Genomic DNA, 45672 nt, shown 5'->3' on the forward strand with positions numbered 1-45672 from the left:
GCTCGAATGCCTCAAGCGGGCCCACAAGCTCAACCATTTCGCACTCCGCGCGAAGCTCTATGTCGAGGCGCTTCAGCATGCTTTCGGCGAACTCAGGCGCTTGAAAGCGGCGGCTGCGTAACATCAGATAGTTATATTCAGCCGCTGAATCGAATTTTGACAAGGATTATCGGGCTGCCGAGGATCGCCTGGTCAAGCCGCGAGCATCGGTCTTGAGCCATGGGTAAGAATGCCTTTCGAAACTCGAGCCCTCAGCCACATATTAGGAGATCGATCCGTGACCGAGGCCCAAACCGTTTTTCTGGTGGATGACGATCCGGGAATGCGCGATTCGCTGACACTCATTCTGGAACTGGCCGGCTATCGGGTCAGGAGTTTCGCCTCGCCGGGCGAATTCCTCGATGTCTTTTCGCCCGGCGAACGCGGCTGTCTGGTGCTCGATCACCGCATGCCTGAAATGACGGGGTTGGACTTGCAGAGCGTGCTCCTGGAGCGCGGTTCGCTGCTGCCGATCATTTTTTTATCCGCCTTCGGCGATGTTCCAACCACGGTCCGCGCCATCCAGGGCGGGGCGATCGATTTTCTCGAAAAGCCGGCCAGCACCGAGACCCTGCTGCAACGCATCGAGGATGCCTTCGCCGAGGACCGTCGTCGACGCGACGAGGCGGCGACCGAGCATGACATTCTGGATCGCTTCCGTCAGTTGACCCCGCGCGAGCATGAGGTGCTGACCCTGACCACGCGCGGTTTGACGAACAAGGATGTCGCCCGTCAGCTCGGGATCAGTCCGCGCACCGTGGAGAATCACCGCGCCCGGATGATGGAGAAGATGGGCGCGGGCAATCTCGCGGAACTGTGCCGGATGTCGGCGGTGTGTCAATCGGTCGTGGCCGCGCGCGCCGTCGGTGACTGAGCGGTCGCGGGCAATCCCGCGGACGCTCAAGGCAGTCAAGGTCCATTCTTGAATTCAGTCGCCTGACGTCGCGCTTGCCCTGAATCACCCGCTGTTCCCGTCACCTTCCAAGGGTGCGATCGGCCCTTGGTTCCGCTTTATTAGCCGGAACGAATTGAGTGGTCCTACGGATACCTCGTCTCGCACGGCTCGTCTAATATCCTCTCCCCATACAGGGGCTTGATGTACCGATCGCCCTGTCCCTATCCAGCCTAAGGATTTCATCGCCTCTCGGCGATCAGGCCGAGCACGGAAGCGAGGACTCAGTGATTGCAGCGTCGACTGGGTCACTTGCAATGCTTGTCCACACAGAGACTCGAGACATCCGATGACAATCGATAACGCAGAAGCCAAGTCCATACCCGGCATACCCAACTCCGTGTCCAATCTGGTCAAGGACGAGGCGGTTCGCTGGCGTGAGGCCGCATCCGCGAATCACTGGGCGGTGTTCGATTTACCCGTGCGGGGTATTCCCCAGGGCCAGTCTCCGAGGCTGTCGACCGCTCTCCGCGCCCGTGGCCAGGGTTCGAGGCTCGGCACCGAGATCCATGGTGTAAGGCATTCCTGATCGCTTGCTGAACCTGGACTCGCCTCGGAACACTAGAACAATAAGAGAAGAAGACGAGGAGAAGCATTCGGACCAACACTGAATCCGAGGCTGAATATCAAAAAATCGCGCGCCACGCCCCGGAATGTTTTCTCGATCCGGTTTCGGCAAGGGAAATCAACCGGGCGTGGGCGGGCTTCCAGCCCGCGATAGAGTGCGGTAATACTCGAACTTCCCCCGCCACTTCACCCTCGACTCCGGTGAAGTAAGCGGGGGATTTTTTTTGCGGGGCCAAGTGGCGCGCGACAGGGACAAGGCCGATCCGATTGACGACAGCGGCGTCGATCGGTTACCGTTGCGCGCTTATGTCGGCTGACTTACCTGATCACATCGACCCTTGGCGTGCCGTCAAGAACGGTCTTGCGTTCGACGGCGTGCTGTCCCTAGAAGCGCTCCCGAGATTGAAGGCCGTGGTGATCCCCGATGACGGCGAGTACGTCACCCGGGTCGATTATCGTGTGGTGTTCGAGCGGGATGTCGAGGGGCGTCCGGTTGTGCATGGTCTGGTTCGGTCGCGGCTGAGACTTCCATGCCAGCGCTGCCTGAGCGATGTCCGGATCGACGTCGAGTCGCCGCTACGGCTGGTGCTGGTGCGCACGGACGAGGCTGCCGCCGCGCTTGATGCCGATTTCGATCCCCTGGTCGTCAGTGATGATTCCATACAGCCGATCGATCTGATCGAGGATGAGTTGCTGCTCGCGATTCCGCCTTTTCCGCGGCATGCCTTGGGGGGCTGCGGATTTCCCGATGCGTCGGAGGACGCGAATTTTCTGGCTTCCGATCGAGGCTTGGCGTCGGGGGCGGACGGGGCGGATGATTCCGTCGATTCGGGCGGGCCGCCCAACCCCTTCGCGATCCTGGAAACCTTGAGGCGGGAAAAGTGAGATTCCAGGCTCGCCTGGCCTTGCTCGGTCGCGTCGGCAAGACGCTTGGTTTTAAACAACATCCGGGTTCGCTGACCTTAACTCGGCGCGAACTCTGTTCCTGGAGATAAGAATGGCCGTCCAACAAAATCGAAAAACACCCTCCAAGCGCGGCATGCGTCGCTCCCACGACGCACTGACCAAGCCAACCCTATCGGTCGACCCCACGAGTGGCGAGACTCACCGTCGCCACCATGTCACGGCCGACGGTTTCTATCGCGGTCGCAAGGTCGTGGACAAGGCTGAGTGAAAACCCCTGGCCGCTTCAGTATTGTCCGTTCCACGGGCGGGCGTCGCGTTTCCGGCAAACCCATGAAGCCAAGATGCACCATCGCTCTGGATGTCATGGGTGGCGATCACGGACCTCGGGTCGTGATTCCGGCGGCACTGCGTTACCTGGCGGACAATCCTCACGTCGACCTGATCCTGGTCGGCAACGACGAGCGCATCGCGGAATATCTCGGTGACGCCTCGCGGGAGCGGCTGCGGATTCACCCGACGACCCAGGAAGTGGCCATGGACGAATCGCCGTCCAGGGCGCTCCGGGGCAAGAAAGACTCGTCCATGCGCGTGGCCATCGATCTGGTCAAGGACGGCGAGGCCCACGCCTGTGTCAGCGCCGGTAACACGGGTGCCCTGATGGCGACCGCGCGCTTCGTGCTCAAGATGCTGCCGCATGTGGATCGTCCGGCCATCATCACGGCCGTGCCCTCGCTCTTCGGTCACACCCATATGCTGGATCTGGGCGCGAACGTGGATTGCACGGCCGACCATCTCTTCCAGTTCGCGGTGATGGGGAGCGAACTGGTATCGGCCGTCGACGGCATCGCCAAGCCCCGGGTGGCGCTTCTCAACATCGGTCAGGAAGAGATCAAGGGCAACGAGCAGGTGAAGCGGGCCAACGATCTCCTGGTTCGCAGTGGCCTGAACTACGTCGGCTACATCGAGGGCGACGGAATCTTCCTGGACGATGTCGATCTGGTCGTCACCGACGGCTTCGTCGGAAACGTGGCGCTCAAATGCAGCGAGGGCGTCGCCAAGTTCGTGCGTCATTCGCTGACCAGTCAGTTCAAGCGAACCTGGTTCACGCGCCTGGCCGGACTCGCGGCACTGCCGATTCTCAAGAATTTCCGTCGCACCATGGATCCCAGGCGATACAACGGGGCGAGCCTGCTCGGTTTGCGTGGCATCGTGATCAAGAGTCATGGCGGAGCGGACGAGATGGCGTTCGAGAACGCGATCTACATCGCCGAGAAGGAGATTCTCGCCAACATCCCGCATCGTATCAGCGAGCAGGTCGGCAGGCATCTGGACAGCGGACAGTACAGGGAATCGGCCTGATGAAATTCTCCCGTATCCTCGGGACCGGCGGTCATCTCCCCGCGCGGGTCGTGACCAACGCCGATCTTGAATCGATCGTCGATACCACCGCCGCCTGGATCAGTGAGCGCACGGGGATCGAGAAGCGCCACCTGGTCTCGGAAGGCGAGACCTGCTGCGATCTGGCCGAGGCGGCCTCGCGCAAGGCGCTGGAAGCGGCCGGTATCCAGGCGTCCGAACTCGATCTCATCGTGGTCGCGACCACCACGCCCGATCAGGTCTTTCCGAGCACGGCCTGTCTGTTGCAGCAACGGCTGGACGTGCATGGCTGCCCGGCGTTCGACCTCCAGGCGGTCTGTACCGGATTCGTCTATGCCATGGACGTGGCCGACAAATACATCCGCGCGGGCGTGGCCAAACATGCCCTCGTGGTCGGCTCCGAGACCATCTCGCGGATTCTCGACTGGAACGATCGGACCACCTGCGTCCTCTTCGGGGATGGCGCCGGAGCCGTGGTGCTCGGGGCCGCCGATGAGCCCGGCATCGTCTCCAGTCACATCCATGCCGACGGCGCCTACAAGGATTTGCTGCAAGTCCCTGGTGGCCACGGCAACGGTCGGCCGGATCTCGCCTTCCTGGAAATGAAGGGTAACGAGGTTTTCCGCTTCGCCGTCACCACCCTCGGTCGCATCGTCGAGGAGACGCTTGAGGCCAACGGACTGACCAAGGCCGATATCGACTGGCTGATTCCGCATCAGGCCAACATCCGCATCATTCAGGCCACCGCCCGCAAGCTCGATCTGCCGATGGAGCGCGTGATCGTCACGGTTGGCGAGCATGGCAACACCTCCTCGGCCTCCATCCCGCTGGCCTTCGATCAGGCGGTTCGCGATGGCCGGATCCAGCGCGGCGAGACGCTCCTGATGGAAGCCTTCGGTGGTGGCTTCACCTGGGGCTCGGTCCTGATCCGCTACTGAAACCAACGCCTTCGCGCGAACGCATCACCACGGTTTCCAATGACACAACAACTCGCCGTTTTCTTCCCAGGGCAAGGCTCGCAGGCGGTCGGCATGCTCGACGCGCTCGCCGAGACCCATCCGTCTGTCCGACAGACCTTCGAGGAGGCCTCCGACGCCTTGGGTCAGGATCTTTGGCGTCTGGTCAGCCAGGGTCCGAAAGAGGCCCTGGACCGCACCGAGAACACGCAGCCCGCCATGCTGGCGGCCGGCGTCGCCGTCTGGCGTGTCTGGCGGCAAGCTGGCGGTCGGCCGGTGACCCTGATGGCTGGTCACAGTCTTGGTGAATACGCGGCCCTGGTCGCGGCCGGGGCCATGGGCTTCGCCGATGGCGTTCGGCTGGCCGCGGATCGCGCCCGCTTCATGCAGGAGGCGGTTCCGGCCGGAGAAGGCGCCATGGCGGCCGTTCTGGGGCTGACCGACGCCCAGGTGGTCGCGCTCTGCGAGGACCAGGCCCAGGGCGCGGTGCTCGCGGCGGTCAATTTCAACTCGCCGGGCCAGGTCGTGATCGCGGGCGAGGCGGCGGCGGTCGCGCGCGCCATCGAGGCGGCGAAGGCGGCCGGCGCCAAACGCGCCTTGCCGCTGCCGGTCAGCGTGCCCTCGCACTGCGCCCTCATGCGCCCCGCCGCCGAGCGCCTGGCCGAACGCCTGGCCGATGTCGCGTTGACCCTGCCAGGCGTGCCCGTCATTCACAACGTCAGCGTCACGGCGGCCGACAGCATCGAGACCTTGCGCGATCGGCTGGTCCAGCAACTCCATCAGCCGGTTCGCTGGGTGGAGACGGTCGAGTTCGTGGCGGCGCAAGGCCTTGATACCGCGATCGAATGCGGACCGGGAAAAGTTCTCGCCGGACTCTGCAAGCGAATCGCCGACACCATGACGACGCTGCCGGTCTTCGATCCGAAGACGCTGGAAGCGGCACTGGAGAAAACCGCACATGCTTAACAATGAAATCGCGCTGGTGACCGGTGCCTCGCGTGGAATCGGGCGTGCCATCGCCATGGCGCTGGCCGCGCAGGGCGCGGCGGTCGCGGGTACGGCGACCACCGAGGCGGGCGCCCAGGGGATCGAGAAGGCGCTCGCCGACGCGGGCTACCGGGGCGTGGGTCTGGTGCTGAACGTCTCGGATCAGGCCTCGGTCGACGCGGCCCTCGCTCAGGTCACGGAGCGACTAGGCGTGCCGACCATTCTGGTCAACAACGCCGGCATCACGCGCGACAATCTCCTGATGCGCATGAAGGACGAGGAATGGAGCGCGGTGATCGACACCAATCTGACCTCGCTTTACCGGCTCTCGAAGGGCTGTCTGCGCGGCATGACCAAGGCTCGCAAGGGGCGCATCATCAATATCGCCTCGGTGGTCGGTGCCATGGGCAATGCCGGTCAAACCAACTACGCGGCCGCCAAGGCCGGGATGATGGGCTTCACCAAATCCCTGGCGCGCGAGGTCGGTTCGCGCTCCATCACGGTCAACTGTGTCGCGCCGGGATTCATCGACACCGACATGACTCGCGATCTGCCCGAGGCGCAACGTAACAGCCTGCTCGGCGCCATCCCGCTCGGTCGTCTGGGCCAGCCGGAAGAGATCGCGAGTACCGTGGTTTTCCTGGCCTCGCCCGGCGGCGCCTACATCACGGGCGAGACACTGCATGTCAACGGCGGCATGCACATGGCGTGAGATCCGCTGATTCAAGGCAAATATCGCTTGCAAATCAGTTTTTTAAATGATGATCGCCGCTGGATATCTCGGCTTTCATCGGACCTCGTTTGTCACTAGAATACGCCGTGGTCCAGCGAGGGCCAATTTTTGTCATTCGGAGGAATCAATCCTATGAGCAGCGTTGAAGATCGAGTTCGCAAAATCGTGGTCGAGCAATTGGGCGTGAAGGAAGAAGAGGTCACCGCCGAGGCGTCCTTCGTCGACGATCTGGGCGCGGATTCCCTCGACACAGTGGAACTGGTCATGGCCCTCGAAGAAGAATTCGAGACCGAAATTCCGGACGAAGACGCCGAGAAGATCACCACGGTCCAACAGGCCATCGATTACATCAACGCGCACCAGGCCTGAATCAGCGGCCAGGACAGATTTTACGCCAGGCGCCATGCACCAGGTGTGGAAGAGGGCGCGGCATGGGCTCGTCGAACGTGGCGTTCTGAACGATAGAGGTAAGCGATGGCAGGCAGAAGGGTAGTAGTCACCGGATTAGGCCTTGTGGCGCCGGTTGGGCTCGACGTGAAGTCCGCGTGGGACAACATCCTCGCCGGAAAGAGCGGTATCAAACCGATCACCCATTTCGATATCGAACCGTTCAGTACCCGCTTCGGTGGGCCCATCTATGGCTTCGATCCGAGTCCCTATATCTCGGAAAAAGAAGCCAAGAAAATGGATAAGTTCATCCATTACGGCATGGCGGCGGGCTGTCAGGCCATCGCGGACGCCGGACTGGAGATCGACGATTCCAACTGTCGGCGCATCGGCGTCGCCATCGGATCTGGCATCGGCGGCATCACCGGGATCGAGAACAACTACCAGGCCTATCGCGACAAGGGTCCACGTCGGATTTCGCCGTTCTTCGTTCCGGCCAATATCATCAACATGGTGGCCGGCAATCTCTCGATCAAGTTCGGGCTCAAGGGGCCTAACTATTCGATCGTCTCGGCCTGTAGCACGGCCACGCACAACATCGGCGAGGCGGCCATCATGATCCGCCACGGCTACGTGGACGTCATGATCGCGGGCGGTGCCGAGATGGCGACCTCGCCGGTTGGACTCGGTGGCTTCGCCGCCGCGCGCGCCCTCTCGACGCGCAACGAGGATCCCCAGGGGGCGAGCCGTCCATTCGACAAGGAGCGCGATGGTTTCGTGCTGAGCGACGGGGCCGGTGTCGTGGTGCTGGAAGAGTACGAACGCGCCGTGGCGCGTGGTGCCAACATCTACGCCGAACTGGTCGGCTTCGGCATGAATTCCGATGCCTACCATATGACCGCTCCCTCGGAGACTGGCGAGGGCGCCTGCGATTGCATGCTCCTCGCCCTCAATGACGCGGGTCTGAACAAGGAGCAGGTGAAGTACATCAATGCCCACGGCACCGCGACCCCGGCCGGCGACATCGCCGAGACCATGGCGATCAAGCGGGCGTTCGGCGACCATGCCTACAAGCTGGCGGTCAGTTCGACCAAGTCCATGACCGGGCACATGCTGGGCGCGGCCGGTGGGGCGGAGGCCATTTTCACCATCCTGGCCATCCGCGATCAGACCGCGCCGCCCACCATCAACTACCACACGCCGGATCCGGACTGCGATCTCGACTGCGTGCCCAACGTGGCGCGGGAGATGGAGATCGATATCGCGCTCTCCAATTCCTTCGGCTTCGGTGGTACGAACGGAACACTGATCTTCCGTCGTCCCTGATGCGGACCAGCGACCGCGAGAGCGGATCGCCAGGCCGCGGCTAGTCGCGTGGGATCAAGCAACCGAATCGGCTGGCCATCGAGGATTCTGATCGATGGTCAGGCGGGTGATCGGATCTCGGTTCTCGACCGGGGCCTGCATTATGGTGACGGTCTGTTCGAGACCGTCCGCGTCAGTTATGGTCGTCCCTGCCAGTGGTCGAGACACCTGAACCGGCTCTCCCTCGGCGCCGAGCGGCTCGGAATTCCGATGCCCGACACGGCGGTTCTCTCGGCGGAGGCCGCGGAGGTTTCTCGCGGGCGGGGTGATGGGATATTGAAGATCATCCTGTCGCGTGGTGGCGGCGGGCGTGGCTATCGACCACCGGAACCGGCCCTGTCGACGCGCCTGCTCATGGCCTATTCGCTGGTGTCCGATCAGGAACACCTCTGGCGTGAAGGCGTGATCGCGCGCTACTGTCAGACCCCGGCCTCCATCAATCCGGCGCTTGCCGGCATCAAGCATCTCAACCGACTGGATTCCGTCCTGGCCCGCGCCGAGTGGTGCGACCCGGCGATCGCGGAAGGTCTCATGTTCGATGCGTCGGGAAGCCTGGTCGGTGGGACCATGACCAATGTGTTTTCGTGGGACGGCTCGCGTCTGCTGACGCCGCCGGTCGATCAGGGCGGCATCGCCGGAACCATTCGCGGTCTCACGCTCGAACTGGCCGCCAGGGCCTCGGTCGATTGTCTGGTCACCCGGCTCGATCGCGGCGCGCTGGACCAGTCCCAGGGGCTGTTTCTCACCAATGCGGTTATCGGCGTTTGGCCTGTGAGAGAACTTCAGGGTCGGCGTTTCGATCTGGGAAGCCTTCCCTGGGGCCTACTCACCACGCTGTATCAGGCGGCACGCACTCCGGGTTGATTGACAGATGATAGGGCGTATCGGTTTACTCCTGCTGGTTTTCTCCATCGGTGTTCTGAGCGGTGCCCTGTGGCGCGATTATCGATGCTTCCTGAACATGCCGATTCAAGGCCCCGAGGCGGGGGTTATCCTGGATGTCCAGAAAGGAACCTCGCTGCGGGCGCTGGCCAATCGGATGACCGAGCAGGGTCTCCTCGACCATCCCTATTATTTCACCGCCATGGCCTATCTCCAGGGCGATCAGTCCCGCCTCAAGGCCGGTGAGTATGCCTTGACGTCTGGGATGACCCCACCGGAGGTTCTGGCCCGCCTGATCTCCGGACGGGTGGTCGAATACTCGGTGACCCTGGTGGAGGGACGCACCTTTCGCCAGGCGCTGGCCGTCATCGACGCCCACGAGGTCTTCGGCGGCGCCAATCTCGCGAGTCTCTCCGACGAGGAACTGATGAGCCGGCTTGGTCGCTCCGGCGAGCATCCGGAGGGTCGTTTCTTTCCCGACACCTATCGTTTCCCGCGCCAGACGACAGGAATGGACATCCTCAAGCGTGCCATGGAGCGTCTGGATGGCGTCCTGGCCGAGGAGTGGGAGCAACGTGCCCCGAACCTGCCGATCCAGACTCCCTACGAGGCGCTGATCCTCGCCTCCATCATCGAGAAGGAAACCGCCTTGCCGGACGAGCGTCCCCGGATCGGGGGTGTCTTCGTCCGACGATTGCAAAAGGGCATGCGGCTCCAGACCGATCCGACCGTGATCTATGGGATGGGCGAGCGCTTCGATGGCAATATCCGCCGCGCCGACCTTCGAGAGGCGACGCCCTATAACACCTATGTCATCGATGGCTTGCCGCCGACGCCCATCGCCCTAGTGGGTCGCGAGGCGATCCGCGCGGCCCTGCGCCCGGAGGAGGGCGATCTTCTCTATTTCGTCGCCAGGGGTGACGGGGGCCATGTGTTCTCCAGGACGCTCGACGAGCACAACCAGGCCGTGCGCCGCTACATCCTGAATCAGGGGCCATGATGGACAAGCCGACACCCGGACGCTTCATCACCCTCGAAGGCATCGAGGGGGCCGGCAAGTCGAGCCAGGTGGAACCCCTGGCCAGTTGTCTGCGCGAACAGGGATTGGAGGTGGTCACGACCCGCGAACCTGGCGGATCCCCGATCGCCGAGCGTCTGCGCACCCTGCTGCTGGACCCGGACAACGCCGGCATGAGCGAGACGGCGGAACTGCTCCTGATGTTCGCCGCGCGAGCCGAGCATCTGGAAAAGAAAATTTGTCCGGCGCTGGCGGCCGGCCGTTGGGTGATTTGCGATCGCTTCACGGACGCCACCTATGCCTATCAGGGTGGCGGCCGTGGGGTCGATCCGGCGCGGATCGCGGTGCTTGAGGATCTGGTGCAGGGCGGTCTGCGACCGGATCTGACCCTGGTGTTCGATCTGCCGCCGGCCTTGGGGCTGGAGCGCGCCAGGTCTCGGGCGGGTAGGACGGATCGCTTCGAGTCCGAGACCCAGCGCTTCTTCGAGGCCGTCCGCGCGGTCTATCTCGAGCGCGCCCGCGCCCGGCCGCAACGCTATCGTCTGCTGGATGCCACGGCCCCGATGGACGAGGTGACCCGACGGATCCGCGATGAGGCCCTAGCCTTCATCGAACGGACCAGGGCTCGCCCGTGAGCGCCTCCGATACCGCCAGCCCTCCGGCGATCCCGGTCGATGCCTCCTTTCCCTGGACCGAGACGATCTGGTCCAGGCTCCAGGCCGCCCGCGCGGCGAACCGCCTCGCTCACGCCCTCCTGATCTCGGGGCCGAGAGGTGTCGGCAAGCGCCATCTCGCGGAAGCCCTGGCGCGTTCGCTGCTCTGTCGGAGCCCGGTGGAGCGGGGCCGGGCTTGCGGGCTGTGCGCGGACTGCCGTCTGCTGGCGGCGGGCAATCACCCGGATCTCGTGCGGGTCGGGCCGGATCCCGAAAGCAAATCGGGCGACATCCCGATCGCGGCGGTGCGCCTCTTCAACGAGCGCGAATCCCTGACGCCCAGCCGCGCCGACTGGAAGGTCGCCCTGATCGACCCGGCCGACAAGCTCAATCCGGCGGCCGCCAACGCCTTGCTCAAGACGCTTGAGGAACCCACCGGACAAAGCATCCTCTGTCTGATCGGCGAACGGATCGGTCAGCTACCCGCGACCATCCGCAGTCGCTGCCTGCATATCAAGGTGGCTGTTCCTGAGGAAGCGGACGCCCTGCGCTGGCTGGAGGCCCGGCAGGCGCGCGATGACTGGGCGTTGCGACTGAGACTCGCGCATGGCGCCCCGCTGCGCGCCCTCACCGAGCCCGACGAAGCCTTGCTGGAACAGCGTCGCCAGCGTCTGGCGGGGTTCCTCGCGATCGCCTCGGGTCGAAAGGATCCGGTCGCGGAGGCGGCGGCCTGGAACGCGCTCGGCTCCGCGCGCCTTCTCGACTGGCTCTCCGGCTGGATCTGTGACCTGCTGCGGTTGATGGTGAGCGACGAACCGGTCAGACTCGAAAACCCGGATCAATACGCGGCCCTGGCCGATCTGGCCCGCCGGATCGAGCCGGCGGCCGGGCATCGCTTCCTCAAGGATGTACTCGCGGGACGCGCCCTGGCCGAGACCAACCTGAATCAACAGCTGCTGTTGGAATCCCTGGCCATCGACTGGTTCCGGATCACCCAGGCGGCGACGACTGGAGAGCCTGTCTCATGAGCACGCCCATGAATTCTCTCGGCGGTTTGGGTGGACAACAGCGGATCCTCAGCTTCGCCATCAAGGACCGAAGCGCCCTCTACGCCTCCTTCATGCCCTTCATCAAGAATGGCGGCCTCTTCATTCCGACCACCAAGAATTACCAGCTTGGTGACGAGATCTTTCTGCTGCTCCAGTTGATGGAGGAGTCGGATCGCATCCCGGTGGCCGGCAAGGTGGTCTGGTTGACCCCGCCCGGCGCCGAGGGCAATCGGTCCATCGGCGTGGGCGTCCAGTTCAGCGACCAGGACAAGGGCGCGGCGCGGCGTAAGATCGAGGACTATCTGGCCGGGTCGCACAGTTCCGAGCGACCGACCCACACCATGTAGCCAACCACACCTTGTAGCCAAACCCATGCTGATCGATTCACACTGCCATCTCGACCGCGTGGACCTCAAGCGCCATGGCGGCGACTTCGACCGCATGATGCGCGGATGCGCCGAGGCCGGCGTCGTTCGGATGCTCTGTGTCGCCATCGATCTGGATCACTATCCGGCGATGCGCCGCCTGGTCGATCCCTACCCGACGGTGGATCTCTCCGTGGGCGTGCACCCGAACGAGGACGGCGGCATCGAGCCGAGCGTCGAGCGACTGGTCGATCTCGCGTCGGATCCGCGCGTGGTCGCCATCGGCGAGACCGGTCTGGATTACTACCGTCTCGAAGGCGACCCGAGCGGCCAGCAGGATCGCTTCCGCACCCATATCGCCGCCGCTAGGATCTGTCGCAAGCCGCTGATCATCCATACCCGCGAGGCCCGCGAGGACACCATTCGTCTCCTTCGGGAAGAAGGCGCGGACGAGACCGGCGGCGTGCTGCACTGCTTCACCGAGACCTGGGAGATGGCCAGACAGGGCCTGGATCTCGGATTCTTCGTCTCCTTCTCCGGCATCCTCACCTTCAAGAGCGCCGAGGCGCTCCGCGAGGTGGCGCGCCAGGTGCCGCTCGATCGTCTGTTGATCGAGACCGACTCGCCCTATCTGGCGCCTGTTCCTTATCGCGGAAAATCCAACGAACCCAGCTATCTGGGGCGGATCGCCGCCTGCCTCGGCGAGATTCGCGGCCTGGATCCCGAGCAGGTCGCCGCCGTCACGCAGGATAACTACAGGCGCTTGTTCGGCGGCGACCGGGAAGCCCGAAGGGCTTCGGCCGCGGGAGGCTTCAGTACGCGTTCCTGTGACTGAAGCCGTGAAGGAAGGTCAGGAGGATGATCCGGATGTCCAGCCAGACCGACCAATTGCGGATATAGTCCAGATCGAAATCGACCCGTCGACCCATCTTGTCGATCGATTCGGTCTCGCCACGCCAGCCGTTGACCTGCGCCCAGCCCGTGATGCCCGGTTTGACCTTGTGTCGCAACATGTAGCCTCCGATGAGACCCCGGTAGTGTTCGTTATGCGCGACCGCGTGCGGCCTTGGGCCGACGATGGACATCGATCCCTGAACCACATTGATGAACTGAGGCAGTTCATCCAGTGATGTCCGGCGCAGGAATTCGCCGAAAGGCGTCACCCGTGAGTCGCCCTTGCGGGCCTGGATCACGCGACCTCCGTCCTCGCACACGCGCATGGTGCGGAACTTCCAGACCGTGATCTCCTTGCCGTCGAGCCCATAGCGGCGCTGCATGAAAATCGCCGGTCCTGGTCCGGAGAGCTTGACGCCGATGGCGATCGCCAACATCGGAAGCGCCAGCAGGAGCAGGGCGACGCTGCCGACGGCGAGATCCTCGAGCCGCTTGAGCCAGGCGCTCGGTCCCTGGAAGGGGCTTTCGTAGACGCTGACGATCTTGAGGCCATTCACATCCACGCAGCGGCGATGCAGAACATCGACACGCCCAAGGTCGGGCAGGATCTGACGCGACCCCTGTTCCCCATCGGGCGCGCGCGAGCGCCGATCCTGGACCAGATAGACGGAGGTGGTGCTGTCGGCGAGCTGGCGCACCAGGGTGTTGATCCGACGCTCGGCGCGACCCGGCGGCAGGGCGATGTAGACCACGTCGAGTTCACCGGCGCGGGCGAGCTGGACCAGGCGATCCAGCGAGCCTCGCGTCCTGGAGCTGACCAGAGGCAGGGCCGCGTCCCGGTCGCCATCGTCGAACAGACCCAGGATGCTGAATCCCATCCAGGTATTGTCCGAGGCGGTACGCGCGACGTGCTTGGCGAGTTCGCCGCTGCCCGCGATCGCCAGGCGTTGCCTGTTGTAGCCACGCGCGCGCGCCCAGCGCAGTGAACGGCGCACGGCGAACCGCCAGGCGTTGAGCGCGACGAGGGCGATCAGAAACCAGGACAATAGGGTCATGGGCGGATAGCCGATCGCATCCTGCTGTACGTACACCGCGACCAGCGAAATCCCCGTCACCCCAAGCCAGGCTTCGGTCGTGGCCCCGATCTCCGCGCGAATCGATTCGGTTCGCCAGGGCCGGTAAAGGTTCTTGGCGTCCGCCACGAGATTGAACAGAACGACCCCGATCAGTCCCGCGGTGATGATCGGCACGGAGGCCCCAGCGCCCGTCAGCAGAGCGGCGAGCCAGAGACTGGCCAGGATGATGAGGACATCCGCGAACCGGTGGATCAACGGGAGCGTGCCCTTGTAATCGCGCATGCGCGCCTTGGTGGATTCCCGGTCGAGGACTTCCGACAGAATGATATCAGCCCACATCAGCCGACCCTCCCTGGCGCGCGATCATCCGCCGCCGTGTCTGGGTTCGATCCAGGATCCCTTCGTCCATCGCGGGCGATGAATCCAGGATCGCGCCCCGTCGCCTGAGTTCGGTCAAGATCAAGGCCACGGCCGCCTCTACGCCCATGACGGAGGTGTCGATCGCGATCTCGGGATGCTCCGGGGCCTCGTAGGGGTCATTGATGCCGGTGAAATCCTTGATCAGGCCGGCGTGGGCCTTGGCATACAGTCCCTTCGGATCCCGTTGTTCGCAGACCTCAAGAGGGGTCGAGACATGGATCTCCAGGAATCCGCCCTCGGCCTCGATCAGGCTTCGCACCGCCGCGCGGGTCACCCGATAGGGTGCGATGGGCGCGCAGATCGCAATGCCGCCGTGCCGTGTGATCTCGCTCGCCACGTAGCCGATGCGTCGGATATTCAGGTCGCGGTGTTCCTTGCTGAAGGTCAGTTCGCTGGACAGATGGCGGCGCACCAGATCGCCGTCGAGCAGGGTCACGGTGCGCCCAAGCTTGGATAGCTGCGCCGCTAGGGCTCGCGCGACGGTCGACTTGCCCGCTCCGGACAGGCCGGTGAAGAAGCAGGTGACACCGCTCGTGTCGCACTTGGCGTCACCCTCGCCAGCCATGAGCCCTTCGCTCCAGGCACCATCCGATCCGGGCGCTCCGATCGGCATGGGGTTGGCGCCCGCGAGATCCTCGGCGGGGATCCGCAGGTCGAGCACGGACAGCAGTTCGAGACCCAGGTGGTCCTTGCAGGCGCTGGCGAGATCGCGCATCGGCACGGATCCGGCGACACCTTTACCCAGTTCCATGTCGCGAGGATCCAGGAAATAGTGGGTCGCGCCGCACCGATGATGGACGAACGCGCGCCAGAGCCACTCCCGAGCACCCGAGCCGCTCGGATTGAGCGGCAACAGCGCCAGCCGTGCTCCGCCCGAGGGGTAATGCGCCAAGAGTGAACGGTACTGCTTGACGCGCCGATGCAACTCCAGCTCGGTGGATCGGATCGCGTCCATGACTGGATGGAGGAGTACGAGCGCCCCCAACTCCCTCGCGATGGCGGCGATCGTCCGGTGTCCGGACGGGGGCAGCTCCGCGCTTGGATCGACCACGATCATGCGCGTCCATCCGCCGGCCTTCAGCTCCGCCTTCAGGCCCATCGGCGTGACCCGCAGGTCCGGATAGTCGTGATGCAAGGGCCGGCTGATACCTTCGATACGACCCCCGAGCGCATAAGGCGCGCTCCCTTCATCGGCGATCGTCTCCTCCCCATGCGTCGCGCCGTCGGGGTGAAGAATCGCGCGCTCGCGCCGCCAGTCGGGTTGCCAGACGTCCCCCAGGGTCAAGATCGCCAGCATGGCCCCCTCATCGTCGCGCAGAACCACCCGCTCCTCGCCTTGCAGCGAACCCGCGGTATCGGCGTCGAGATCCAGTGTGAAGGGTCTCGGGAAGAAGGTGCCATTGGCGAGGCACTGGCGTTCGAGGACGGACTCGTAGTCCTCACGCCCCATGTAACCGTCAAGCGGCGCGCAGGCCCCGCCGAGCATCAGTTCGAGATCGCGTGTCTGGCGATCATCGAGCGTGATCGAGCGCAGCCGCATGGCTTCCTGCTTGATCTCGGTCGCCCTGGCCGCGTCGACCAAGAGATCGACGGGCGTGCTTCGATATCCGTGGATGGTGTCGCTCATCGTTTGCTCCAATCGGCAAGGATCGTGTTCGGTTAAGAAGAGGTGTACGGATTCGGCCTCGGGGGCGCTGACCGCGCGGGGATCGGACGCCCGAGGGTTCTCAGGTCCCCGGTGGTGCCATGTGCGCGAGTATGGGGAGCGGGAATTGGCCGGAGGTTTCGGCCGGTTTGAGCCCGTAGAAAAAGCTACAGGTGCGTAACGCATTCCCCTCGGGTAGATAGACCGAGCACAGGATCTCGTCGAAACTCTCCAGCAGTATCCGAAGTCCGTCCGGCGTCAGACGCCAATACTCAAGTCGGTTTGAATCGCGATCCGGGAGATAGGGGCCACAGAGCGGCGACTGAATCCAAATCTGGCCCGATCGTTTGAGGATCCGCCGCAACTCCAGAATCAAGCTCTCGGGTCGGGAGATACGCCCAAGGCCGGAGCAGAGGACGGCATCGAAATAGTCGGAATCCAGCTCCAGCACGACTTGACCGGCCTCACGCGCGCGGCGCTCCACGAGATCGAGACTGATCGTCAGCCAATTGGGTCCGAGCTCCGGCCCATCATCTCCATCGAATACGAACCGCACACAGCGCTTGCCCAGGCCGGCAGTCACGAAATGACTGAACAGGCTATGGAATTCCTCGGTGATCTCACCGAATCCGCTTTGTGATCGCTTGTATTCAAGCAGATCCCGTACAACCTGAAGGCCCTGTTGTATCAGGCCGGTATGAAGGTGCTGGCGCACGCCATCCGAATGTGGGAATGGGCTTTTCTGGGGTGGTTGGTCATTCTCCATAACGGGTAAGCCGCCATCAATTATCAGTGGTGCGACAATGCAATTTACACCTGTCATGCGCTGCTTCTCGTTGTCATGGCTTGCGGGAACTCCAGCGCTCGCCAGCGCCGGAATTCGTGCGGTCAACGTGATGACATTTCATGTGAATGCGGCCGTGCATCACCGACCGCGGCCAGGTCTCCGATAGACCTACATCATGTGGACAATTGAATTACTCGGTACGTCCTCGCGGGGTCTTTGCTTGATGAATAATGCAAACGCGGTGCCATGCGATGAGCGTATGTTCCACCTGGCGTCGATTCTGACTTGAACCCGAGGCGGGATGTTTAGTTGTATTGTTTTTGTTACAGTCCGGGGGGGTCGACCCAATTGACACATGGAGTGAATCCGTGTGCGCTTGGATCCCAAATAGCACGACTATCGGGTTGATTTCCGGTGGCCCGTTCCCGGAGAGACCCCGAGAAACGAATCCGAGGAAAAACTGTGCAAGTTCAAGGAAAGCGTCTATGCTGATCTCGTGTGATTAAAGTTTCGGTAGCCTGGGCTTTAATACCTACATTTAATTTAGGGGTAAATACGCAGTGGCTGGGGGTTAGTACTCAGCCCGAGTGTCGAGAGCTGAATCCGTTGATTTCGTCCGCTGAAGAGCGGGCTTGCAGACTTTACGTAGACAGCCCTTGCCGCCGAAATAAATCCGACTAGACTTGAATACCAAATAATCGGCTTGCACGTTTTGCCTGCCGTGCTAAATTATAATCTGTGTGGTTTTTAGCCTGCCCGGGGTTCCGCTTTTCGTGAATGCGCCGATGACGTCGGTCAGTCCGATTCCGCTGGTCGACGGAATAAAGCCTTATCGCGTCTTGAAATGACTCGCTCAAATATCGGTGTGGATGTGATCCTGGATTAATAATCCGCTCCACTCTTGAAATGAGCGCGCCAGGCGGTATTTATTAAGTGTCTATCGTTTTGGTCGGCCGGTTATGCATCGAAGTGAATTCTGTTTGATGCTTGCGCTGGCTTGCCGTTGTATCGAGATTCTTAAAGGCTATTTTTTGGAGGCCGGATGATTCGGTTTTCGAGCTCGATCGAAGAGCCGCCGCGCATTGTCATTCAGGCTGGCCGGCAGGTACGGTTCAGCGATAGGATTCATTCAGGGACGAGGGGGTTTGACTCGCGAGCGAACATCAACAATAACCATCTCGGTAGTTCATCATGTTGGATACGCGCCGCGCGCTTCTGTACTTGAGGCTGGGCCCCATGGAGGAGCCGATCCCGCCTTCCCTTCTGGGTCAAGAATGGGATGTCCATGAGGCATCGAATCCCCAGGTGGCGATGGAGCTGATGGGCAGGCAGAAATTCCTGGTCGGCCTGTTCTATTGGGACGGCGCCAGCCATGATGTTCACGCGCTGCGTCTCCATGCCGAGATGCTGCACGAGGCGAACAATCACATCAATTGGGTCGCCCTGCTCTCGGGCGTGACGCGTTCCTTCCGTCATGTCTCGCGCGTGATTACCTCCCATTTCTATGACTACCACACCTTACCGCTTGACGCCGAGCGACTCGCCTTCACGCTCGGCCATGCCTATGGGATGGCCGAGATCGCCAATTCCTTTTCCGAGGGCGCCAATGTCTTGACCGGGGGCGAGGGCGAATCGGAATTCGCCATGGTCGGCCAGAGCCCCGCCATGCGGGCCGTCTTTCAGACCATTCACAAGGTCGCCTCCATCGATCTCAATGTGATGATTCGTGGCGAGAGCGGCACCGGCAAGGAACTGGCGGCGCAGGCCATCCATCAGCTCTCGCATCGCGCCCAGGGGCCTTTCGTCGCCGTGAACTGCGGCGCGCTGCCGCGCGATCTCATTCAGGCCGAATTGTTCGGTCACGAGAAAGGCGCCTTCACCGGCGCCGATCGCCGCAAGATCGGTCGGATCGAGGCCGCCCAGAATGGCACGCTCTTCCTCGACGAGATCGGGGATCTGCCGCTCGACATGCAGGTCAATCTGCTGCGCTTTCTACAGGAGAAGACGATCGATCGGCTGGGTGGCACGAACCAGATTCCAGTGGACGTGCGCGTCATCGCGGCGACCCATGTGAATCTCGAACGGGCGGTGGAGGAGGGGCGTTTTCGCGAGGATCTCTATTACCGGCTCAACGTGCTGCATCTGGAGATGCCGCCGCTGCGCGATCGCGGCGAGGATATCGAGTTGATCGCGGACCATTTTCTCCATCAGTTCGCGAACCGGGTGAAACCGAGCATCAAGGGCTTCAGCCAGCCGGCCCTGGAAGCCATCAAATCGCACTCCTGGCCGGGCAATGTTCGGGAGATGGTCAACCGCATCCAGCGCGCCGTGGTCATGGGCGAGGGTAGACTCGTCAAGCCGCGCGAACTCGGCCTGGATCAGGACATCCCGAAATCCATTCTCATGACCCTGTCGGAAGCACGGGCCAAGGCGGAAAAGGAAGTCATCGAACGCACCCTGAGCGAAGCGCGCAATAACGTCTCGAAGGCCGCGCGTCGCCTGGACATCTCGCGCGTCACCCTCTACCGGCTGATGGAACAGCACGCCATTGATTGGCAGGGCAGCAAGGATGATTGAAACGATACCGGGCGATGAGCGACGGGGCCGCGATCATCCTTCCGGCCAGAGCTGACGCCCCCGCTTCGTAGGATGGGCAGAGCGCAGCGATGCCCATCCTGTACGCTCCGAGGCTCAAGATAAAAGGATGGGCAAAGCCCACCCAAGCCGGCCGAGTCTTGCCAGCGAGGCTGGTCGGGCGTGCCCCGCCGATCCCGCCCGACTCCAGATCGCCCGAAATGGCATCAAGAACAGGAACCCCAATGATCCGGACGATCGACAGGGAATGATTCCACCCAGTGACCGACTTGCACCCGCCCAGGCGTGAGCCGACAATCCTCGCCGTAATCCCATGTGTCGCGCCGACGATTGGCGCGGGCCATCCACCTCCGGCGGGGTCGCTCAACCATGCCAACCCATCTTGGTCTTGCCAGGCTGATGCGTCTCGCCCTGTCCGGCGCGGACCTGGCCCCGCTCGGTCAATCCCTGCTGCAACGCGCGACGGACGACCCAAGCGAAAGCGGCGCGCTCCTGGATGCCTCTATCCTTTTCCAGTTTCTCGGCCATCCGGACATGGCCATGACGCTGCAAGGGGAAGCGCTCAAGGTGCGTCGGCTGTACCGATTTCCCACCACCCAGCCCACGCGCCTGCGTCTGCTCGCGCTGGTTGCCCCCGGCGCCATCATGGCCAACGTGCCCCTGGAGTGTTTGCTGGAAGACTCGGATATCGAGCTGAATCTCTATTACGCGACAATCGATGATCCCAACCCCGAGGAGATCCCCGAGCACGACCTCCTCTTCGTCGCCATCGGTGAATCGGACGCGAATCGGCCGCTGCTGGCGGCCTGGCTTCCCCGTTTGATCCAGTGGCCACGCCCGGTGCTGAACGATCCGCGCCGGATCGAAACCATGGCCAGGGACGCCGCCTGCCAGCTTCTCCAGGGTCCGCCGGGGCTGATCATGCCGCCGACGCTTCGTCTCGGCCGCCGTCGGGTCCAGGCGATCGCGACCAGCGAACGCGCCGACCTGGAGCTTCCTCTGATCATCCGCCCGATCGATTCTCACGCCGGCCATGACCTCGCCAAGGTGGAAAGCCCCGAGGAACTGCTGGCCGTCCTCGACGCCGTGCCCAGCGACGAATTCTATCTCTCGCCCTTCATCGACTACCGCAACCCCGATGGTCTCTATCGCAAATACCGCGTCATCCTCGTCGATGGCCAGCCGTTCGCCTGCCACATGGGCGTTTCCAGCCACTGGATGATTCACTATCTCAATGCCGGCATGGACGAAAGCCCGGACAAGCGCGCCGAGGAAGCGGATTTCATGGCGACCTTCGACCAGTCGTTCGCCGTTCGACATGGCGAGGCGCTCGCCGCCATCCATGGCGCCATCGGGCTGGAGTATTTCGGCATCGACTGCGCCGAGACCCAGGACGGCCGACTGCTGATCTTCGAGGTCGATCCCGCCATGGTCGTGCACGCCATGGATCCGGTCGATCTCTATCCCTACAAGCCGCCCGCCATGCGCCGGATCTTCGACGCCTTCCGCGCCATGCTCATCGCGACGGCGGAACGTCACCCGCCCGGCTTGAGTCGGACCTCTCATCGAAAGGCGTAACCTCTTCCGGGCCGTATCACCCGGCTTGGCCGGGCGTGGATTGAAACATGAATGAACTCAACTTCTCCGGAGGACCGGGCGTCCTGCCCGCCTCGGTGCTCGCCGCCACCCAGGAGGCGATCATCGCGGTTCCCGAGGTCGGACTGTCCGTGCTGGGCATCAGCCATCGGTCCGACTGGTTCGCCGCCGTGGTGGAGGAGGCCGAGCGCAACATCCGCCGCCTGCTCGATCTCCCCGACAGTCACGCCATACTCTTCCTCCAGGGCGGCGCCACGCTCCAGTTCTCCATGATCCCGATGCTCTTGCTGCGCGACACCGGCAAGACCGCCGAATATCTGCGCACCGGCTACTGGAGCGCCAAATCCATCCCGCCCGCCCGTCTCGAAGGGGAGGTGCGCCTCCTCTGGGATGGCGAATCGCGCGGCTTCCGTAGCCTGCCCAAGTCCGAGGAGTTGTTCCACGCGCCGGACGCTGCCTATTTCCACTATGTCTCCAATGAAACGGTCGAAGGCATCCAATTCCACGAGATCCCCGGTCTCGACAGCGTTCGCCGGGTCTGCGACATGTCATCGGACTTTCTTTCGCGCCCCATCGACACCGACCGTTTCGACCTCATCTACGCCCACGCCCAGAAAAACCTGGGGCCGGCCGGCGTCACGGTGGTCATCATCCGGCGTGAGCTACTGGAGCCGGTACCACGCGGGATTCCCGAGATCCTCGATTACCGCGCCCATCTCGCCGCCCACTCCATCTACAACACCCCTCCGGTCTTCGCCATCTATGTCGTGCTGCTGGTCAGCCGTTGGCTTCTGAACGACATCGGCGGGCTGGACAGGATGGATGCCATCAACCGACAAAAGGCCGAAACCCTCTACACAATCATCGACCGGTACGCGGATATCTACGAGGGTAGGGCGGCGCACGAGGATCGCTCGCGGATGAACGTCGTCTTTAGACTGCCCACGGCCCAACTGGAAGCGGAATTCCTGCGGCAAGCCAGCGCGGAAGGATTCAGCGGACTCAAGGGACACCGCTCGATCGGCGGAATCCGCGCCTCGATCTACAACGCCATGACGCTCGACGCCGTTGAAGCGCTGAGTCGGTTCATGCGTGAATTCGCCGGCCGGTAGGTGCGACCAAACGTGATGCGTAGGAACGGTGCAAAAATAACCGACACGACGATGGCTCGACTTGCGGCGGGAGCGGTCGGCGACGGATCAACTGTCCTTGTCGGATCGCGCCGCGATCCGCTAGAGTCTGTGTCTTAAGTAGTCCGAGAGAGGAGACGCCCGCATGGCCCTAGCCCAGGACGATATTGCCTTTATCAAGGCCCACCTCGGTGAGTGGCTAGCCGAACAGAGCCTCGGCAAGCCGCCGCTGGTCTACGAGATCGAACTGCGCGAGCGCATGGTGCGGGTGGAGGAAGAACTCAAGCACCAGCGCGAACTGATGCGTCAGGGCTTCGAGCAGATGGAGAAGCGCTTCGAGCAGGTGGAGAAGCGCTTCGAGCAGATCGACAAACGCTTCGAGCAGATGGAGAAGCGCTTCGAGCAGATCGACAAACGCTTCGAGCAGATGGAGAAGCGCTTCGAGCAGGTCGACAAACGCTTCGATGAGATGCTCAAGCGCCACGACCAGCAGTTTCTCTGGCTGGTCGGATTTATTGCCACCAGTACGGGGCTCGTTATCGCCGCCCTGCGCTATCTGTAGCAAGGACGGTTGGAAGCCCAGGCCGGACGGGATAAAACGTAAGGGACGGGTTCCATACCCGTCCCACCTTGGAAAAAACTCGGTTCAGCCAGCGGCGGGGGAGGTCGGGGGTACCCCTCGCCGCTAACCGAGCCGAGTCAACAACTCAGTAAAGCCCAGTCCGTCAAGACGCCTGGCGCAACATTCCAGGAATCGCATCCCAGCCGGATTTGATCTCACGCAGCAAGCGGCTCACTTCATCCAAGGCACTGGGATCATTACGCATGTTGCCTTCGAGCAGACGCCGGGACATGTACTCGTAGAGCATCTCCAGTTTTTCAGCCAGGTCCGCTCCCTGCTCATGGTCCAGCGAACAACGCAGACCATCGATAATCGCGATCGCCTGGCTCAGTTTCTCGCCCTTGACGCGAATATTGCCCTGGTCCATCGCACCCCGCGCCACCGCGATGCGCTCCAGTGCGCCCTCGAACAACATTTGAATCAAGCGATGTGGATCGGCAACGGCGGCTTCCGCGATGTGTCCAGCCTGACGGTATTGATTGAGTTCTCTGCGCATCGCGTACATGGTGTTCTTCACTCCCGACGAGTGGTGAAAGGAAATAAACGGTCAATCGACAAACGGTTCTGCTCCGCTCATGGAGAAGGTAACGGCCGCTCGCGGACTTTCTTTAATCGAAACGAAAACGGCGCGAGCAAGCTCGCGCCGTTGGCCATCGGAGCCGATTGGAAAGCGTCAACCCGACGAGGTAAAGGGTAGACGATCCACCAGGCCAGTCAGTTGGTCGCCAGTGCCCTGGAGACTGTTGACGATATTCTCCATCGCGGTGAACTGGGCGAGCAGACGGGCGGAGACGCCTTCCATGCGACGATCCAGTTTGGTCTTGTCCTCATCGAGACCGTCGAGCTGGGTCTGGATGCCATTCTCGCGCGTCTTGACGATACCCGAGGAGCCGAGGAAGTTGTCGATCAGCCTGGACAGCTCGCCAGCGAAGCCGCGCGAGAAGCCGAACTCGAAGCCCTCCGTCCCGCTGGCCTCGCTCTGGGCCTTCGCCCCGGCGGTGACGCTCAGGTTCAACCCATAGGCCGCCGAGTCGATGTCGGGCAGCAGCACATTGCCGGCGCCGAAACCTTCCACGCCGTCGATGGTGCCGGCGACATCCACCCCGCGCGTGCCGCTCAGGATCGTCTCGATGCCGAGATTGGCCATGGCGTCACTGCGTTCGCTGAAGCTCACCGCCGAGTTCGCCCCGCTGGAGTTGGAGACGAAGCTGAAACGGTTGGCGGCGGTGTCATAGCTGACCGTCAGGTCCAGGCCAGCGTCCGACAACTGATTATCGGCATTGATCGCCGTTTGCAGCGCGTCTCGCAGTTCATCGGCGGTGTTATAGCTCCCGCCGAGGCTGATGGTGCTCGATTCCACACCATCGAGGCTGATCTTGAAGCTGTAGTCGCCGCCGCTGGCATCGAGCGACGTGGTGAAGCTGTCGGTGTCCGCGTCGAAGCTGGCGTGGTCGATGGCATGGCCGTCGATGCGCGCCTGGGTCGCGGAAATTCCCAGCACATCCATGTTGTCCGTCCAGACGGTATCGACCATCTCGCCGGTCTCGGTGAAGGCGACCTTGGAGGCCGAGCCATATTCGCGCGACACGAAGCTGAACGATTGGCTGGATGCGTCATACTCGACATCCAGCCCAACGCCCGCCGCCTTCAACGTGGAATCCCCATTGATCCGCGATTGCAGATCGGCGCGCAGATCCTCGGCCGAGTCGTAGCTGCCGGTGAGCTTGATGGCCCCCGAGGTCACGCCGTCGACCTGGAGCTTGAAGCTGTAGCCGCCGCCCGAGGTATCGAGCGGGGTTGGCACCGCGACCGTTCCGAAATCATGCGTGATCGCCGCGCCCTGGGTCTGCCCGTGCGTCGGATCGCGGGTGATCTCGGCCTTATAAGTCCCGGCGGTCGCATTCGCGGCAAAGGTGCCCTGATTGACCTTGACCGCGCTGTTGGCCGAGGTCGTCTTGCTCGCGAACAGATCCCCGATCAAGTTGAAATTGTTGGCGAAGGCGGCGGTGAATTCATCCTCGCTGATGGTGAGCGAGCCATCCCGCTCGGTGCGAATGCCGACATTGGTCAGCGCCGTGAAGCCGCTCGCGATCCCCGGTACGGCGCCGCCGATCTGCTCGCGCAGACGGCTGATCGCGGTGCGCGCCGAACTGTCGCCGGCCAGATCGCCGCGCACCAGATTGTTATCGTCGTCGCGGGAATAGCCCACCAGCTTCTGAGTGGTCTCCTGGAAGGCGTTATAAGCCTCGACGAAGCCGCGCACCGCCTCCTCCGCCGCGCTCTTATCCGCCGTGACCGAAAAATTCAGGCTCTCGGTGGAGACCTTATTGATGGTGAAGGCGAACCCCTGGATCACATCGTCGATGGAATTGCTCTCGCGCGTCACCGCCAGGCCATTGATCTTCAGGCTGGCGTTCGCGCCCTCTTGGGTCTGGGTCACCTGGTCGAACTGCGACTCGTTGAAGGCAAAGCCGTTCAGGTCCGTATTGTCGACGCTGATACGCAAGGCATTAGAGACGCCCGAGGGCGCGGTCAGGGTGAGCTGATACTGGTCGTCGACCTTCAGCACCGCCGCCTGCACACCCGCATCCTGCGCATTGATCTTTGCCGCGATACTGTCGAGCGAGTCCGTCGCCTCCACCTCGATCGACAGCGCGGCACGCTCGCCGTTGGTGGCGAAGTCGGTCGGCTCGTCGGAGGCGTTATAGGTCCACTCGCCGAAGCTGATCGTCATGTTCCCGGACTTACCGAGTGCGCCATCGCGCTCGTCCTGGGCCTGGGTCGCCAATGAATGGGCGCTCGCCACCGCCAGTACCTCGATCCCGTAGCTCCCGACCTGGGCGCCGGGCGACACCTTATCGGCGGTAATGGCATCCGAGGTGGGCACCGCGACTGAACGGGCATTGAAGAGATCCTTGGTTCCCAGCGAGCCCATCGCGGTCTTGAGCGTATCGAGCGCGCTCTTGAGCTGGCCGTAACCGGAAATCTGCGCCTCCAGCTTTTTCTGACGCGTATCGATGAGTTGCTGCGGCGCGGCGCGCTCCACCTCGGTCAATTGGGAGACCAGTTTGGCGACATCGATTCCCGATCCGGCGCCGAGCGAACTGATGATGTTGGTATCCACGACGATCGCCCTCTTGCCTCGATGAAACCATCTCAATGCCGTTCAGTTAAGGCGATTTCCGGAAATGAGTATCCCAACTCAGAATGCAGAATGGCTGCAAGTCGTGTAGGGCGATTTAAATCGCCCCTACAAGTGGTACGTCCCTGATGCGGAACGGGGTATTCACCCCGTCCCGCACGTTTTCCACCGCCAGCCCAGCACTTTTCCGCGTGTCCTTAAGTCGTTCCGAACGGGGGCGAATGCCCCGTCCAGCTTGGAAAATCGCCCACGCAATGTCGCCAAAAAACCGACAATAACTCGACCCCAGGGCGTCGGTTTTTTGACGAAACCGCCTTAACTGAAAAACACTGTCCGCCCCGAATGGCACTAAGATAAGCTAGCACCTATAAATATCAGCCACTTACGTGAAAGCCCGGATTTTGGCTACCGCCAAATCAGCGGATGCCCTCTGGAATTCCCTAGATTCCGCTGGGTTCCGTAGGGCTTCTGGCTCGCAGATGGCTATGCAAGTAGCTGTTTTGTAGAGGTTACGCGCTTAACTTAGTGCCATTCCTGTCCGCCCCTTACGCCTTTTTATTGAAAATCAACCCCACCAACCCATCGACATACTGCGCGAACTTCAATGTCTCCTCTGTCGGAATCTGACGAATCACCTCCTTGGTCTGCGCATCCGTCACCCGAACCACCATGCGCCCCGAATCGTCATCGAGCTGAAACGACAGCGTCTGCTTGCCGTTCTGCATCATCTCGTTGATCCGATCGACTGCTTGCGCGACCTGCTCGACCGTCCCCACCGGCTCCCGGCCCATGCCCGCCGGGGTTTCCGTCGCCGCGAGACCGGCATCAACCGCACCCGTCGACGGCTCCGCGAGGCGACCTGACGCGGCCTGCCCCCGAGCCGTGGCCGTGGCGTCCAGCGACGGCGTCGGTGGAGTCACGGCTGGTCTGACCGCCGCTACGTTGTAGGATTCGCTGGCCATCATTTCTCTCCCGGTTCAACCGGACGGCCTCCCCAGTGGAGGCCGTCCATCCTTCAGTCTAAGGAAAACTCAGTTTACCGCAGGAGCGAGAGCACCTGCTGCGGCGCCGAGTTGGCCTGGGCCAGCATCGCCGAACTCGCCTGCTGCAACACCTGTGACCGCGAGAGCATCGCCGTCTCCGACGCAAAGTCGGCATCCTGAATGCGCGAGCGCGAGGCCGTGGCGTTCTGCGAGATGCTGGACAGGTTGTTGATGGTGAAGTCCAGGCGGTTGTTGACCGCGCCCAGATCGGCCCGGACATTATTCACTGTCTCAAGTGCGTTATCGATGGCCGTGATCGCCTTGTTCGCCCCTTCCACGGTCGAGATGTCGATGCTGGCGATCGACTGGCCGTCCTGGCCGCCACCATAGTTGCCGACGGTCAGACCAGAATCGGGTAGGTTATCGTCCGTGCCGCGCGTAATGACGATCTCCTTATCGGATTTGAGCGTGAATTCGCCAACGTAGACATTGGCAGCCGAATCGTTGTTGAATCCAAATTCTTCGCCAGCGCCACCTGTAATCGTAACTTCGATGTTGCGCCCATCGGCGGCGACAAGTTGGACGCCACCGCCGTCTTCAGTCCCGTCTTCCCCAGTGTCGATGGCCCGCACGCCGGTTTGGGCGGATTTGGCGTTCACTGCTTCCATGAGCGTCTGACGGTTAGCGCTCCAATCGCTAGCGTCGCTGCTGGCGACGATACTGGACAGGTCAACACCATTGATCGTGAATGTCGTCGCCGTGTCGGTCCCGTCAACTTGGTCAGTCGTATTCTTGGCGATGTTTTCGTTGACGACCGCCGTCACCCCGGTCTTGTCCGAAACCAGATTGAAGGCGGCGGCCTTGGAGATGGCGCTGGCATCCTTGTTGACCGTGGAAGCGGTATCGTCCTTGGCGTAAGACGGCCCCACCGAGACGCCGTTCACGAAGACGTTCCCGGCTGTCATCGCGGTTGTACTGTCAGCAAGGTTCGAGGACACCTGCGTCGCCGTCCCGCTGTAGGTGCCTTCCACGAAGCCGGCGTCGCTGGCATTGCCGGTGGCGCCCGAGGTGATGTTGATGTCCTTACCGCCCGAGGCCACCAGGGTCACGGTGCCGGTGGCCATCGTGGTTGCATTAGCGCCGCCGCTCGTGATGTTGAGCCCCGTATTCAAGGCAGTCAGATTAGCGTCAGCGGTGGTCAACACGATGTTTCGCCCATCCGCCGCCGCTAGGGTGATGCCCCCGTTTTCGGTTCCGCTATCGATCGCGGTGACGCCAGTGCTCTCGGATTCCAGATTGATCGCTTTCACGATGGCTTCGCGGGTAGCCACCGTATTATTATCAACGGTCGATAGCTCGATACCGACACCATTCAGTGTAATGGTCGCGGTTGCGGCTGCGCCTCCGCCTGCGGTCATGGCCGATCCGCCGAGCCGGGTCTCGCCCACGACGGCCGTGACGCCGGTCTGATCGGTCTTGGCGTTGATCGCCGCTGCCGTCGCGATGGCGCTACTGGTCTCGCCAGCGGAAGAGGCGGTATCGGACGCGCCTTTCGCGCCGTCGATAGCGATGCCGTTGATCACGAGATCGCCCGAACCCAGGGATGTGGCATTGTTTCCGGTACCGGTGGTAGTCGCCGCTGCGACGCTCGCGCCGGTTGAGACCCGGCCAGCCGAGCCCACGCCCGCCGTGTCTTGTACACCCAGTGACGCGGAGTCCAACTTGCCGATGCTGACGTCGATGGTCTGATTGGCCTCGGCTCCAATCTGCAACTTCACATCGCTTGAGGTGCCGTCGAGCAGATTCATGCCGTTGAAGTTAGTGCTGGTGGAGATGCGATCCAGCTCCTTCACCAACTGCTGGGTCTCGGCGTTGAGCGTGGTGCGGTTGCCGCTGGTATAGGTTCCGTTCGCCGATTGCACCGCCAACTCGCGCATGCGCTGGAGGATGTTGGACGACTCGCTCAAGGCGCCCTCGGCGGTCTGCACCAGCGAGATACCGTCGTTGGCGTTACGCACCGCCTGATCGAGACCGCGCACCTGCGAGGTGAGTCGACTGACGATGGACGAGCCCGCCGCGTCGTCCTTCGCCGAGTTGATGCGCAGACCGCTGCTCAACCGCTCCATGGACTGACTCAGAGCGCCCTGGGATTTCGTGATGTTGCGCTGTGCATTCAGCGACGACACGTTTGTGTTGATGACCATTGCCATGACTGTTCTCCTGTCGATGTCGAAGCGGCGATCTGCTGGGCCTCAGCGGTCGGCCGTGGGGTGAAAACGGTTGGTTCGCAGTAGTTATCGGCCAGCGGGCTGAAACCTTAAGACGATTTCCGGGAAGGCGTCCCCCGGCTTCGTCTGGCTGCAAGTCTTGTAGGGGCGATTTAAATCGCCCCTACATGGCGGTATGTCCTTTTCCGGAAATGGCCTAAGACCTAAACCCTGCGTCTCTGCGTCAAGGCAAGTTATCGGCCACTCGAAGGCTTCCTCAAGCACCCCGCGCGTCCTGGTCGCCGAAGCGTGATTCCTGTCACATCCGTCCGTCGAGGCTTGCTCGAAGGCTTCATCCAGGGTATTCAGACGCGATGAGCAAAAAATCCACCACAGGTTCCAAGAGATCGCGGGCGACAACCGTCAAACAATCGACGGGCGTAGCTTCACCCACGCTGGCGGAGCAGGATGCACTGGTCGCGTTCTTCAATGCCGGGCGTCTGACCGAGGGCGAGGCGCTGGCGCGCGAACTGACGCGGCGTTATCCGGGCGCCGCTTTTGGCTGGAAGGCGTTGGGCACGGTGCTGCTGGCGGGCGATCGACAGCAGGAGGCCCTGCCGGTTCTCCAGCGCGCGGTCGAACTCTCCCCGCATGACAGCGAGTCGCTCAACAGTCTGGGTAAGGCGCTTCAGGATCTGGGGCGCGTCGAGGAGGCGCTGGCGTGCTTTATCCGCGCCCTGACAATTCGGCCAGACTATGCCAGCGCCCTGACCAATCGCGGTAACGCGCTTGCCCAGATGGGCCAGCCCGAGGAAGGGTTGGCCTGCCTCGATCGCGCCTTGTCGTTGAAGCCGGACGCCCCGATTGCCCACAATGACCGGGGCAATGTGCTCAAGGCGCTGGAGCGATTCGAGGACGCGCTGGCCGCCTATGCGCGGGCTCTCGCGCTGAAGCCGGATTTTGCCCAAGCGCACAACAACATGGGCTCCGTGCTGCGCGATCTGGGGCGGTTAGATGAGGCGCTGGAACACTATCGGCGGGCACTGGAGCTGAAGCCGGATTTCCTCATCGCCAAAATCAACTATGTCAATTTCGTCCCGCGCCTGAATTTCCAGCGCGATCAACCCGCCATGCGGCCAGTGCTCATCCGCGCGCTGCGCGAGTCCTGGTGCCGCCCAAGCCTGCTGATGGCGACCTGCGTCGCGCTCACCAAGATGAATCCGCTGGTCCAGGAGGGGCTCCGTCGTCTCAACGAGACCTCTTCGCTGTCGCCCGCGGATCTGTTTGGAGCGGCGGGCCTCGCGGGACTGGCGAATGACGCGCTGCTGATGAGCCTGCTGGACAGCGCCCCGATCGTCGATGTCGATCTGGAGCGTCTGCTGACCCGGATCCGACAGGCCATGCTGGATACGGTCGCGCTGAACGGGCTTGGCGATCCGTTCACGGCGGTCCACCTGAGCTTCTTCGCCGCGCTGGCCAGGCAAGGCTATCTCAATGAATACGTCTTCGCGGTGAGCGAGGCGGAAAGCACACGAATCGATGCACTGAAAAACGGTCTGACCGTCGCGCTCCAGTATCGCGCGCCCATCGCGGCGCACCATCTGATCGCGCTGGCGGCCTATCTTCCGCTCGACACTGTGCCGGGTGCCGAGACACTGCTGGAGCGCTCTTGGCCGGAACCGGTCATGGATGTGTTGATCCAGCAGATCCGCGAGCCGCTGGAACAGGCCGCGTATCGCCATGGGATGTTTCGTCTGACCGAGATCGCGGACGGCGTTTCCGCGCGGGTACGCAATCAGTACGAGGAAAACCCCTATCCGCGCTGGGTCAAAGCCGGGATCGTCCCGCCCGCGCCAACCATCGACGCCTATATCCGCCAGCAGTTTCCGAAGGCGCGGTTTCAGCCGCTGGGCAAAGAGACGGATGTCTCGATACTGGTCGCCGGCTGCGGCACCGGGCAGCATTCGCTCGAGATCGCCCGGCGCTATCCGGACGCGCGGGTGCTGGCCATCGACCTGTCACTGAACAGCCTCGCTTACGCCCAACGCAAGACGGTGGAAGCCGGTGTCACGAACATCCGCTATGCCCAGGCGGATATCCTGCGACTCGGTGAACTCGCTGCGTCGGATGAATGCGAGGCGTCATTCGATCTGATCGAATCGGTTGGGGTGCTGCATCATCTGCAAGACCCGGTCGCGGGGTGGAAGACGCTGCTGTCGCGCCTGCGGCCGGGCGGATTCATGTCGGTCGGACTCTATAGCGAACTGGCGCGCCGCCATGTGGTCATGGCGCGTGAATTGATCGCCCAACAGGGTTATCAGACGACGGCTTCCGACATTCGCCGGTTTCGGCAGGAAATCATCTCCATGCGTGACGTGCCAGAATATCGTCGCTTAACACAGGGAGACGATTTTTTCGCCCTGAGCAGTTGTCGCGATCTGCTGTTTCATGTCCAGGAACATCGCTTCACACTGCCCCAACTGGCCGATTTACTGCGCGAACTGGATCTGAACTTGCTGGGCTTCGTCCGCGATCCTGCGGTTATCGCTCTCTATATGGAGCGCTTCCACGACGATCCGTCCGCGACCAACCTGGACCAGTGGGACCGATTCGAGCAGGAACACCCCAGGACCTTTGCCGGTATGTATCAATTTTGGGTGCAGAAAAACGGCGTGGCCGTATAAAAGCGACTTCCGCCAGAGAATCGACTCATCCACGAGCGAAGCGCCGCCCGGGAGCGCCGATTTGTCGTCGGTTCTCCTCCCGCACGACACGGCCACCAGGCGGGGCGCATGCCCCGTCCGACCCCGATTCAAAGCGTCTCGACCTCGAACCCGACCAGATTCCGCCCCTCGCGCGAGAACTCCACGCCGATCAGATGGATCGGCTGACCCGCGGCGCGGTATTTCTCAGCATAGCCTCGATCCTTGATCTGCTGCAGGGCACGGCCCTCCGGCGCCAGTTCCACCACCTTGAACTCGAACAGGTAGATATGGCCGTTGAAGCGTACCGTCATGTCGATCCGATCCCGATTGGTGGCGTCTTCCAAAACGATGTCCAGACCGACCGCCGCAAAATAGCTGTAGAAGACGCTGGCGTAATAGCCTTCGTAGCTGGCGATGGGGTTCTTGCGATACCAGTCGTTGGGGATGCTGGCGAAGAAGGCATGGAAGAGGTCTTTCAGGCCCGCCAGATCATTGGATTGGAGCAGGCGATAGAGTTGCTTGCGGTTCCTGACGGCGGTCTCGGGCGCGGGGGTCCAGACCCGCAGTAAGCTGCTGTAAAGGCTCTGGCTAACCTCGCGATTGGGGAAACGGAGCTGATAATAATAGGTGCCGCCGAGCCATTCCTCTCGCGCGATGGTCAGATAGCCCGCCTGAAACATCAGCGCCTCGGTCGGGATGTTGTCGACATCGAAGGTGGAGAGCAGGTCGGCATCGGTCTCCAGTTCGCCCAGCTTCGGCAGCCAGGTTTCGCGCTCGGTCAGCAGCTGGATGAGGAAGGTCGGGGTGCCAGTCTCGAACCACCAGGGTTGAAAGCGGCGGTTGCGAAACAGCAGCAGCAGATCGAAGGGGTTGTAGACCGCCTCGCCCAGCCAGTTGTAGCCGTTGTACCAGCGGCGGATCTCGTCACGGTCCAGGCCATCGAGTTCGGGTGCGAAAACCGTGTCGACATCCTGCTCGGTATAGCCGCAGAGGGCGGAATAGTCGGCGTCGAGGGTGAGGTCTTCTAGGTTGTTGAGTCCGGAAAAGAGACTGACCTTGCTGAATTTGGACACTCCGGTCAGGAAGGCGAAGCGCAGATGGGCGTCTTCGCCCTTGATCACCGAATAGAAATTCTTCAGCCCTTCGCGCATGGCCAGCGCGGCGTCGGAATCGGTGATGTTGTCCAGGATGGGCTTGTCGTATTCGTCGATCAGAATCACGGCGGGTTGGCCGGTGCGCGCATGCGCCTGGCGGATCAGTTCCGCGAAACAGCCCGAAAGACTGGGGTGCTCGCAGACCACGCCGAGCCGTCGCTGATTGTCGTCGAGGATCTCGCGAATTTTCTCGTCCAACTCCGCCCGGGTCTGGAGCACCCCACCGCCGAAGCTGATGGCGATCACCGGATGGTGCACCGTCCAGTCCCAGCATGGATGAATATCCAGACCGCGAAACAGTGGCTCATGGCCCTCGAAGAGTTCTTTCAGAGTATCGAGAAAGAGACTTTTGCCGAAGCGACGCGGACGGGAGAGAAAGTAGTAACCGGAGGTTTGCGCCAGCCGCCAGGCCAGCGGCGTCTTGTCGACATAGTAATAATCCCCCTCGCGGATTTTGGCGAAGGTCTGGATGCCGATGGGGAGTTTGCGACGGGGCTGGGTCATGAGGCTTACAACCGGTGAGTGGCCAAGACGGCCAGTGTAGCGCGTGGAAACCGGAGACTTCGCGAATCGATCGGGCGACACCGGCTCATCGAACCCCAGCGCGTTGTCTGCCCGAGATGGATCAGGATCATTTCTGATGGCATCCGCATCATGCGAACCAGAAAATGCATCCTCGTCACCGGCGGCGCCGGCTTCTCGGCTCGCATCTCTGTAACGGTTTCTTGAAATGCGCGCATGGCGATTGCTCGCATATTCTGAGAATCCTCAACAGCCCGTGGCTCAACGAAGACCATCCAGAGCAGCCGTGACGTTTCTGGCCCCTTGAGCGTGCTATCATCCGATGCGGACAAACTCGCTCCCCGACGTCCTGGGGATCCCGATCGACTGGTCTCGGATCTAAGCCGTGTTGCCCGTGAACTGAACTGGACACCGATTAGCAGCGACCTCGCAACGATGATCCAGCATGCCTATCGGTGGCATCGTGAACATCGTGACCCCGAACCATCCAGACTCACTCCGGAGGCATTGATATCATCACTGTCTCAAATTTGAAAACAGCGGGGCGGATTCAATGATCGCCGCACAAACACTGCCAAGCATGTCTCCCGATACTTACCTGGCTTACGAGCGCGAGAGCGAATGCCGTCATGAGCTCGTGAATGGGTATCTCTATGCCATGACCGGGGCCAGCGATCGCCATGAAGAGATTGCCGCCAATCTGCTGTCGGCACTTCATGGGCATCTTCGGCCCAGAGGCTGCCGGGTCTATGGCGCCAATCTCAAGATCCGCGTCGGTGACGATTTCTTTTATCCCGACCTCTTTGTCCGTTGCGCGCAGGAACGAGGGGACCCCTATTTCAAGACCGATCCGGTGCTGGTGATTGAAGTGCTGTCGCCGAATACGCAACGCTATGACCAGGGCGATAAACGACTTGCCTACCAAAGTCTGCCCAGTCTGCTGGAGTACGTTCTGGTTACCCAGGATCGCCCTCGGATCGTTGTTTTCTCTCGCAGCGAAACGGGCTGGGAGACGCACTTATACGATTCGCTGGAGGCATCACTCTCCTTGTCCTCAATCGCGTTCAACCTGCGATTGTCCGAGATCTATGCTTGAAGTCGGAACAGGGTCAGGCGATGAAACAGGTGAGTTCCGGCTTGCCCCTCACTCACTCAAGTCCGCCCTGCTTTCAACGAGGGCTCGGAAAGCGGCGGCACTTTGCTGAAATCGGCCACCTTTTGCCATACCTTGCCTTCGGAAGACACTGCAACGGTTAAGGCTATGCTTCAAGACGCAAGAATCCTCCTGACCGGCGGCACCGGATCCTTTGGCAAGGCCTTCGTCAAGGTGGTGCTGGAACGTTATCCAAATATCAAGCGATTGGTGATCTTCAGCCGCGATGAACTCAAGCAGTCCGAGATGGCGCAACGCTTTCGAGAAGAGGCGCATCCGGGACTGCGCTACTTCATCGGTGATGTGCGTGACGAAAAACGCCTGAAACGGGCGCTCGAAGGCATCGACACCGTTGTTCACGCGGCGGCTCTCAAGCAGGTACCAACCGCCGAATACAATCCCTTCGAGTTTATCAAGACCAATATCCTTGGTGCGCAAAATCTGATCGAGGCCTGCCTCGACGGTGGCGTGAAGCGCGTCATCGCCCTCTCCACCGACAAGGCCGCCGCGCCGATCAATCTCTACGGCGCGACCAAGCTCTGCTCGGACAAGCTATTCACGGCGGCCAACAACATTCGTGGCTCGCGGGATATCCGCTTCGCCATCGTGCGTTACGGCAACGTGATGGGGAGTCGTGGTTCGGTGATCCCGTTTTTCCTGAAACAACGCAAGACCGGTATTCTCCCGATTACCGACCCCACCATGACCCGCTTCAACATCCTCCTGCAGGAAAGCGTGGAGATGGTCCTGTGGGCACTAGAAAATGCCGATGGCGGCGAGATTTTCGTCCCTAAGATCCCGAGCTATCGGATCATGGATCTCGCACGAGCCATTGGTCCGGATTGCGAGTATCCGATTATTGGAATCCGCCCTGGGGAAAAGATTCACGAGGAGCTCATTACCTCAAGCGACAGCTTCAACACGGTCGATCTCGGGCGCTATTTCGCCATTCTGCCAATGGCCGCGAAATACAGTCGGACTCAATATTGCGAGCGCAGCGGCTGTCAACCCGTGCGTGAGGGATACGCTTACAGCAGCGGCACCAATCCGGACTTTTTTACAGTTGAACAACTGCGCGAGTTAGTCCGCATGCACGTCGCTCCGGATTTTACTATCTGACGCATGATCCTTCCTGATTATTCACGATCCTCAGCCCATTTCGCCCTAAGTAACTATTTGATAATCAATGGTTTCGTGACGCTGGTTGCCGTTGCTCGTCGGAATCTGGCGGGTTAGGCCGAACTCCTCAGGCCCTCCAAGTGGCCGCGCGGGACGGCCCGACGCATAATCAGTAACTTACTGGGTGATTACCACTTGCAAGAGCGGAGCTTGGTAAATAATCAGGTATCATCAAGAATCGCGAGCGTTGGCGGGATCAATTTCTCGATTGGAGTCTCAGGTCGTGGGAAGAATACGTTTAACGAACATCAGATTGATATGCTTCGGAAGAAGGCGTCTATTGTTGGGTGTTATGACGAAAATTTTCTTGGGTTTGAAATGTGCTAAAAAGGCTTCGCGACGCCGGCATTAATTAGTAATGAGTTTTCGCGCATGAACATCGCCATCATTCCCGCCCGCGGGGGCAGCAAACGGATTCCCCATAAGAATATCCGCCTTTTCCACGGAAAGCCCATGCTGGCTTGGTCGCTCGCGGCGGCGCTGGCATCAGAACTGTTTGACCGTATCTTGGTTTCCACGGATTCGGAGGACATCGCTCGCGTTGCGCTTGAGCATGGCGCGGAAGTGCCTTTTGTGCGTCCCGACAAACTGGCGGACGATTACACCGGTACTAATGCCGTAGTCAAACACGCGCTGCAATGGCTGTTGGAACACAACGAGCCGATCGAATACGCCTGCTGTATCTATGCCACGGCGCCCTTCCTGCAACCTGAATTTCTGCGACGCGGCTTTGAACTGCTCAAGGAACGACAATCATCATTTGTTTTTTCAGTGACGTCGTTTCCCTACCCCATTCAGCGTTCGCTCAGACTGTTGCCACAAGGCGGAGTCGAGCCCTGTTTTCCAGAGCATATCCCCAAGCGTTCGCAGGATCTGGAGGACACCTATCATGATGCAGGTCAATTCTATTGGGGAAGAGTCGATGCCTTCCTGAATAATCTGCCGGTGTTTGCGCCAGCCGCTCGACCGCTCGTGTTGCCCCGACATCTGGTGCAGGACATCGATACCCCCGAGGATTGGCTGCGCGCGGAACTCATGTTCGAAGCCTGGCGGGCCATGTCCAATTCAACGCAATGATGAAAGTCGCCATTCGCGCCGATGCCTCATTGTGGCTTGGCAGCGGTCATGTCATGCGCTGTCTGACGCTGGCCGAGGCGCTGCGAGCACGCGGCGCCGAGGCCCGTTTTTTGACCCGCGACCAACCCGGTCATCTGGGCGCGGAAATTTGTGCCCAAGGACATGACTGTAGTCTGTTACCTCCTGCCGTCACGGTTCCTGTGCCGCGATCCGAGCAGGTTGATTGGCTAGGCGTCTCTATCGAGGCAGAACTGACAGACTGTGCGCAAGCGCTCGGCACCGCGGGATTCGACTGGCTGATCGTCGATCACTACGGACTCGATCGACGTTGGGAATCCGCGATGCGTCCCTGGACGCAACGCCTCATGGTCATCGATGACCTGGCGGATCGTCCGCACGATTGCGACCTCTTGCTCGATCAAAATCTGGTCGACGAGGCTGAAACCCGCTACCGCGAATTGATTCCCAGCGGATGCCATCTGCTGACAGGCCCCACCCACGCCTTGATTCGTCCGTCCTTTCACGCCTTGGCCTCAGAGACTGAAGAACGAACCCGCCTTGATCGCCTGCTGATCTTTTTCGGCGGAACAGACCCTTTCGACCTGACAACCATGGCACTCGATGACTTGGATGGCCGCGCTTTATCCGCTGATGTGGTGCTTGGCGCGGGCAACCCGCACCGGGAGCGGATCGAACGAATGTGTCAGGACAGCGGCGGGCGCTGGACACTGCATGTGCAGACTCATCGAATGGCCGAACTCATGGCGAACGCCGACCTGGCACTGGGGGCGGGAGGTTCCACGCATTGGGAGCGCTGCCTGATGGGATTGCCGGCGCTGGTGGTGACGGTCGCCGCGAATCAGATTGCCACGACGCAACGGCTGCATGAGCACGGGGCCTGTCGTTGGCTGGGCGATGCCGAACGGCTAGGCCGGGGTGCGCTCGGCTCCGCGATCGACGATTTACAGCATGCACCCATGTCATTGAACGCCATGAGCCGGGCAGCGCAAGCCGTGATTCCAGCCACGGAAGAGGGAGGCTCGGCGCGGGTGGCACGGATGCTCGCTTTTCAAGCAAAAACTCGTTGAATCATGAAGGCCATATTGAACGCGATCAAGCTAGATACGCACCCTATCGGTCCCGGACACCCTCCGCTGATCGTCGCCGAACTGTCCGCCAATCACGGCCAGGATCTCGACCGGGCGCTGCGCATCGTCGATGCCGTCGCGGCCGCTGGCGCCCATGCGATCAAGTTGCAGACCTATACCGCCGACACCATGACGCTCGACCTTCAGGAGGGCGAATTCTTCATCGCGGATCCGGAGAGTCCATGGAACGGTCAATCACTGTACGCGCTCTATCGTCAGGCACAGACACCCTGGGAATGGCACGCGCCGCTCTTCGAGCGCGCCCGCCAGCATGGTCTGATGGCGTTCAGCACGCCATTCGATGCCAGCGCCGTGGACTTTCTGGAAACCCTGGACCCTCCCTGCTATAAAATTGCGTCCTTCGAGAACGGCGATCTGCCCCTGATCCGTCGGGTCGCGGCGACGGGCAAACCCATCATCCTGTCCACTGGTATGGCGACCCTGGCTGAATTGGCCGCAGCCGTCGACGCGGCTCGTCAGGCCGGATGCGCCGACCTGATCCTGCTCAAATGCACCAGCAGCTATCCCGCCGTGGCGTCAGAGGCCAATCTGCTGACCATTCCACATCTGGCGGCCCTCTTCAAGTGTCCAGTCGGTCTGTCCGATCATAGCCTCGACCCTGGGGTCGCCATCGCCAGCGTGGCCCTGGGCGCGGCCATGATCGAAAAACATGTCACTTTGAGCCGCGCCGATGGCGATCTCGACGGTTCCTTTTCCCTGGAACCCGCCGAACTGGCCGGCTTGGTCCGGAACACACGCCTGGCCTGGGAGGCGTTGGGTCGGATCCACTACGGACCGACGGCCAGCGAACAGGCATCGCGACGTTATCGGCGCAGCCTCTATATCACTCGCGATCTGCGAGCCGGCGATCGGCTGACGCCGGACAATCTGCGCGCCATTCGCCCTGGACTCGGACTCCCGCCCGATGATGTGGGCCGGTTGCTGGGACGGCGCGTCAACCGCGATGTCCGCCGGGGTACGCCGGCGAGCTGGGATCTGCTCGAATGATCCCCTATGGCTGGCATGACATCGACGAATCCGATATCGCCGCCGTGGTGGAGGTGCTGCGTCATGGGCCCCTGACCCAGGGGACGACCGTCGAGCGGTTCGAGCAGGCCATGGCCGCTGACTGTCAGAGCCAGTATGCCGTTGCCTGTAACAGCGCCAGTTCCGGACTCTTGCTCGCCTGTCGCGCGCTCGAACTGGGGCCGGGCGATTGGCTCTGGACCTCGCCGATCACCTTCGCCGCCTCCGCGACCTGCGCCCTGCACTGCGGCGCGCGTGTCGATCTGGTCGATGTCGATCCCGCGACCGGCAATCTCTCACCGACAGCGCTCGCCTGCAAACTCGCGGAGGCTCAATCCCTGGGACGACTCCCGCGTATCCTGGTGCCGGTCCATTATGCCGGGCGCCCCTGCGACATGGCCGCCATTGGCGAACTGGCCCAACACTTCGGTTTCGCGATCATCGAGGATGCCGCCCATGCCCTGGGGGCCAGCGATCACGGTCAGCCCGTGGGAGCCTGCCGATACAGCCAGGCCACCGTCTTCAGTTTTCATCCGGTCAAGCAGATCACCACTGGCGAAGGCGGCATGGTTCTGACCAACGATGCCGAACTGGCGGCGCGCATGGCACGGCTGCGCACTCACGACATCCGGCGCACGGAAGGCTGGCACTACAGCATCGAGGAACCCGGCTACAATTTTCGTCTGACGGACATCCAGGCGGCGTTGGGGCTCAGTCAGCTCAAACGTCTTCCGGATTTCGTGGCGCGCCGCCGCTGTCTGGCGCGGCGTTATCATCAACGACTGTCCGGCTGGCCACTGATGACGCCGCATGGTTCCGATGACGACAGCAGCGCCTGGCATCTCTATGTCATCCGACTGGGTGACCAAGGGGAGCGGCGGATGGTCTACGAGGCGATGCGCGCGGCAGAGATCGGCGTTCAGGTCCATTACATCCCACTCTATCGTCAGCCGTTCATGCAAGCCCAGGGCATGACGTTCGATCCGAAGGCCTTTCCGGGCGCCGAGTCTTTTTACGCAAGCGCCTTGACCCTTCCGCTCTACCCTGGCTTAACACATGTCGATCAGGAGTCTGTTCTGGAAGCCCTACGCACCGCGCTGTCAGCGCTTCACCCCGCGACCCCTTGTTGACTCGTCTGGATTAGACTGCGAACCAGCCGACGACCCCATCCTGAAAATCAATGTTTCTCGCGAGAGACCAATAAGCGACGTGGCAACCCCCGACGACCGAGACCGCATACCAGCATCCGCCGAACCACGGGACTGGCCCTTACCCGCGCCGCCCGGCTCCGCCATTTGCGACGATCGGATTCCGCCATGGCGGGGGGAACCACTGGAAGGGCGTCGACTCCTGGTCGACACCACCGGCGTCGACCAACTCTGGTCTCGCGTGCAGGCTCGCTGGGAGCGGACGCTGCGAAACTATCCGAATCGTTCAGCAAGCGCCGACCGCTTCTCGACCCCGGATGGCTTGGTCTCGCTCGCCGATCAGATCCGCGATGACGACCTCATCCATCTGCACTCGATCGCGGGCCTGGTGGACATCCGCGAGATGCCGAAGCTCTTCGCCGGCAAACGGCTGGTCTGGACCCTGCACGATATGAACCCCTTGACCGGCGGCTGCCATTATTCCCAGGGCTGCACCCGTTACCAAAGCCGCTGCCATGACTGCCCTCAACTGGGGCCAGGGGAAGACGAAACGCTCGATCTCGCGGGCGCCATCTGGGATCTCAAGGATAGGAGTTATCGTCAACTGGACCTGACGATCGTCACCGCGAGCCGCTGGCTGGGCGAGTGCTCGCGTGCCAGCGCATTGCTGGGACGTTTCCCGCATCATGTCATCCCGCCTGGTCTTGACATGGACGTCCACGCATCCTTGAATCGCGCGATGGCGCGGCAGCAACTCGGCCTACCGCAAGAAGGGCTCGTCATCCTTTTTGGCGCGCGTAACCTCGATAGTTACCGCAAGGGATTCAGTCACTTTTTGCGCTCAACCGCCTATCTGAAGCATCTCTATCCAAATCCCCCGCGCGACATTCGTCTGCTCGTTTTTGGTCAGGATGACAGTCTCGGCGACATACCCGCCCCCTATCCGCTCCAGCGTCTCGGTTTCCTCGGCGAGACCAACCGACTCCGAGCCGCCTATTCGGCTGCGGACGTCTTCGTCGTCGCGACCCGCGAGGGCAATCTGCCGATCAGCGCCCTAGAGAGCCTGGCCTGCGGAACGCCCGTCGTCGCCTTCGACATCGGCGGTCTGCCGGACCTGATTCTCCACCAGCAAACCGGCTATCTGGCACGTTTTCCCGATGCACAGGACATGGCGCTTGGGATTCGCTGGGCGCTGGAACAAGCGTCGGAGGCCCTGCGTCATCGCTGCCGTGATCATGTGATCAACAAATATGCGCTGACCCGTGAGACTGAAGACTATCGGGCCTTATACGCCTCTCTCACCACTGGGCGGGACTGAAACACCATGTCACTGCCTGGATCAACCCAAGATTCCCGCTTTGCGTCAACGCTCGCGCCCATTCTCCAGACACTGCCGGACATCGCCCCTATCCCCCTGAACAGCGGCGAGCCCGATTATTACGGTGCAAGCTGGGAGATCGCCGATGCCCTAAGTATCCGCGCGCCTCTGCCATCGCGGGCCGCCTGGTCTCATGGCGTGACGTCCCGGGCGGCCCTCGAAAAGACCGCGCGTCGCAATCAATGCAATCTGGTCTTCACTGAATCGGATGCCCGCTTTCTACGGATGCGAGGATTTCCCGCCCAAGCCGTCGGCGCACCCTTTCTCTACGCCAGAAATCAACAGAATCCAACCCGGATCCCAGGCAGCCTGTTGATCCTGCCGGCACATACCACGACCCATTCGACGCTCGACGAAACCGCCTCGACCCTGCCGCAGGAGGTTCTTGAACTGAGTCGCAAGGCATCGCTGACCTTGGCCTGCATCAGCGGCATGTGTGTCGAGAAGGGACTCTGGACCAGCAGTTTCGAGCGTATCGGGATTCCCTGGATCACCGGCGCCTGGATTTTCGATCGCCATGCACTCCGACGCATGCGGATTCTCTTCCAGTTGTTCGACTATCTGGCCACCAACCAGACCGGATCGCATCTGGCCTATGCCGCCGCCTGTGGTTGCAGGATCTTTTTCACCGAGGATTTGCTGTTACTCAAACGCGCCGATTACCGGCAAGAGCCGCTCTACGTCCAGCACCCGGAACTCTTGGAGGGGTTGCCGGAGGATCTCGATACCTTCCGATCCATCATTCAGCGCGTCTACCCAACATTCACGACAGGCATGGATGGCGCCAGCGAGCAAATTGAGTGGGGCAAATCCACCCTGGGAGACGCCTTCAAGCGCCCGGCCTCGGAGATGGCCCTGCTCTTGGGTTGGCGAACGGACGAAGCCGTCAGCGCCCGCTATTACGCTCCGGGCTATCTCAGCACCAGCACCGCTTCCGATCCCTCCCCCGAGACCGCGCCCAACAACCTCGACCGGGCGTTTGCCGAACAGGATGCGCGACTGAATCCGATCCACTGGCTGACGATCTTCGAGGAGTCGGAGCAGGCGCTCGCCGACGGCGATCATGCCCGCGCACTTCATTTGACCACCGAGATCAAGGCCGCCCGCATTCCGATCCGAGGCGTCGATCGCATCCGCGGATTGGCCCTGCTAGGTCAGCACCAAACAGAGGCCGCCCGCGCGGCCTTGCGCGAGGAACTGCATCTCTTCCCGGAGAGTCCCGACACCCGAGAACGGCTGAAACAGATCGCTCCACCGCCACCACCGCGCAAGAATCCTGTTTCAGAACTCGACCAGATCCATGATCAGATCCAGAACTTCACCAACCTCGGGAGACCGCAGCTCCAATCCCTTTATGAGCTGACCAAGGCCATTTGCGCGGAAGACGTTCCAGGTCATTTCGTGGAATGCGGCGTCGGCGCCGGCGGTTCAGTCGCGCTCATGGCCTATCTCATCAAACACTACTCCCGGCGGCCGCGCCAGATCTTCTGTTTCGACAGCTTCAATGGCATGCCCGAGCCGACCGATCTCGACCGTCATTTACCGGATGGCCAGTCGGCGCGAATCGTCGGCTGGGGCGCGGGTACCTGTCATGCCCCGCAACGCAATCTCGTGGATCTCTGCAACAGCCTGGGCGTTCTTCCGGTCGTGCGTCCCGTGCAGGGCCAGTTTCACGATACGCTACCCCGCTGGCGCAACATCATCGGCGAGATTGCCTTTCTGCATCTCGACTGTCGCTGGCATGACTCGACACAGATCTGTCTCGATCATTTGTACGATCAGATTCAGCCTGGCGGCTCGATTCATGTGTCGGACTATGGAATATGGCAGGGATGTCGGCAGGCAATCCACGAGTTCGCGGCGGAACGGCAATTGAACTTTCAACTGCACGGCATCGGGCCGGATCGCCAAGGGGTCTGGTTTCAGCGCTCCTGAGCCCTCATGGCGAGCCGCCGCGCCAGTTCCGGGCAGGGGTTGCTGACCGGAAAATCGGCTCGCAGCCGATGCAGGCGTGGACGTTTCCGCCAAGCATCACGCTCCAGCCGCAGATGTACCAGAGATCCTTCAGTCAGGCTTAGTCGATCAAGGTGCGTTTCCACCGACGCAATTCTGTCGACCTGGTAGCCATGGAATCGATGCAGATCCAGCACATCGAGATTGTCATCCAGCACATCCGCCGTCAGGCTGCCAAGCCCAACCTCGAAGAAGAGCCAGTTATAGAGATAGGGCGGAATCATCCCGCCAAGACCGAGAAAAGACGCCTCGCCCACATAAAATCCCCAAGGAGCGATATTCCCTCTCCAGTCCCAAGGGCCAACATTGAGCATCCCCACCGGCTCACCGCTGATGAGGATCAGCCAGTGATGATAATCGTCGCGGCGGGCACAGTCCTCAAGCCAGAGTTTTTGCTGAGCGAGGTTGTCATCTATCCGGGTACGCATCTGGGCAGCCACTCGCGGACTGGTGCGCCAGTCGAGAATACGCCGGGCATCGTCCAGGCTTGGCTCCCGGAAAGTGATGGCGCTCATTCCGGATCGGCGCCAAGCTCGCGCAAACGCCGCAGCAGTCGTTCCGCGCGCTGCCGCTCCCGATCCGCGCGCTCCTCGGCCATCCGTGCCCGTTCCTCGGCCACCGCGGCGCGCTGGACCTCCACCTCCGCCGGGGTCGGAATCCACTGGTCATCCTCGCCATACCAACGTAACCAGCGACGGGTCACCCCCTGATAGGTGCCTTCCCAAAGCCCAAGGCCAAGCCGCGCCTCCGCAAGCCAGACGCCAGACCCCTCAATGGGCAGGGGCTTGTATTCATTCAACACCAATCCGAATGGCCGAAAGGTGTTGGTATAACGATCGTAGACGAAGTAATAGGGAATTCGCAGGATCCGCTCATAGACCGTCCACTTGCTCGGCGGTTGGCCGGCCTCGCGCGGGCGCTGCCCGAGATCCTCCTGCTCGGTGCCTGGCGACAGCAGTTCCACGACCGCAAGGGGCGCGGTGCCTTCCTGCCAGATCACATAGCTGAGGCGCAGATCCTGACCATCATAGAGGCGCGGAACGCCAAGCACGCAGAACCAATCCGGGCGCTTGTACCAGCGTGGATGCCTGAGATCGTAATAGAGATTCAGATCACTCGCGGTAAAGACCTCATCGTCCGGATAGCCCGGCGGACGGAAGGTCAGCCGCAGCAACTCAAGCTGAAGCAGATGAAACTCGTCTGGCAAGCCTGGCTCCTCCGGATCTTCGCTCGGCAGATCGTACATGGTCGGCAGGGTCAGTCGGGGTGACAGGGGAGGCTGACATTGCGGGATCATGTTCATGGCGACTCGTCAGGTCAGACAGTGGATGCATAGATCGGGCATGCCGTCATCAAGGATCGGTTGCCCGCAATGGCCATTCAAGCCGTTGGCCGGGTGCGGTCATAACTGATGGATAGCGTTAGGATGGGCAGAGCGCAATGCCATTGACTTAAGCCGTCCGGCAGTAAGCCGGATGGAATCCGGGCTTGAGCTTGCCGGGATTGAGGCGGGGAAACTGTCGGTCCGGACGCACCGCATCGACGGCGTCGGAGAGCCCAAGGATGGCTTGTGTGAGCCGCGTGGTGGGGGCGTACAGGGTGCCGATCAGCAGACGGACCAAGGGTGTGCTTCATGGTGGAGAGGCTGCTGGTCCAGCGCACCTGATAGGCGCGCTTACGCGCGGCATGACGGCGGCGAGCGATCACTTGCGCGAGCCCTCGGACCATACTGGCGAGATTCAGGGCGAGGATCTTGGCGTGGACGTCCTGCGGCACGGCGAGCACGCGGCGCCCGGAGAGGTTCTCGATCTCCAGCCAGCGTTTTTGGCGCTTGTA

Annotated in this window: 38 protein-coding genes and 2 pseudogenes; 29 read left to right on the top strand and 11 right to left on the bottom strand. The window is 61.7% G+C overall.

The genetic code is table 11. From position 1 onward, the window contains the following. The 16 genes and pseudogenes from CKO27_RS24620 to CKO27_RS17925 form a co-directional block, all read left to right on the top strand. Positions 1-121 (top strand): annotated as a pseudogene (locus CKO27_RS24620) (IS701 family transposase); the annotation flags it as partial. Between the two features lie 156 nt (positions 122-277). Further along, a complete protein-coding gene (locus tag CKO27_RS17855; protein WP_200376279.1) occupies positions 278-913 on the top strand; it encodes a response regulator in 636 nt (211 codons plus the stop codon). A 1056-nt stretch (positions 914-1969) separates the two neighbouring features. Then, positions 1970-2443, top strand: coding sequence for a YceD family protein (locus tag CKO27_RS17860; protein ID WP_207280924.1), 474 nt, complete (start codon positions 1970-1972; stop codon positions 2441-2443). A 112-nt stretch (positions 2444-2555) separates the two neighbouring features. Then, positions 2556-2732 (top strand): 50S ribosomal protein L32, encoded by a 177-nt coding sequence (gene rpmF / locus CKO27_RS17865; protein WP_200376281.1) that lies wholly within the window; start codon positions 2556-2558, stop codon positions 2730-2732. A gap of 62 nt (positions 2733-2794) precedes the next feature. After that, positions 2795-3823 carry a phosphate acyltransferase PlsX gene (gene plsX / locus CKO27_RS17870; RefSeq protein ID WP_200376282.1) on the top strand — a complete coding sequence of 343 codons (1029 nt, stop codon included), beginning with the start codon at positions 2795-2797 and terminating at the stop codon, positions 3821-3823. Further along, positions 3823-4779: a beta-ketoacyl-ACP synthase III gene (locus CKO27_RS17875; RefSeq protein ID WP_200376283.1), complete on the top strand. Its 957-nt coding sequence runs from the start codon at positions 3823-3825 to the stop codon at positions 4777-4779. Before plsX ends, CKO27_RS17875 begins: the two co-directional genes overlap by 1 nt. 39 nt (positions 4780-4818) lie before the next feature. Next, on the top strand, positions 4819-5763 hold the full coding sequence (gene fabD / locus CKO27_RS17880; RefSeq protein WP_200376284.1) for an ACP S-malonyltransferase: 945 nt from the start codon (positions 4819-4821) through the stop codon (positions 5761-5763). After that, the gene (fabG, locus tag CKO27_RS17885) at positions 5756-6496 is read left to right on the top strand and encodes a 3-oxoacyl-ACP reductase FabG (RefSeq protein WP_200376285.1); all 741 of its coding nucleotides are present in this window, start codon (positions 5756-5758) and stop codon (positions 6494-6496) included. The genes fabD and fabG overlap by 8 nt, the downstream gene beginning before the upstream one ends. 153 nt (positions 6497-6649) lie before the next feature. Beyond that, a complete protein-coding gene (gene acpP, locus CKO27_RS17890; protein ID WP_043752991.1) occupies positions 6650-6886 on the top strand; it encodes an acyl carrier protein in 237 nt (78 codons plus the stop codon). A gap of 105 nt (positions 6887-6991) precedes the next feature. After that, the gene (gene fabF, locus CKO27_RS17895; RefSeq protein ID WP_200376286.1) at positions 6992-8230 is read left to right on the top strand and encodes a beta-ketoacyl-ACP synthase II; all 1239 of its coding nucleotides are present in this window, start codon (positions 6992-6994) and stop codon (positions 8228-8230) included. 48 nt (positions 8231-8278) lie between these two features. Next, positions 8279-9133 carry an aminodeoxychorismate lyase gene (gene pabC / locus CKO27_RS17900; RefSeq protein ID WP_200376287.1) on the top strand — a complete coding sequence of 285 codons (855 nt, stop codon included), beginning with the start codon at positions 8279-8281 and terminating at the stop codon, positions 9131-9133. Between the two features lie 7 nt (positions 9134-9140). Then, on the top strand, positions 9141-10151 hold the full coding sequence (mltG, locus tag CKO27_RS17905; protein ID WP_200376288.1) for an endolytic transglycosylase MltG: 1011 nt from the start codon (positions 9141-9143) through the stop codon (positions 10149-10151). Beyond that, the gene (gene tmk / locus CKO27_RS17910; RefSeq protein ID WP_200376314.1) at positions 10151-10804 is read left to right on the top strand and encodes a dTMP kinase; all 654 of its coding nucleotides are present in this window, start codon (positions 10151-10153) and stop codon (positions 10802-10804) included. Before mltG ends, tmk begins: the two co-directional genes overlap by 1 nt. Then, positions 10801-11850: a DNA polymerase III subunit delta' gene (gene holB / locus CKO27_RS25210; RefSeq protein WP_338116105.1), complete on the top strand. Its 1050-nt coding sequence runs from the start codon at positions 10801-10803 to the stop codon at positions 11848-11850. The genes tmk and holB overlap by 4 nt, the downstream gene beginning before the upstream one ends. After that, positions 11847-12218: a PilZ domain-containing protein gene (locus CKO27_RS17920; protein ID WP_200376289.1), complete on the top strand. Its 372-nt coding sequence runs from the start codon at positions 11847-11849 to the stop codon at positions 12216-12218. Before holB ends, CKO27_RS17920 begins: the two co-directional genes overlap by 4 nt. 25 nt (positions 12219-12243) lie before the next feature. Then, positions 12244-13071, top strand: a complete 828-nt coding sequence (locus tag CKO27_RS17925; RefSeq protein WP_200376290.1) for a TatD family hydrolase — start codon at positions 12244-12246, stop codon at positions 13069-13071. Here CKO27_RS17925 and CKO27_RS17930 read toward each other — a convergent pair. The 3 genes and pseudogenes from CKO27_RS17930 to CKO27_RS17940 all read right to left on the bottom strand — a co-directional run bounded on the left by CKO27_RS17930 (position 13049) and on the right by CKO27_RS17940 (position 17163). After that, on the bottom strand, positions 13049-14545 hold the full coding sequence (locus CKO27_RS17930; protein WP_200376291.1) for a sugar transferase: 1497 nt from the start codon (positions 14543-14545) through the stop codon (positions 13049-13051). The two genes, CKO27_RS17925 and CKO27_RS17930, sit on opposite strands and share 23 nt — an antisense overlap. Before the next feature lie 88 nt (positions 14546-14633). Next, positions 14634-16205, bottom strand: a pseudogene (cysC, locus tag CKO27_RS17935) (adenylyl-sulfate kinase); the annotation flags it as partial. 148 nt (positions 16206-16353) lie between these two features. Further along, entirely contained in the window at positions 16354-17163 is an 810-nt protein-coding gene (locus tag CKO27_RS17940) for a class I SAM-dependent methyltransferase (RefSeq protein WP_200376293.1), read from the bottom strand. Between the two features lie 1086 nt (positions 17164-18249). On the opposite strand from CKO27_RS17940, the gene CKO27_RS17945 reads away from it, so the two are divergent. The 4 genes from CKO27_RS17945 to CKO27_RS17960 all read left to right on the top strand — a co-directional run bounded on the left by CKO27_RS17945 (position 18250) and on the right by CKO27_RS17960 (position 22941). After that, positions 18250-19635 (top strand): sigma-54 dependent transcriptional regulator, encoded by a 1386-nt coding sequence (locus CKO27_RS17945; RefSeq protein WP_276570179.1) that lies wholly within the window; start codon positions 18250-18252, stop codon positions 19633-19635. Positions 19636-20022: 387 nt separating this feature from the next. After that, a complete protein-coding gene (locus CKO27_RS17950) occupies positions 20023-21231 on the top strand; it encodes an ATP-grasp domain-containing protein (protein WP_200376295.1) in 1209 nt (402 codons plus the stop codon). A 47-nt stretch (positions 21232-21278) separates the two neighbouring features. Continuing rightward, on the top strand, positions 21279-22361 hold the full coding sequence (locus CKO27_RS17955; protein WP_200376296.1) for a phosphoserine transaminase: 1083 nt from the start codon (positions 21279-21281) through the stop codon (positions 22359-22361). Positions 22362-22524: 163 nt separating this feature from the next. Beyond that, positions 22525-22941: a hypothetical protein gene (locus CKO27_RS17960; protein ID WP_200376297.1), complete on the top strand. Its 417-nt coding sequence runs from the start codon at positions 22525-22527 to the stop codon at positions 22939-22941. 163 nt (positions 22942-23104) lie between these two features. Here CKO27_RS17960 and fliS read toward each other — a convergent pair whose 3' ends face one another. The 4 genes from fliS to CKO27_RS25030 form a co-directional block, all read right to left on the bottom strand. Beyond that, positions 23105-23506, bottom strand: a complete 402-nt coding sequence (fliS, locus tag CKO27_RS17965; protein ID WP_200376298.1) for a flagellar export chaperone FliS — start codon at positions 23504-23506, stop codon at positions 23105-23107. A 168-nt stretch (positions 23507-23674) separates the two neighbouring features. Further along, positions 23675-26125: a flagellar filament capping protein FliD gene (fliD, locus tag CKO27_RS17970; protein ID WP_200376299.1), complete on the bottom strand. Its 2451-nt coding sequence runs from the start codon at positions 26123-26125 to the stop codon at positions 23675-23677. A gap of 563 nt (positions 26126-26688) precedes the next feature. After that, entirely contained in the window at positions 26689-27105 is a 417-nt protein-coding gene (locus CKO27_RS17975; RefSeq protein WP_200376300.1) for a flagellar protein FlaG, read from the bottom strand. Positions 27106-27179: 74 nt separating this feature from the next. After that, positions 27180-29336, bottom strand: coding sequence for a flagellin N-terminal helical domain-containing protein (locus CKO27_RS25030; RefSeq protein ID WP_200376301.1), 2157 nt, complete (start codon positions 29334-29336; stop codon positions 27180-27182). Positions 29337-29707: 371 nt separating this feature from the next. On the opposite strand from CKO27_RS25030, the gene CKO27_RS17985 reads away from it, so the two are divergent. Continuing rightward, positions 29708-32017, top strand: a complete 2310-nt coding sequence (locus CKO27_RS17985) for a tetratricopeptide repeat protein (protein WP_200376302.1) — start codon at positions 29708-29710, stop codon at positions 32015-32017. A gap of 128 nt (positions 32018-32145) precedes the next feature. On the opposite strand, the gene CKO27_RS17990 is transcribed toward CKO27_RS17985, so the two are convergent. Further along, positions 32146-33696 carry an ATP-binding protein gene (locus CKO27_RS17990; protein WP_200376303.1) on the bottom strand — a complete coding sequence of 517 codons (1551 nt, stop codon included), beginning with the start codon at positions 33694-33696 and terminating at the stop codon, positions 32146-32148. 571 nt (positions 33697-34267) lie between these two features. On the opposite strand from CKO27_RS17990, the gene CKO27_RS17995 reads away from it, so the two are divergent. The 8 genes from CKO27_RS17995 to CKO27_RS18030 all read left to right on the top strand — a co-directional run bounded on the left by CKO27_RS17995 (position 34268) and on the right by CKO27_RS18030 (position 43758). After that, the gene (locus CKO27_RS17995; RefSeq protein ID WP_200376304.1) at positions 34268-34810 is read left to right on the top strand and encodes a Uma2 family endonuclease; all 543 of its coding nucleotides are present in this window, start codon (positions 34268-34270) and stop codon (positions 34808-34810) included. 102 nt (positions 34811-34912) lie between these two features. After that, positions 34913-35986 (top strand): UDP-N-acetylglucosamine 4,6-dehydratase (inverting), encoded by a 1074-nt coding sequence (gene pseB / locus CKO27_RS18000; protein WP_338116107.1) that lies wholly within the window; start codon positions 34913-34915, stop codon positions 35984-35986. A 432-nt stretch (positions 35987-36418) separates the two neighbouring features. Continuing rightward, positions 36419-37123: a pseudaminic acid cytidylyltransferase gene (gene pseF / locus CKO27_RS18005; protein WP_200376305.1), complete on the top strand. Its 705-nt coding sequence runs from the start codon at positions 36419-36421 to the stop codon at positions 37121-37123. Beyond that, the gene (pseG, locus tag CKO27_RS18010) at positions 37120-38211 is read left to right on the top strand and encodes a UDP-2,4-diacetamido-2,4,6-trideoxy-beta-L-altropyranose hydrolase (RefSeq protein WP_200376306.1); all 1092 of its coding nucleotides are present in this window, start codon (positions 37120-37122) and stop codon (positions 38209-38211) included. The genes pseF and pseG overlap by 4 nt, the downstream gene beginning before the upstream one ends. A gap of 3 nt (positions 38212-38214) precedes the next feature. Further along, positions 38215-39279, top strand: coding sequence for a pseudaminic acid synthase (gene pseI, locus CKO27_RS18015; protein WP_200376307.1), 1065 nt, complete (start codon positions 38215-38217; stop codon positions 39277-39279). Beyond that, positions 39276-40427 carry a UDP-4-amino-4,6-dideoxy-N-acetyl-beta-L-altrosamine transaminase gene (gene pseC, locus CKO27_RS18020; protein ID WP_200376308.1) on the top strand — a complete coding sequence of 384 codons (1152 nt, stop codon included), beginning with the start codon at positions 39276-39278 and terminating at the stop codon, positions 40425-40427. Before pseI ends, pseC begins: the two co-directional genes overlap by 4 nt. A 79-nt stretch (positions 40428-40506) precedes the next feature. Next, positions 40507-41763: a glycosyltransferase gene (locus CKO27_RS25215; protein WP_200376309.1), complete on the top strand. Its 1257-nt coding sequence runs from the start codon at positions 40507-40509 to the stop codon at positions 41761-41763. A 6-nt stretch (positions 41764-41769) separates the two neighbouring features. Then, positions 41770-43758, top strand: a complete 1989-nt coding sequence (locus CKO27_RS18030; protein WP_200376310.1) for a TylF/MycF/NovP-related O-methyltransferase — start codon at positions 41770-41772, stop codon at positions 43756-43758. Here the strand turns inward: CKO27_RS18030 and CKO27_RS18035 are convergent. The 3 genes from CKO27_RS18035 to CKO27_RS18045 form a co-directional block, all read right to left on the bottom strand. Then, entirely contained in the window at positions 43746-44351 is a 606-nt protein-coding gene (locus CKO27_RS18035; protein ID WP_200376311.1) for a GNAT family N-acetyltransferase, read from the bottom strand. The genes CKO27_RS18030 and CKO27_RS18035 overlap by 13 nt on opposite strands. Continuing rightward, the gene (locus tag CKO27_RS18040) at positions 44348-45139 is read right to left on the bottom strand and encodes a Uma2 family endonuclease (protein ID WP_200376312.1); all 792 of its coding nucleotides are present in this window, start codon (positions 45137-45139) and stop codon (positions 44348-44350) included. The genes CKO27_RS18035 and CKO27_RS18040 overlap by 4 nt, the downstream gene beginning before the upstream one ends. Before the next feature lie 148 nt (positions 45140-45287). Next, positions 45288-45458, bottom strand: coding sequence for a hypothetical protein (locus CKO27_RS18045; protein ID WP_200376313.1), 171 nt, complete (start codon positions 45456-45458; stop codon positions 45288-45290). Between the last annotated feature and the right edge of the window lie 214 nt (positions 45459-45672).

It is taken from the genome of Thiocystis violacea (genome assembly GCF_016583575.1).
GTDB classification, from domain to species: Bacteria; Pseudomonadota; Gammaproteobacteria; order Chromatiales; family Chromatiaceae; genus Thiocystis; species Thiocystis violacea.

Excerpts from the sequence above, each read along its gene's own strand:
- rpmF (WP_200376281.1), top strand. The coding sequence starts at position 2,556 with ATGGCCGTCCAACAAAATCGAAAAACACCCTCCAAGCGCGGCATGCGT.
- plsX (WP_200376282.1), top strand. The coding sequence starts at position 2,795 with ATGAAGCCAAGATGCACCATCGCTCTGGATGTCATGGGTGGCGATCAC.
- CKO27_RS17875 (WP_200376283.1), top strand. The coding sequence starts at position 3,823 with ATGAAATTCTCCCGTATCCTCGGGACCGGCGGTCATCTCCCCGCGCGG.
- fabD (WP_200376284.1), top strand. The coding sequence starts at position 4,819 with ATGACACAACAACTCGCCGTTTTCTTCCCAGGGCAAGGCTCGCAGGCG.
- fabG (WP_200376285.1), top strand. The coding sequence starts at position 5,756 with ATGCTTAACAATGAAATCGCGCTGGTGACCGGTGCCTCGCGTGGAATC.
- acpP (WP_043752991.1), top strand. The coding sequence starts at position 6,650 with ATGAGCAGCGTTGAAGATCGAGTTCGCAAAATCGTGGTCGAGCAATTG.
- fabF (WP_200376286.1), top strand. The coding sequence starts at position 6,992 with ATGGCAGGCAGAAGGGTAGTAGTCACCGGATTAGGCCTTGTGGCGCCG.
- mltG (WP_200376288.1), top strand. The coding sequence starts at position 9,141 with ATGATAGGGCGTATCGGTTTACTCCTGCTGGTTTTCTCCATCGGTGTT.
- tmk (WP_200376314.1), top strand. The coding sequence starts at position 10,151 with ATGGACAAGCCGACACCCGGACGCTTCATCACCCTCGAAGGCATCGAG.
- CKO27_RS17920 (WP_200376289.1), top strand. The coding sequence starts at position 11,847 with ATGAGCACGCCCATGAATTCTCTCGGCGGTTTGGGTGGACAACAGCGG.
- CKO27_RS17925 (WP_200376290.1), top strand. The coding sequence starts at position 12,244 with ATGCTGATCGATTCACACTGCCATCTCGACCGCGTGGACCTCAAGCGC.
- CKO27_RS17930 (WP_200376291.1), bottom strand. The coding sequence starts at position 14,545 with ATGTGGGCTGATATCATTCTGTCGGAAGTCCTCGACCGGGAATCCACC.
- CKO27_RS17945 (WP_276570179.1), top strand. The coding sequence starts at position 18,250 with ATGTTGGATACGCGCCGCGCGCTTCTGTACTTGAGGCTGGGCCCCATG.
- CKO27_RS17950 (WP_200376295.1), top strand. The coding sequence starts at position 20,023 with ATGCCAACCCATCTTGGTCTTGCCAGGCTGATGCGTCTCGCCCTGTCC.
- CKO27_RS17955 (WP_200376296.1), top strand. The coding sequence starts at position 21,279 with ATGAATGAACTCAACTTCTCCGGAGGACCGGGCGTCCTGCCCGCCTCG.
- CKO27_RS17960 (WP_200376297.1), top strand. The coding sequence starts at position 22,525 with ATGGCCCTAGCCCAGGACGATATTGCCTTTATCAAGGCCCACCTCGGT.
- fliS (WP_200376298.1), bottom strand. The coding sequence starts at position 23,506 with ATGTACGCGATGCGCAGAGAACTCAATCAATACCGTCAGGCTGGACAC.
- CKO27_RS17975 (WP_200376300.1), bottom strand. The coding sequence starts at position 27,105 with ATGGCCAGCGAATCCTACAACGTAGCGGCGGTCAGACCAGCCGTGACT.
- CKO27_RS25030 (WP_200376301.1), bottom strand. The coding sequence starts at position 29,336 with ATGGCAATGGTCATCAACACAAACGTGTCGTCGCTGAATGCACAGCGC.
- CKO27_RS17985 (WP_200376302.1), top strand. The coding sequence starts at position 29,708 with ATGAGCAAAAAATCCACCACAGGTTCCAAGAGATCGCGGGCGACAACC.
- CKO27_RS17990 (WP_200376303.1), bottom strand. The coding sequence starts at position 33,696 with ATGACCCAGCCCCGTCGCAAACTCCCCATCGGCATCCAGACCTTCGCC.
- CKO27_RS17995 (WP_200376304.1), top strand. The coding sequence starts at position 34,268 with ATGATCGCCGCACAAACACTGCCAAGCATGTCTCCCGATACTTACCTG.
- pseF (WP_200376305.1), top strand. The coding sequence starts at position 36,419 with ATGAACATCGCCATCATTCCCGCCCGCGGGGGCAGCAAACGGATTCCC.
- pseG (WP_200376306.1), top strand. The coding sequence starts at position 37,120 with ATGATGAAAGTCGCCATTCGCGCCGATGCCTCATTGTGGCTTGGCAGC.
- pseI (WP_200376307.1), top strand. The coding sequence starts at position 38,215 with ATGAAGGCCATATTGAACGCGATCAAGCTAGATACGCACCCTATCGGT.
- pseC (WP_200376308.1), top strand. The coding sequence starts at position 39,276 with ATGATCCCCTATGGCTGGCATGACATCGACGAATCCGATATCGCCGCC.
- CKO27_RS18030 (WP_200376310.1), top strand. The coding sequence starts at position 41,770 with ATGTCACTGCCTGGATCAACCCAAGATTCCCGCTTTGCGTCAACGCTC.
- CKO27_RS18035 (WP_200376311.1), bottom strand. The coding sequence starts at position 44,351 with ATGAGCGCCATCACTTTCCGGGAGCCAAGCCTGGACGATGCCCGGCGT.
- CKO27_RS18040 (WP_200376312.1), bottom strand. The coding sequence starts at position 45,139 with ATGAACATGATCCCGCAATGTCAGCCTCCCCTGTCACCCCGACTGACC.